Genomic DNA, 54,467 nt, shown 5'->3' on the forward strand with positions numbered 1-54,467 from the left:
TGTACTCGGCGTCGTCGAGCACCGTACCGATCGAGTTCTTGGCGTAGACGGCGTGCACGCCGGGCGCGACCTCGAGCAGAACGGTCTCGTCGCCGATCTCCTTGACGGTGGCGTACATCCCCCCGATGGTGCGTACGCCGGTGCCGGGCTGCATCTTGTTGCGCATCTCCGCCGCCGCCTGCTGCTTCTTCTTCGCAGAGCGGGTCATCAGGAACATGGCCCCGATGAGGACGATGAAGGGGAGGAGGGTCACGAGGTTCACGGGACGGGATTCCTTCGCACGGTCGCGGGAATCCGCGGCCTGATCTTCGGGGGTGGGCTCGCCGACCAGAAAGGGGCGGCAACGGCGGAGTCTAGGCGAGTCCGCATCGATGGAACAACGCCCAGCATGTCACCGAGGTTCCTGACCGGGCGAGTCTCCGCGCCGTCACCGGGCCGTCACATCCCGAACAGCCCTTGTTGTCCCCTTTGCTGGCCCGCGCCGGGCGCTCCGGGGTCGGCCGGCTGCGGCGGGACGAGACCGAGGTGGGTCCATGCGGCGGGAGTGGCCACCCGGCCACGGGGAGTGCGCGCGAGCAGTCCCTCGCGTACGAGGAAGGGCTCGGCGACCTCCTCGACGGTCTCGCGCTCCTCGCCGACGGCGACGGCGAGGGTGGACAGGCCGACCGGTCCCCCGCCGAACAGCTTCAGGAGGGCTTCCAGGACCCCCCGGTCGAGCCGGTCGAGGCCGCGGCTGTCCACCTCGTACACCCCGAGGGCGGCGGCGGCGATGTCCTTGTCGATCACGCCGTCGGCCCTGACCTGGGCGTAGTCGCGGACCCGGCGGAGCAGCCGGTTGGCGATCCGGGGGGTGCCGCGGGAGCGTCCGGCGATCTCGGCGGCGCCGGCGGTGTCGATCTCGACGTCGAGCAGTCCGGCGGAGCGGCGGATCACCCGCTCCAGCTCGTGGGGCTCGTAGAACTCCATGTGGGCGGTGAAGCCGAAGCGGTCGCGCAGCGGGGGCGGCAGCAGTCCGGCCCGGGTGGTGGCGCCGACCAGGGTGAAGGGCGGCAGGTCGAGCGGGATGGCGGTGGCGCCGGGGCCCTTGCCGACGATGACGTCGACGCGGAAGTCCTCCATCGCCATGTAGAGCATCTCCTCGGCTGGCCGGGACATCCGGTGGATCTCGTCGAGGAAGAGGATCTCGCCCTCCTGGAGGGAGGAGAGGATCGCGGCGAGGTCGCCCGCGTGCTGGATGGCGGGGCCGCTGGTGATCCGGATCGGCGCGTTCATCTCCGCGGCGATGATCATCGACAGGGTGGTCTTGCCGAGTCCAGGGGCGCCGGAGAGCAGCACGTGGTCGGCGGTGGCACCGCGCTGCCGGGCCGCCTTGAGCACCAGGTCGAGCTGCTGGCGGACCTTCTCCTGGCCGACGAACTCGCTGAGGTCCTTGGGGCGGAGGGCGGCCTCGACGGCCTGGTCGTCGCCCTCGGCGGCGGCGCCGACGACGCGGGCCTCCGGCTCGGCGGGGGTGTCGTCGTCCCAGTTCACGGTGTCTGCCTTCTCGTGCTTCTCGATGCGGTGCGGTACGGGGCGGGGGCGGGGCCCCGCGGTACGGGGCGGGCCCGGGCCGGCCGGGCCCCGAGGGCTCAGCGGGCCCGGCTGAGGCTCTGCAGGGCGGCCCGCAGCAGCTGCGGCACCGGCGCGGAGCCGGTCTCGGCGATGGCGGCCTCGGCCTGCGGGGTGACCGCGGCGACGGCCTCGTCCGCCTCGCGGCTCGCGTAGCCGAGGCCGATCAGCGCGGCGGCCAGCTGCTCGGTCCAGGGCGCGGGACCGGCGGCGACGGCGCGCTGCTGGCCGACCAGGCCGCTGCTGCCGAGCGGCTGGCCCAGCTTGTCCTTGAGCTCGAGGAGCAGCTTCTGGGCGCCCTTCTTGCCGATGCCGGGGACGGCGGTGAGCGCCTTCTCGTCGCCGGTGGCGACGGCGAGCCGCAGCGCGTCGGGGCTGTGCACGCCGAGCATGGCCTGGGCGAGCCGGGGGCCGACGCCGCTGGCGGTCTGCAGCAGCTCGAAGACCTGGCGCTCGTCGTCGTCGGCGAAGCCGTACAGGGTGAGCGAGTCCTCGCGGACCACCAGGGAGGTGGCGAGCCGGGCTGGCTCGCCGACCCGCAGGGTGGCGAGGGTGTTCGGGGTGCACTGGACGGCCATGCCGATCCCGCCGACCTCGACGACGGCCGTCATGGGGGCGAGGGCGGCGACCGGGCCGCTGACGAAGGCGATCATGGGGTGCGGCCTTTCGGGGTGCGCGAGGCGGCGGCCTGCTGGAGACGGTTCTGGGCGACCGCCTGCTGGAGGCGGTTCTGCGCGGGGGCGCGCCAGATGTGGCAGATGGCGAGCGCGAGGGCGTCGGCGGCGTCGGCGGGCTTGGGCGGCTCGGCGAGCCGGAGCAGCCGGGTGACCATGGCGCCGACCTGGGCCTTGTCGGCGCGGCCGCTGCCGGTGACGGCGGCCTTGACCTCGCTGGGGGTGTGCAGGGCGACGGGCAGGCCGCGCCGGGCGGCGCACAGCATGGCGACCGCGCTGGCCTGGGCGGTGCCCATCACCGTACGCACGTTGTGCTGGCTGAACACCCGCTCCACGGCGACGAGTTCGGGCTGGAAGCGGTCGATCCACTCCTCCAGGCCGCGCTCGATGCCGACCAGCCGGACGCCGATGTCGGCGTCGGCCGGGGTGCGCACCACGCCGACGCCGAGCATGGTCAGCGGCCGGCCGGCCGTCCCCTCGACCACGCCCACGCCGCACCGGGTGAGCCCCGGGTCCACCCCGAGTACGCGCACGCCGCCCCCTCCCTCGCTCTCGCTGATCGCGAACGTCGCCGAACCGCTCGCAAGCCTGTTTGTGCAGGCTATCGGCTGGCACCGACAACGCAGCGGGCCGACGGGGTGTGTCCCGTCGGCCCGCTGCGTGGTGCGAGGCCGGTCACGCGGTGACCGGGCCGGTGATCATGCCGGTGTCCGGGCGGACGATCAGGCGTCGACCTTGGCCATGACCTCGTCGCTGACGTCGAAGTTGGCGTAGACGTTCTGCACGTCGTCGCTGTCCTCCAGGGCGTCGATCAGCTTGAACATCTTGCGCGCGCCCTCCTCGTCGAGCTCGACCTGCATGGTCGGGACGAAGCTGGACTCGGCCGAGTCGTAGTCGTAACCGGCCTCCTGGAGGGCGGTGCGGACCGCGACCAGGTCGGTGGCCTCGGAGATGACCTCGAAGGACTCGCCGAGGTCGTTGACCTCCTCGGCGCCCGCGTCGAGGACGGCACCGAGGACGTCGTCCTCGGTCAGCTCGGCCTTGGGCAGCACGACGACGCCCTTGCGGTTGAACAGGTACGACACCGAGCCGGGGTCGGCCATCGAGCCGCCGTTGCGGGTCATGGCGACGCGCACGTCCGAGGCGGCACGGTTGCGGTTGTCGGTGAGGCACTCGATGAGCACCGCGACACCGTTCGGGCCGTAGCCCTCGTACATGATCGTGGCGTAGTCGGCGCCACCGGCCTCGAGACCGGCACCGCGCTTGAGCGCGGAGTCGATGTTCTTGTTCGGGACCGACTGCTTCTTGGCCTTCTGGACGGCGTCGTACAGCGTCGGGTTGCCGTCGAGATCGGCACCGCCGGTCCGGGCGGCGACCTCGATGTTCTTGATCAGCTTCGCGAAGAGCTTGCCGCGCTTGGCGTCGATCACGGCCTTCTTGTGCTTCGTCGTAGCCCATTTAGAGTGGCCGGACATCTGCCTGTCTCCTTCGCGTAACCCATTTCTGAACGAACCCCAGAGATCCTACAAGGGTCAGGTCACCGCTCGGCGCGCACCATGTCGACGAACAGCTCGTGGATCCGGTGATCGCCGGTGAGCTCGGGGTGGAACGAGGTCGCGAGCGCCCGGCCCTGCCGTACGGCGACGACATGGCCCTCGTGCTCGGCGAGCACCTCGACCGAGGCGCCGACCGACTCGACCCACGGGGCGCGGATGAAGACGCCCTCGACCGGGGTGTCGATGCCGGTGACCGAGACCGCGGCCTCGAACGACTCGTTCTGGCGGCCGAAGGCGTTGCGGCGGACGATCATGTCGATGCCGCCGAAGGTCTCCTGGCCCGAGCGCGGGTCGAGGATCTTGTCGGCGAGCATGATCAGTCCGGCGCAGGTGCCGTAGACCGGCATCCCGGCCGCGATGCGCTGGCGCAGCGGCTCCATCAGCCCGAAGAGCGTCGCGAGCTTGGAGATCGTGGTGGACTCGCCACCGGGGATCACCAGTCCTTCGACCTCGGCGAGCTCCTCGGGGCGCCGGACCGGCCTGGCCACGGCGTCCGCCGCGGCCAGGGCGATCAGGTGCTCCCGTACGTCGCCCTGGAGCGCCAGGACTCCGATGAGGGGAGTGCTCATGGGTGCTTACCAGCCCCGGTTCGCGTAGCGCTCGGCCTCGGGCAGGGTGTCGCAGTTGATGCCGACCATGGCCTCGCCCAGGTTGCGGGAGGCGTCCGCGATGATCTTCGGGTCGTCGTAGAAGGTGGTGGCCTTCACGATGGCGGCGGCGCGCTTGGCCGGGTCGCCGGACTTGAAGATGCCGGAGCCGACGAAGACGCCCTCGGCGCCGAGCTGGCGCATCAGCGCGGCGTCGGCCGGGGTGGCGACGCCACCGGCGGAGAACAGCACGACCGGCAGCTTGCCGAGCTCGGCGACCTCCTTGACCAGCTCGTACGGGGCGCGGAGCTCCTTGGCGGCGGCGTACAGCTCGTTGTTGTCGAAGCCGCGCAGCTTGGCGATCTCGTTCTTGATCTGGCGCAGGTGGCGGACGGCCTCGACGACGTTGCCGGTGCCGGCCTCGCCCTTGGAGCGGATCATGGCCGCGCCCTCGGCGATGCGGCGCAGGGCCTCGCCCAGGTTGGTGGCGCCACAGACGAAGGGGGTGGTGAAGGCCCACTTGTCGGAGTGGTTGACCTCGTCGGCCGGGGTGAGGACCTCGGACTCGTCGATGTAGTCGACGCCGAGCGACTGGAGGACCTGGGCCTCGACGAAGTGGCCGATGCGGGACTTCGCCATGACCGGGATGGAGACGGCCTCGATGATCTCTTCGATCATGTTGGGGTCGGACATCCGGGCCACGCCGCCGTCCTTGCGGATGTCGGCGGGCACCCGCTCCAGGGCCATGACGGCCACGGCGCCGGCGTCCTCGGCGATCTTCGCCTGCTCGGCGTTGACGACGTCCATGATCACGCCGCCCTTGAGCTGCTCGGCCATGCCGCGCTTGACCCGGGAGGTGCCGATCGCCGAGTTGTCGGCGGACTGCGGAGAAGTGGAAGGCGTGGTGGACACGGGGTACCTCACATGTGACAACGGGGTTGACGACAAGAGGAGGAAACCGCCCCGATGCGGTCCACAGCAAGGGCCAATGTGGAGGCGGTGGATCGTTTTGACGCGGTACGAAGGTGAGCGGGCCTCAGGCCGGGCGATCCGCAAGCGCGAGCGGGGGTTCGTCGTCCATTTCGAAGGCCATCGGGAACGGGGCGTGTCCGGCCAGCCGGAACCAGCGGACCTTGCGGTGGCGGCGCAGGGCGCGGGCCGCGCGGACCGCGTCGTTGTGGAACCGCCGGGCCATCGGCACCCGCCGGACGGCCGCCGCCAGCTCCCCGGCCGCCTCCTCGCCGCCCGGCGCGGCCCGGACGACCTCGACCTGCTCGGCCTCCCCGAACACCGCCCGCAGCGCCTGGCTCAGTTCGCTCTCGGCGACCTCGCGGTGCTCCTCCTCGGCCTGCCGGGCGGCGTGCGCCGCCTCGTACAGGACGATCGAGGCGGCCGGGTCGAGCACCCCTGACGTGGCCAGTTCCTGCGCGACCGAGGCCCGCCGCAGCAGCTGCGCGTCCAGCGCGGCGCGCGCCGCGTCGATCCGCGTGTGCAGCCGGTCGAGCCGTCCCGCGGTCCAGCTGAGGTAGACGCCGATGAGGATCAGCGCGGCAACGGTCCAGATCAGGGTTTGTGTCACGGGCGCACAGGCTACCGGGACGGGCGGTGCCCGAGTGCCGCGTGGGCCTCGGCGGCGAGCACCGGGACCGGGTGCGGGACCTGGCCCGGGGTGCGGGGCGCCGGGGCCGGCGTCCCGCCCGCCCCACGCACACCCGCGCCCCCACCGAGCACTCCCCCGCTACAGCCCCAGCCGCGCCCGCAGGCCGCCGCCCGCGCGCTCGTCCGCCGCCACCGACGCGGCGCCGTCGGTCACCGTCTCGTAGACCGCGAGGATGTCCGCGCCGACCGTGGACCAGTCGAAGCGGCGCACATGCGCCGAACCGCGGGCGCTGAGCTCGGCCCTGCGCTCCGGGTCGCCGAGCAGCCGCAGCGCCTGCGCGGCGAGGTCGTCGGCGTCCTCGTTGCCGAACAGCGCGCCCGCCGCGCCCTGGTCCAGGACCTGGGCGAAGGCGTCGAGGTCGGCGGCGAGCACCGGCGCGCCCGCCGACAGGGCCTCGACCAGGATGATGCCGAACGACTCGCCGCCGGTGTTGGGCGCCACGTACACGTCGACACTGCGCAGCAGCCGCGCCTTGTCCTCGTCGCTGACCATGCCGAGGAACTCGACCCGGGCGCGCATCTCGGGCGGCAGCGAGGCCACCGCCTCCTCCTCGTCACCGCGCCCGGCGACCAGCAGCCGGGTGTCCGGGCGTTCGGCCAGGATCTTCGGCAGCGCCCGCATCAGCACCGGCAGGCCCTTGCGGGGCTCGTCGATGCGGCCGATGAAGCCGAGCGTGCCGCCCTGCCACTCCGCCTTGGGCTCGGCCCCGGCGAAGAAGTCGACGTCGACGCCGTTGGGGATGACGACCGCGTCGCCGCCCAGGTGCTCCACCAGGGTGCGCCGGGCGTACTCGCTGACCGCGATCCGGGCGCTGATCTTCTCCAGGGCGGGCTGCAAGATCGGGTAGGCCGCGATCATCGCGCGGGAGCGCGGGTTGGAGGTGTGGAAGGTCGCCACGATCGGCCCCTGCGCCGCCCAGCAGGTGAGCAGCCCCAGCGAGGGCGAGGTCGGCTCGTGGATGTGGACCACGTCGAAGGTGCCGTCGTGCAGCCAGCGCCGCACCCGGGCCGCCGACAGGAAGCCGAAGTTGAGCCGCGCCACGGAGCCGTTGTACGGCACCGGGACCGCGCGCCCCGCCGACACCACGTACGGCGGCAGCGGGGTCTCGTCGTCGGCGGGCGCCAGCACGGAGACCTCGTGGCCGAGCCGGATCAGATGCTCGGCGAGGTCGCGGATGTGGAACTGGACGCCGCCCGGCACGTCCCAGGAGTACGGGCAGACGATACCGATCCTCACGCGTCCCGCTCCCCCGCCCGGTCGGCCGCCGAGGGCCGTTCCGCCAGGTCGGCGAGCCACAGTCGCTGGAGCATGTGCCAGTCCTCCGGGTGGTCCGCGATGCCCCCGGCGAAGACGTCGGCGAGGGTCTGTGTCATGGAGGACGTCTTCTCGGCGCGGGTGCCTGACCCGGGCACCGGGATCGGCGCGTGCACTTCTCCGCGCATCACGTCGGTGTCGTCGTACCAGAGGGTCACCGGGATCAGCAGCGCGCCGGTCTGCTGGGCGAGCATCGCGGGTCCGGCGGGCATCCGGGCCCGCTCGCCGAAGAAGTCGACCTCGACGCCGGACGCGGACAGGTCGCGGTCGGCGACCAGGCAGACCAGTCCCCCGGCCCGCAGCCGCCGGGCGAGCACCCCGAACGCGGCGCCGCCGGTGTGCGGCAGCACCTCCATGCCGAGCGACTCGCGGTAGGCGACGAACCGGTCGTACAGCGACTCGGGCTTGAGGCGTTCGGCGACCGTGGTGAAGGGCACGCCGATCGCCCGGGTCACCCACACCCCGGCGAGGTCCCAGTTGCCCATGTGCGGCAGCGCGATGATCACGCCGTGCTCGGAGGCGAGGGCGTCCGTGAGGTGGTGCACGCCCTTGGGGTCGAAGCTCCCGGCGGCGCGCTCCTTGCTCCAGGTGGGCAGCCGGAAGGACTCCATCCAGTAGCGCATGTACGAGCGCATCCCGGCCTTCGACAGCTCGGCGAGCCGCTCGGGCGTGGCGTCCGGCACCACCCGGGCCAGGTTGGACTCCAGGCGCAGCACGCTCTTGCCGCGCCGTTTCCAGGCGATGTCGGCGATCCGGCGGCCGAGGGCCTTGGCCACCGGCTCCGGCAGCTTCTTCACGGTGGCCCAGCCGAGGCCGTACAGACCGTCGGTGACCGTGTCCTTGAAGGTCCTGGCGTCCTCGCCGCCCTTGGCGCTCTTCGCGTCCTTGGTGTCCTTGGTGTCCTTCGGTGCGCTCACGAGGCGGCCTCGCTGCCCCGGGCCGCGGCGGCGTCGGCCTCCGCGGACTCCCGGCGCACGGTCACGACCCGCTGGCCGAGGGTCACCGCGGAACCGGCGGCCACGATCCACAGCGCGATCGGCAGCAGCACCTGCACGCCGGGCACGCCGAACGTGTGGAGTCCGGCGACACCGGCGGCGACCAGCGAGATCACCAGGCGCTCGGCGCGCTCGATCAGTCCGTTCACGGCGACCGGCAGGCCGATCGATTCGCCACGCGCCTTGGTGTACGACACGACCTGGCCGCTGGCCAGGCAGAAGATCGCGACCGCGCACAGCACGTTGTCGTCGCCCTTGCCCGCGTACCAGAGGGCGAAGCCGCCGAAGATGGCGCCGTCGGCGACCCGGTCGAGGGTCGAGTCGAGGAACGCGCCCCAGCGGCTGGAGACCCCGGCCTGCCGGGCCATGTTGCCGTCGACGAGGTCGGAGAAGACGAAGGCCGTGATCACGATCGTCCCCCAGAAGAACTCGCCGCGGGGGAAGAAGACGAGGGCGCCGACGACGACGCCGGCGGTGCCGAGCAGCGTGACGGTGTCGGGGCTGACGCCCCGGCGGAGCAGAAACGCGGCGAACGGTGTGAGGACACGCGTAAAAAAGGCACGCGCGTACTTGTTCAGCATGGCCTTCCCGAGGTTCGGTGGGCCGCGCGGCCCCTACGACCACCGGCTCACCCATCGTAGCCACGTGGGCCCCCGCGAAAGCGGCGGCACCCGCCCGCCGCGTCGCCGACCCCGGCTCGTACGGGCGTCCGAGCCGGGTCGGGGCCGCCGCCACGGGTACCGGCGGGGCGCCTTCCGGCCGTCACGCGTACGACGTATGGACGCAGCGTGACGTCGGTGCAAAGCTCGTAGGACGACCGCGGGCGTCGCCGGAGCCGCACGCGACGGGCGGCCGGGTGCCCCGGACGCCGCCGGACGCGCCACTCCCCCCTCGCCCGCGCCCCACCCCACTTCACCTCACCGTACGAGCAGTCGGGAGGCACATCATGGGCGACAAGGCGCACACCCACGCCGGAGCCGCGGGCAGGGCTCCGACGGCCGACCGGCCCGCGGAGGTGCGGAACGTGGTGCTGGTCGGCCACAGCGGATCGGGCAAGACCACCCTCGTCGAGGCCCTCGCCCAGACCGCGGGCGCGGTCAACCGGGCGGGCCGGGTCGAGGACGGCGGCACCGTCTCCGACCACGACGAGATCGAGCACCGCCAGCAGCGTTCCGTACAGCTCTCGCTCGTCCCGCTCGCCTGGGGCGGCTACAAGATCAACCTCCTGGACACCCCCGGGTACGCCGACTTCGTCGGGGAGCTGCGGGCCGGTCTGCGCGCCGCGGACGCGGCCCTGTTCGTCGTCTCGGCCGCGCAGGAGGCCGACGCGGTGGCCGGGGCGACCCGCGCGGTGTGGGAGGAGTGCGCGGCCGTCGGGATGCCCCGGGCGATCGTGGTCACCCACCTGGACACCGCCCGCACCGACTTCACCCGGCTCACCGAACTCCTCGGCACCCTCTTCGGCGGCGACGACCCCGACGCGGTGCTCCCCCTCTACCTGCCGGTGCGCGGCGCCGAGGGCGCCGACGGGCACGCGCCCGCGACCGGCCTGGTCGGGCTGCTGACCGAGCGGATCTTCGACTACTCGACCGGGACGCGCCGGGAGGACCCGCCCGACGAGGCGCAGCGGCCGCTGATCGCCGAGGCCCGGGCCCGGCTGATCGAGGGGATCATCGCCGAGAGCGAGGACGAGTCCCTGATGGACCGCTACCTCAGCGGCGAGACCATCGATCTCAAGACGCTGGTCGACGATCTGGAGAAGGCGGTCGCGCGCGGCACCTTCCATCCGGTGCTCGCCGCCGCGGCGGCGGCCGACGGCGGCAGTCAGGGTCTCGGCACGGTCGAGCTCCTGGAGCTGATCACCGGCGGCTTCCCGAGCCCCCTGGAGCGGGCCGCCCCGGCCGTGACCACCCCGGACGGCGCGGCGGGCCCGGCCCTCGCCTGCGACCCGGAGGGCCCGCTGGTGGCGGAGGTGGTGAAGACCTCGTCCGATCCGTACGTGGGGCGGCTCTCGCTGGTACGGGTGTTCTCCGGCACCCTGCGGCCCGACGAGACCGTGCACGTGTGCGGGCACGGTCTCGCCGACGGCGCACGGGCGGCGGGTGCCGTCGGCGGGACCGGCGACGGCGCGGCCGGCGGCGGCCCCGAGCAGCATGACGCGGACGAGCGGATCGGCGCCCTGACCTCCCCGTTCGGCAAGCAGCAGCGCACCCTCGCGCACGCCGTGGCGGGCGATCTGGCCTGTGTGGGCAAGCTGTCCCGGGCCGAGACCGGCGACACCCTGTCCGCGAAGGACACCCCGCTCCTGATGGAACCGTGGCGGCTGCCCGCGCCGCTGCTGCCGCTGGCGATCGAGGCGCACAGCAAGGCCGACGAGGACCGGCTCTCGCAGGGCCTGGCCCGGCTCGTCGCCGAGGACCCGACGATGCGGCTCGAACAGAACCAGGACACCCATCAGGTGGTGCTGTGGTGCCTGGGCGAGGCGCACGCCGACGTGGCCCTTGAGCGGCTGCGCGGCCGCTTCGGCGTCCAGGTCGACACCGTGCCGCACAAGGTGTCGCTGCGGGAGACCTTCGGCGGCCCGGCGGGCGGGCGCGGCCGGCATGTGAAGCAGTCCGGCGGGCACGGCCAGTACGCGATCTGCGAGATCGAGGTGGAGCCGCTGCCGCCGGGCAGCGGCATCGAGTTCGTCGACAAGGTGGTGGGCGGCGCCGTGCCGCGGTCCTTCATCCCGTCGGTGGAGAAGGGCGTCCGGGCCCAGGCGGCCCGCGGCGTGGCGGCCGGATACCCGCTGGTCGACATCCGGGTGACGCTGCGCGACGGCAAGGCGCACTCGGTGGACTCCTCCGACGCGGCCTTCCAGACGGCGGGCGCGCTGGCCCTGCGGGAGGCGGCCGCCGAGGTGGAGGTGCGGCTCCTGGAGCCGGTCGCGGAGGTGCGGGTGCTGATCCCCGACGAGTACGTGGGCGCGGTGATGAGCGATCTGTCCGGGCGGCGCGGCCGGGTCGTCGGCACCGAACAGGCCGGTTCCGGACGGACGTTGGTGCGCGCCGAGGTGCCGGAGATCGAGATCGGGCGGTACGCGGTGGACCTCAGGTCCGTGTCGCACGGCACCGGCGGCTTCGACCGCTCCTACGCCCGGCACGAGCCGATGCCGCCGCAGCTCGCGGAGCGGATCCGCGCGGAGGCGGCCGGGAAGCCGGGCCGGGCGGCCTGAACGGCCCGTGCCCGCCCGGTGGCTGACGACGGGTCGGCACCGGGCGGGCCCGGGCGGGCGCGGTCCTCGGGCGGCCGGGGCGCCGGGCGGACCGCGTGCGGACCGCATTCGGACGGCTCCGGCCGCTCCGGTGACGCGGTGGTCGCCACCCGGTTACGCTGGGGTGCCCAGCTCAGAAGGTGTGCGGGGCGCGGCAGTTGGGAACAGCCCGCACAGGAACCGTGGCGATGGGGGCGGCAGTGACGATCGGCAGTTTCGGCATCGGGGCGCAGATCCCCCTCCAGGGCTCTGACGCGCAGACGGCGGCCACCCATGCCCTCGCCTCCGCCGCGTACCGCGACAGCCCGGTCGAGGCGATCCTGGACGCCAACAACGACTGGCACCAGTCGAAGGTCAAGGAAGGCAAGTGGACCAAGCTGTTCCGGCCCGACCTCGGCGAGGCGTTCTCCCGCGCCGTGCAGGTCCGGATGCTCGGCGGCGCCCGTAAACCGCTCATCCAGTCCTTCGGCGCCGACCCGCAGCCGGTGGTCGAGCACTGCCTCGCCGCCAGCGGCATCCGCAAGCAGCGCGACATCAAGCTGACCCTGGTCACCTTCTTCCTCGGCGTCCTGTTCCTGCCCGGTCTCCTTCTGTGGCTCGGCGTGATCCAGCTGCGCCGGCTCGCCGCGGGCTCGGAGAACCGCCGTACCAGCGCCGTCGGCACCGCCCTGCTGGTCGCCGCCGGACTGTTCGCCGCGCTGGTGCTGATCAAGCTGCCGTTCGACGGGGTGCTGCCGAACTATCTGCGGGCGATGATCGTGGCGCCGGTCCTCGGCTGGTTCCTGGCCCGCCGGATCTGCGAGAACACCGCGGTCGCGCTGCGCGAGCGGTGGACCGCGCTGCTCAGCGGCGGCGGTGTCGGCGCCGCGGTGCCCGAGGCGGTGCCGAAGGACCCCACCGAGAAGACCGCCGAGGAGCTGCGGGTCAACCTGGAGAAGCTCGGCGCCGAGCAGCAGTCCAACATCGTCTTCTACGCGGGCCCCAAGGGAATACTGGGCATGGGCACCCGCTGGGGCAGCTGGACCATGGCCGAGGAGCTGGTCCCGCGCGAGGGCAAGGAGCTCCACGACTTCCGCGCCTGGGACGTGGTCCGGCAGATCCACACCGAACTCACCCTGCTGGAGCGGGGTTCACTGAAGACCGGCTTCCCCAAGCCGACGGTGAAGCACTGGATCGTCTCCCCGGTCGGCGAGGGCGCCGACGAGGTGTCCCGCCCCGAGGGCGAGAACATCGTGCACTTCCAGGTGAAGCCGCACGAGATACAGCGCATCTGCAACGACCAGCAGTTCGGCAGCGGCAACCGGCACTACCTGGGCGTCCAGTTCACCCTGTGGGACGGCCAGTTGGTGCTCACCATGATGGTGACGGTCACCTCGCTGCACCGCACGCTGCGCGTGGAGGTCACCGGTCACGCGCTCGGCCCGGTGCACTCGCTGTTCTCCGCGAAGCCCAAGGCGAAGACCAAGGAGGTCTCCAAGACCGTCCGGTTCTGGGAGACCCGCGAGATCAAGCTGCCGGTCACCGACACCGACGATGTGGTCCGTCAGGCCGTCCGGGCGCCGCTCACCTGGTTCCCGCCGGTCCTGGACTTCCTCGGCGGCAAGCTGGTGCTGCCCGAGCCCTTCGGGCTGCGGCACGCCTGGGCCGGACAGCCCTGGCGGCATCGCTTCATGGCCGACGACGCCATCCGTACGGCGACCCCGGTGCTGCGCGCGGTGCACGCGGCCACCATCCGGGTCCTGGACGACCACAACGTCGACACCGAGCGCTTCACCAGCCGCTCGCTGATGCTCAGCGGCGGCATCCAGGACCCGGGGCCGAGGAAGGCCGACCTCTACGACGCGTAGCAGCCGGCCCTCCGGGCGGTGCGGGGTCCCGGGTCTCCGGGACGGCGGGGCTCCGGGGCTCCGGGGCCGTGGTCAGAGCGCGGCGGGCCAGGCGTCGGCCAGCATCTTCCGGGTGTCGCCGAGCAGCTGCGGCAGCACCTTGGTGTGGCCGACCACCGGCATGAAGTTGGTGTCGCCGCCCCAGCGCGGCACCACGTGCTGGTGCAGGTGCGCGGCGATCCCGGCGCCCGCCACCGTGCCCTGGTTCATGCCGATGTTGAAGCCGTGCGCGCCGGAGGCCGCGCGCAGCGCGACCATCGCCCGCTTGGTGAACTCGCCCAGCTCGGCGGTCTCGGCGGGGTCGAGGTCGGTGTAGTCGGCGACGTGCCGGTACGGCACCACCATCAGGTGGCCGCCGTTGTACGGGTACAGGTTGAGCACCGCGTACACGCTGGCGCCGCGCGCGATCACCAGACCGTCCTCGTCCGATTTCGACGGGATCACGCAGAACGGACAGCCGTCGTCGGCGCCCGGCCCGGTCGGCTTGTTCTCGCCCTGGATGTACGCCATCCGGTGAGGCGTCCACAGGCGCTGGAACGCGTCCGGCGTCCCCACTCCGATCTGCTGCTCCGGCTCAGTCGTCATGCTGTGCAGCATATTGCTTCGCCCGTTCGGAACGTGTCGCCGGGGCGGAAGATCGGCGCGGAGGCGATCCTTGACCGATGAGCGACAGTCCCCCGACCCCGCCCCGGCAGGACCGCTGGGACCGCCGCATGGAGCTCCCGCTGACCGTGGCCTCCCTGGTCTACCTCGGCGGCTACGCGGTCCGGATCCTGGCCCGCGACCTGCCGGACGTCTGGCGCGACCTGTGCCTGGCCCTCACCTTCGCCGCCTGGGCGCTGTTCGTCGCCGACTACGCGGTCCGGCTCCGGCTCAGCGGTCTCGGCCCGCTGCGCTTCGTCCGCCGCCATCTGCTCGACACCGTGGTGGTGCTGCTGCCGCTGCTGCGCCCGCTGCGGATGGTCAAGCTGTACGACCGGGTGCAGCGCCGCCAGGACCGGCCGCGGCTCACCCTGTACGCCCGGGTGATGACGTACGCCGGGCTCACCGCGCTGCTGCTGGGCTTCGCGGGGGCGCTCACCGTCTACCAGGCCGAGCACGGGGCGCCCGGGGCCACCGTGCGCACCTTCGGCGACTCGGTGTGGTGGACCTGCGCGACGCTGGCGACGGTGGGGTACGGCGATGTGGCCCCGGTGACGCCGCTGGGCCGTACGGTCGCGGTCGGTCTGATGGCCTGCGGGCTCGCGCTGCTCGGGGCGGTGACGGGTTCGTTCTCGTCGTGGCTGATCCAGAGCTTCCGGCGGGAGGACGAGCGCTGAAGGGTGTCGCGGAAGGCTCGGCGCGGGCACGGGAGCGGCCCCCGGGGTGATCCCCGGGGGCCGCTCCTGGAACGTGTGCCGCGTCGGCCGGGTCAGACCTGGACGCGCCGCTCGACGACGTCGGCGATCTTGGCCAGGGCCTCCTCGCGGGGGACGCCGTTCTCCTGCGAGCCGTCGCGGTAGCGGAAGGAGACGGTGCCCGCGTTCATGTCGTCGTCACCGACGATGATCATGAAGGGGACCTTGAGCTTCTGCTGGTTGCGGATCTTCTTCTGCATCCGGTCGGACGAGGCGTCGACCTCGACCCGCAGGCCCTTGCGCTTCGCCTCGGCGGCGAACTCCTGCAGGTACTCGACGTGCGCGTCGCCGATCGGGATGCCGACCGCCTGCACCGGGGCCAGCCACGGCGGCATGGCGCCCGCGTAGTGCTCCAGGAGCACCGCGAAGAAGCGCTCGATGGAGCCGAACAGGGCGCGGTGGATCATCACCGGGCGCTGACGCGAGCCGTCCGCCGCGGTGTACTCCAGGTCGAAGCGCTCCGGCAGGTTGAAGTCCAGCTGCACGGTCGACATCTGCCAGGTACGGCCGATGGCGTCGCGCGCCTGCACAGAGATCTTCGGGCCGTAGAACGCGGCGCCGCCCGGGTCGGGGGTCAGCGGCAGGCCCTGCTTCTCGGCGACCGACTGGAGGACGGCGGTGGCCTCCTCCCACGCCTCGTCGGAACCGACGTACTTCTCCGGGTCCTTGGTGGACAGCTCCAGGTAGAAGTCGTCCAGACCGTAGTCGCGCAGCAGGTTGAGGACGAAGGTGAGCGTCTTGTCGAGCTCCTCCGCCATCTGCTCGCGGGTGCAGTAGATGTGGGCGTCGTCCTGGGTGAAGCCGCGGGCCCGGGTCAGGCCGTGCACGACGCCCGACTTCTCGTACCGGTACACGGTGCCGAACTCGAACAGGCGCAGCGGCAGCTCACGGTAGGAGCGCCCGCGCGCGTCGAAGATCAGGTTGTGCATCGGGCAGTTCATGGGCTTGAGGTAGTAGTCCACGCCCTCGTCGAGCTGCATGGGCGGGTACATGCCCTCGGCGTACCAGTCGAGGTGACCGGACTTCTCGAAGAGCTTGCCCTTGGTCGCGTGCGGCGTGTAGACGAACTCGTAGCCCTCCTCCTCGTGCCGGCGGCGCGAGTAGTCCTCCATGACCCGGCGGATGATGCCGCCCTTGGGGTGGAAGACGGCGAGGCCGGAGCCGATCTCGTCCGGGACGGAGAACAGGTCGAGCTCGTTGCCGAGCTTGCGGTGGTCGCGCTTCTCGGCCTCGGCGAGGAAGTCGAGGTGGGCCTTCAGCTCCTCCTTCGACGGCCAGGCGGTGCCGTAGATGCGCTGGAGCATCGGGTTCTTCTCGCTGCCGCGCCAGTAGGCGGCGGCGTTGCGCATCAGCTTGAAGGCCGGGATGTTCCGGGTGGTGGGCAGGTGCGGACCGCGGCACAGGTCGCGCCAGCACAGCTCGCCGGTCTTCGCGTCGAGGTTGTCGTAGATGGTCAGCTCGCCGCCGCCCACCTCGACGTCCGCGCCGTCGTCGGTGGACGCGGCGCCCTTGATGCCGATGAGCTCCAGCTTGTACGGCTCGTCGGCGAGCTCCTCGCGGGCCGCCTCGTCGGTGACGACGCGGCGGGCGAAGCGCTGGCCGCGCTTCTGGATCTCCTGCATCTTCTTCTCGATGGTCTTGAGATCCTCGGGCGTGAACGGCTTCTCGACGTCGAAGTCGTAGTAGAAGCCGTCCCGGACCGGCGGGCCGATGCCCAGCTTGGCCTCGGGGAAGAGCTCCTGCACGGCCTGCGCCATGACGTGCGCGGTGGAGTGCCGCAGGATGTTCAGACCGTCCTCGGAGGAGATCTCCACGGCCTCGACGACATCGCCGTCGGCCAGCTCGTAGGAGAGGTCCTTCAGCTCACCGCCGACCCGGGCGGCGATGACGGTGCGGTCGTCGGCGAACAGGGCGCCGGCCGTGCTGCCCGCGCTCACCGCCCTTGCCTCCGGCCCCTCGGCGGACTGGACGGTCACGCGGACTTCAGACACGAGTGCTCCATACATAGGGGCGCGGGCAGACACGAGGTGCCGGCGCCAACGGCGCACGGCAGAGACGAGGTGCCGCGCACGCCCGATCCTACTGGCAGCGGGGCCGCCCCACCGGCCCCGGCCGCCGCCCGCCGGGCGCCCCCGCCCGGTCCCCGGATCGGGCCCCGGGTCGGTCCCCGGATCGGTCCCCGGGTCAGTCCTCGCCGGGCCCGTCGGGCTCCCCGAAGAAGTCGGGGTCCTCGATCGAGCCGTGCCGCGACTTCATCAGCCGGTCCCGCTCGGCCTCGTCCACCTGCACCGGGGCGACGCCGGTCGCGTCGCTGAGGCGGCGGAAGCCGCCGCGGCTCTCCAGCCGGCCGACCACCCGGATCGGCAGGCCGACGAGATGGGCGTGGCCCGCGGTGCGGTAGGCGTCCTCGTCGAGGGTGACCCGGACGTGCCCGACCTCGGCGCCCGCGAGCACCCGGAGCCGTACGGTGCCCTCGCCGCGCGGTCCCGAGCGGCGCATCCGGACCACGGTGCCGGTGATCCGTACCGGCACGGACGGCTCGTCGTTCAGATAGCGGGCGCCCGCCTCGCGCAGCGCGGGCAGGTCGCCGGGCGAGAACTCGACGGGTTCGGGGCGGATCGCGCAGCCCTCGGGGGTCCCGGCGGCCGGGGACCACTCCAGGGCGACGCTGGCGCCCTCGGAGCCGCGCACCAGCGCCACCAGGGCCTCGGTGAGCTCACGGCTCACCCCGGCCTCGACCGCCGCGTCGAACGCCTCCATGCCGCCGGTGGCCCGCTGGTAGTCGACGGCCTCCCGGGCCGCGTACAGCGCGTGGTAGAGCCGCACCGAGACGGCCCGGCCGGGGTCGACGGGCAGGAAGGCGGTCATGCCCCGGCCGCCGGGGGCGGCGCCGACCACCACCGACTCCAGGGACGCCTGGGCCTGCCGCCGGTGCCGGGAGCCGTGGTACCCGGCCCGGCCGCGGACGGCGAGCGCCCCGGCGAGCAGCACCCCGCGGGCGGCGGTGCGCAGCTGTTCCTGCACCGGCCAGGGCACCGCGCCCGCGGGTCCCGGTGGCACGTCGCGCCACCAGCGGATCTCGTCGCTGGGGACGGCGAGGCCGGTGAGCACCTCGCGGGCGGTGGGGTCGGGGCTGTGGGCGAGGGCGGTGAGCGCCTCGCCGATGAGGTCGGCGCAGTCGGGGAAGGCCCGGCTCTCCGGGACGAGCAGGCTGACGCCGCGGCTGCCGGCCGCCGGTCCGGGCGGGGACCAGCGGCTGTAGCGTCCGGCGGCCCCGCCGCGCCGCCGCCAGCCGTGCCGGGCGAGCAGCGCGCCGAGCACCCGGGGGTCGACCCGGCCGGGGTCGGGGGCCTCGCCCAAGTCGGCCCAGGGGCCGACGGGGGCGGCGGGCACCCCGGTCCAGTGGCCGGGGAGTTCGGCGGGCGCGGGGTGGGGGTGGGGCCGGAACGGCGGCGGTACGGACATGGGGCCGTGACCGGCCCCGTCGGCTGGTTCCTCGATGGGCCGGTGCATTCAGGGTCTCCCTCCCACGCCGACCCGGGCCATGATCCCGCACAGCGCCCGGTCGTCGAAGATCCGCGCCGTCGGGATGCGCACGGTGGTCCTGTGGCGTCCTGTGACCGGGTGTCCGGCCAGGTTGATCCAGTAGCAGCAGTGGCGCAGGTCGAGCCCGTCGTGCCCGGCCCGCAGCCAGTCGTCCCGGTCGCGCGGTACGAGCATCACGACCAGGATCTTGTGGACCGCGACGGGGGTCCGGGCGAGCTTCACCAGGTGCTCGTTGTCGAGCGTGAAGGAGAAGGTGCCCGAGGTGGCTCCCGGCGGCCTCGGCGGTATCTGGTAGGTGCACTTGAGCTGCACCTTGATGGTCACCTCGTCGTCCACGGTGTGGCCCGGCGAGCCGTGGCTCACGTGCCAGTCGATGCCGTTGTCCGGAAACGGCTGCGACAGCGAGCACCCGGCCGCCGCCGCGACCGCGTGGAGATACCCCACCTGGAGGGTCTCCATGCAGGCGGTGGTGGCGAGTGAGCCGCGCAGCGGTGCTGCCCGCTGGGGTGGCAGCCCATCCGACTCGGGCTGGGCGAGCGCCATGTCAATTCCCTTCCCCGTCACCTGTGTTGTGACCGGTCCGCGTACGGCGCAAACAGCCCGGGTATCAACGATTCGGGCAGGGGGATGGCCATCTGCCGCGCACGTGCGAGGAGTTCGGGGATGACGACCAATTGGTTCGAGGGGCCCCTGGCCGCTTTCGACACGGAGACCACGGGAGTCGACGTCGAGGAGGACCGGATCGTGTCCGCCGCCCTCGTCGTCCAGGACGCGGCCGGGATGCGGCCGCGGGTGACGCGCTGGCTGGTCAACCCGGGCGTGCCGGTGCCGCCCGGGGCGACCGCGGTGCACGGGCTGACGGACGATCATCTCCAGCGGCACGGCCGGTGGCCGTCGCCGGTGGTGGAGGAGCTGGCCCGGGCGATAGCCGAACAGAGCGCGGCGGGCCGCCCGCTGGTGGTGATGAACGCGCCGTTCGATCTGACGATCCTGGACCGGGAGCTGCGGCGGCACCGGGCGTCGTCGCTGCCGCGCTATCTGGAGCATGTGCCGCTGTGCGTGCTCGACCCGCGGGTCCTGGACAAGCACCTGGACCGGTACCGCAAGGGGCGGCGGACGCTGACGGACCTGTGCGCCCATTACGAGGTGGTGCTCGACGGGGCGCACGACGCGGCGGCGGACGCGGCGGCGGCCCTTGACGTGGTCCGGGCGGTGGGGCGGCGGTTCGCGTCCCGGCTCGAACGGTTGTCGCCGGGTGAGCTGCACACCCTGCAGGCGGTGTGGCACGCGGCCCAGGCCCGTGGTCTGCAGGCGTGGTTCGCGCGGCAGGGCACGCCGGAGCCGGTGGACCCGGCGTGGCCGCTGCGGCCCGAGCTGCGGGCGGCGGCCTGAACGGCGAAGGCCGGTCCGTCTGGTGACGGACCGGCCTTTTCCCGGTGGGCGATACTGGGATCGAACCAGTGACCCCTTCGGTGTGAACGAAGTGCTCTCCCGCTGAGCTAATCGCCCGGGCAACGCGTTGAACCATACAGTCCCGACGGGGCTCGGTTCAAACCGATGGCGGCGCGGGCGGCCGGGGGCCGCGCAGGTGGGCGGTGAGGCCGCGGCGGCCGCCGCGCATCATCAGGGTGTGGTTGGCGCGGAAGAAGGGGCGTCCGGGCACGGCGAGGGCGCGCAGCAGCGGGCTGCGGACGTCGACCTCCTGCTCGTACAGGGCGCGGGTCCCGATCTCCGCGCCGGTGCCGGGGCCGGTGCCGGCGGGCTCGGGGGTGAGGGTCCAGCGGGCCCAGCCGTCGAGGTCGCCGCGCAGCGAGACCTCCAGGACCCGGGCGACCGGATCCTGGCGCACGGCCCGGGCGGTGACGACGAGTTCGTACGGGAGCAGCGAGCGGAAGCGGGCGGTGCCGGTGCGGTCGTCGAGCGGGACGACCTCGCGGACCTGCGGCCACCAGAGCGGATAGTCCTCGGCGCGGGCCAGCACCGTGTAGACGGTGTCGGGCGGGGCGGCGAGGCGCCAGACGCTGCGGAAGCGGTAGTGGCACCAGTCCATGGGGCCAGTGTCGGGTACTCAGCCGTGGATCTGAGTACCCGCGCGCATCCGCCGGGAGTGTGTCCGGCGCCACACTCCGTGGCATGACCTCCCCTCTGCCTCCCGCCGAGGAGCTGGCGCTCGTGGAGCGCGAGCTCGCGGCGCTCGACATCCGCCGGGCCCATCTCCTCGCCCGGCGGGACTGGCTGCTCCGGGTGCTGCACGCGATGCGGACGCCCTCGCCGGTCCCGGTGCCCGTTCCGGTGCCTTCGACGATGCCCGGGCCGGGCCCGGGCCGTTCGGCCGAGCCGTGGCCCGCGGTGCGGTCCCGGCCCGACGCGAGCCCGCGCGACACCCAGAACGTGCTGCTCACGCTGGGCGGGGTGCTGCTGTCCGTGGCCGCGCTCGTGTTCACCCTGGTCAGCTGGGGTTCGATGGGCATCGGCGGCCGGTCGGCGGTGCTCGGCGTGGTCACCGCGGCCGCGCTCCTGGTGCCGGTGGTGCTGCTGCGGCGCGGGCTGCGGTCGACGGCGGAGGCGGTGGCGGCGCTCGGTCTGCTGCTGACCGTGCTCGACGCGTACGCGCTGCACCGGGTGGTGTTCGCGGCCACCGGCGGACTGGCGTACACGGCGGTGGTGTCGGCGGTCCTGGCGGCCGCCTGGGGCGGGTACGGGCGTGCGCTGTCCGGGCCGCGGCTGCCGCTGCCCGCCGCCGTGGTCGCGGCCCAGCTGCCGCTGCCGCTCGGGGTGGCGGCGGCCGATGGCGGGGGGCTGCCGGTGACCTGGGCGATGCTCCTGACGGCGCTCGCCGACCTGGCGGTGCTGGTGTCCGTGAAGCCGTCGGCCCCGCGGACGACGGCGGGCGCGGCGGCGGCCGTGCTGGGCGGCTGGGCGCTGTGCGTCGGGCTCGTCCTGTCCTTCGACGCGCGGCTGACGGCGCTGCCGCTGCTCGTGGTGTGCGCGGCGGCGCTGCTGTGGCTGGGTTCGCGGTACGCGCGTACGCAGGCGGCTCCGGCCTCGTTCGCGGCGGCGGTGGCGGCGGGCATCGCGCTGATCGCGGCGGCGGGCGGCGCGTACCGGTCTCTGGTGTCCGACGCGTGGCTGGTGGCGGTGTACGCGCTCCTGGGGGTGGGGCTCGCGGCGGCGGTGCTGGTCCGCAGGGCGCGGCCGGGGGTGCTGCGGCGGGGTCTCGCGGCGGCGGGCGGCGGGGTGCTGGGGCTGGGGGTGCTGTGGGCGCTGCCGCCGGCCGCGGTGGGGCTGCTCGCCCCGGCCGGTGCGGAGGCGACGTGGGCGCGGGACCTGTCCGACGCGGTGATGACCGCCTACGCGTGGTCGGCGCTGCCGGTGCTGCTGATCGCGGTGGTGGCGACGGCGCTGGTGCCGCGGCTGTGGGCGCGCGGCCCGGCGCTGGTGCTCGTCTGGGTGCTGCTCACGGAGCTGCCGGTGGCGTTGCTGCTGCCGTACGGGTGGACGCTGGCGACGCGGTTGCTGACGACGGCGGCGGCGCTGGCCCTGGCGGCCCGTCCGGTGCCCGCGCTGCGCGGGGTGCGGCTCCCGGCGGGCGGCTGGCCCGCGACGCTGGTGGGCTGGCTGGGGTGTGCGTGCGGTCTGCTGTCGGCGGGGTCGGCGCTCGGCGTGGCCGTGGACACCCGGGCGGGGACGTTCGTGGCGCTCGGGGTGCTCGTGGTGCTGTTCGGCGGGCTCGCGGCGGTCGGTGCGGGCGGTCGGCGTCTTGTCGCCGGGGGCGTGGCGGTGCTCACGGTGGCGGGTCTGGTCGCCGAGGGAGCGGCGGTGGCGGGCCTCGATCCGGTGGCCGCGGGTCTGGTGCTGCTCGTGGTGCCCGCCGGGTCGGCGGCGGTGGGCGGGTGGCTGCGGCGGCACCCGCTCGCGCTGGTGGTGGAGGCGACCGGCGCGGCCGTGGGGGTCGTCGCCCTGGTGCTCGCCGCGGGCCGGGCGGCGCCGGGCGCGCTCGCGCTGGCGCTGGCCGGGGTGATCGCGGCGGCGACGGCGGTACGGGCGGAGCGCCGCCAGGTCGCGTCCTGGTGCGCGGCGGCGCTGTTCCTGCTCGCGAGCTGGGTGCGGCTCGCGGCCTGGGAGGTGACGGTGCCGGAGGCGTACACGCTGCCGGTGACGGTCCCGGCCCTGGTGGTGGGGGTGCTGCGGCGGCGTACGGACCGGGAGGCGTCGTCCTGGACGGCGTACGGCCCGGGGCTCGCGGTCACGCTGGTGCCGAGCCTGCTGGCGGTCTGGGCGGTGCCGGGCGGGCCGCGGCCGCTGCTCCTGGGCGGGGCGGCGCTGCTGGTGACGCTGGTGGGGGCACGGTGGCGGCTGCAGGCGCCGCTGGTGCTCGGCGGGATGGTGCTGGCCCTGGTCGGGGCGCACGAGCTGACGCCGTACGTGCTGCGCGCGGTGGCGGCGCTGCCGCGCTGGCTGCCGCCGGCCCTGGCGGGGCTGCTGCTGCTCGCGGTGGGCGCCACCTATGAGCAGCGACTGCGGGACGCCCGGCGGCTGCGGGAGCGGCTCGGGCGGCTGCGCTGAGCGGCGGCCGGCCGGGAACGCGCCGAGGGCCCGGAGACGGTGTCGTCTCCGGGCCCTCGGTCCGGGTGGTGGGCGATACTGGGTTCGAACCAGTGACCTCTTCGGTGTGAACGAAGCGCTCTCCCACTGAGCTAATCGCCCGGGCGCACCGCAAACATTACCCCATGTCAGCGGGGCTCCCGTACCAACGACGGGTTACTCGTCGATCTTCCACGGCATGACGAGACCGAACTTCCAGAGGTAGATGCCGAGCAGCACCGCGATGATCACCAGGCCGATGACGGTGAGGATGATGTTGCGGCGGCGGACCTTGGGATCGAGGGCGCGCTGGGCGGCCTCGGTGACCTTGCGCTTGGTCCAGCGCAGCACCAGCTGGGCCCAGACGAACTCGGTGGCCCAGATCGCCATGCCCGCGAAGATCACCAGCCAGCCCGGTCCGGGCAGCGGCAGCATCACGATGCCCGCGCCGACGACGGCGAGGCCGACGACGAAGACGCCGACCTGCCAGCTCAGGTGAAGGGTCCGGCGGGCCTTGATGAATTCAGGGGCCCGGGATCCCAGGGGCGCCTCTTCGGATTCCCCGGCGCGCTGGTCACTCTCCGCATTCATGGCCCCAACTTACCGGACGGTGCCGCCTTGCCGGAATGGCCGTATTACCCAAAGTTACACGCGTCCATACGAGCTACCTGAACGATCACAAAACAGACAGAGGGGTTTACAACGGCACCGTAGGTGGCATGTCGATTTCGCCGACGTGCGAATCCCCGAGCGCACACTGAGCGAAAGGCCCTGGCGCTTATGAACACCACGGTCAGCTGCGAGCTGCACCTGCGCCTCGTTGTGTCGAGCGAGTCCTCACTGCCTGTACCCGCGGGCCTGCGGTATGACACGGCCGATCCGTATGCCGTGCACGCCACCTTCCACACCGGAGCCGAGGAGACGGTCGAGTGGGTCTTCGCCCGCGACCTTCTCGCCGAGGGGCTGCACCGGCCCACCGGCACGGGCGACGTCCGCGTCTGGCCGTCGCGCAGCCACGGTCAGGGAGTCGTCTGCATCGCACTGAGCTCCCCCGAGGGAGAAGCCCTGCTCGAGGCCCCGGCGCGGGCCCTGGAGTCGTTCCTCAAGAGGACCGACGCTGCCGTGCCACCGGGCACCGAGCATCGCCACTTCGACCTCGACACGGAGCTCTCCCACATCCTGGCCGAGAGCTGAGCCAGGCCGAGAGCCGCACGGCGCCGTCCGACTCGGGGAGACGGCGCCGCGTGGGCAGTCGTGTCTTCCCACCATCGGCGCTCCTCACCGCGCAGCCGGCGCGGTGCGGGGCGCCGATGCGCTTTTCCGGGTCGCGCTAGAGTTCAGCGCAATTCGCGGGCACCCGCCCGCAGCCGGCCAGGGAGCGAATCGTGCTGATCCCCCACGACACCCGGATCGCGCTCGACACCGTCGTCGATCTGATGAACACCGCCGCGCGCGGTGACCGCGACGACGCGCTCGGGGACATCGACGCACTGCTGTCGTTCGTGCACGCCCACAAGATCAGCGACGTGGGCGAACTGACCGCGGCGGACCTGCGGGCCGTGCTCGACGTGCGCGACCGTTTCACGGCCGTGTTCTCCGCGCCCGACGCCCGGATCGCGGCCACCCTGATCAACCAGCTCGTGGCGGGCGCCGGAACCACCCCGCAGCTCACCGACCACGACAGCTACGACTGGCACGTCCACTACTTCGCGCCGGGCGCGTCCGTCGCCGACCACCTGGCCGCCGACTGCGGCATGGCGCTCGCCTTCATCGTGGTCGGCGGGGAGCAGGAGCGGCTGCGCCGCTGCGAGGCACCGGACTGCGGCCGGGCCTTCGTCGACCTCTCCCGCAACCGCTCCCGCCGCTACTGCGACAGCCGCACCTGCGGGAACCGGCTGCACGTCGCCGCCTACCGGGCGCGCCGCAAGGAAGCCGCGGGCTGACCGGACGGCGGCGCCGTACCGCTACCGCTCGGAGCAGGGGTCAGAGCAGGAAAAGGTCGTGGACCGCGGCCATCAGCAGCAGCGCGCCGATCACCGCCAGGAAGATCATCAGGGGCGGCTGGGAGAGCGCGAAGAGACAGCCCCGCGGTTCCGCCTGTTCGTCCACGGTGGCGGTCGCGGCGCGGGGCGCCGGGATCCGCGGGGCCGGGGCGGCGGGCGCGGCCGCGACGGGCGGCAGCGCGGGGACGGCGGGCTTGGGGACGGTGTCCCCCGAAGTCTCGGGCATCTCGGGGGGATGATGCAGCACCCGCGGACCCCAAGATCGCCCGGAACACCCCCAGGTGGGACGAGTTCACCCCATCCCGTGGACGGCGGGATCGAGAAGGGTCAGAACCGGTCGCCGCGCGATCCGCACCCGGTCAGATTCCGTGCTTCTTCAAAATCGCCTCGATGTCACTGAAGTCCTCGTCGGCCGGCTTGCCCGACGGCTTGGCCGACGGCTTCGCGGGCGCCTGCGCGCGCCGCCCGCCGACCGCGGGGGCCGACGCGGCCGGGGCCACCGCCGCCCGCTGCTCCCCGCCGGTGGTCTCCGCCCGGTCCGACCGCCGCCGCTCCACCGCCCTGGTCGAGGAGAACAACAGCCAGGCCGCCCCGAGCACGCCGAAGCCCGCCCAGGCCACCGGACTGAACGCCGTGTCGGCCAGCCACTCCACCGCGCCGGTCATCACCAGGCCGAGCGGGACCAGCGCGTAGGCCGCGATCCGGGCCGCGCTCAGGAACTTCTTCCGCCACGCCGTGATCCCGGCGATGCCCAGGCCCGCCGCGGCCACCGCGGAGCAAACGGTCTCGGCAAGCATGCGATCCTCCAGGTCCAGGGCGATACGTCCCTTCCATCCTGCACCGTCCCACCCCGCTCCGGCCATGCCCGCGGCCCGGGATCAGGGACATCTCCGGGTCGTCCCCCAGGGAACCCGGCCGCACGACCACCCCGCGCGCTCCCTCCCCGGGACGCTCGGCGGGCCCGCCGGCGCCCGGGTGGGAGACTCCTCCCATGAGCGAGTCCACCACCGAGAACACCAGCCCCGCCTCCGCCGCCTCCCCCGTCGTCCTGGAGGCATGGTTCGACCTGCAGTGCCCCGACTGCTTCGAGGCCCTGGCCGACGTCCGCGCCCTGCGCGCCGCGTACGGCGACCGCCTCGACATCCAGCTGCGCCACTTCCCGCTGGCCAAGCACAAGCACGCCTACGCCGCCGCCCAGGCCGCCGAGGAGGCGTTCGCGCAGGGGCAGGGCTGGGCGTACACCGAGGCGCTGCTCGCCAGGACCGCCGAGCTCGGCGACCGCGGCGAGCCGGTGCTCCTCGCGGTCGCGACCGAACTCGGCCTGGACGCCGAGGAGTTCGACACCGCTCTGATCGACGGCCGGCACCTCCTGACGGTCGACGCCGACGAGGCCGAGGGCAAGGCCGTCAAGGTCACCGGCACCCCCACGTACGTCATCGGCGGCGAGCGCCTCGACGGCGGCCAGAGCCAGGACGGGCTGCGCGCGCGCATCACGGAGATCGCGGACCGGCTGCTCGGCGCCTGACCCCCGCCCCGCCGGGACACCCCGCGCCCCGGGCAGCGCCTACCGCAGCGTCTTGGCGCTGTTCACCAGGGTCGTGCGGTAGCCCAGGGACTCGTAGAGCCCGATGGCCGGGGTGTTGCCCGCGAAGACGTGCAGTCCGAGCCGGCGCTCCCCGGCGGCCAGCGCCAGCCGCTCCGCGAGCAGCATGAGGGCCCGCCCGTAGCCCCGGCCGCGGTGCGCCTCGGCGACCTCCACCTCGTACACGAACGCCGTCCGCTCCCCCGGCCGCACCTCGATCGCGCCGGTCCACAGGAAGCCGACGACCGCGCCCGCGACGACCGCCACGTACACGTCGGTGCCGGGGGTGGCGAGGCCGTCCGGCAGATAACGGCGGTGGCTGTCCTCGGCCTTGGCCCGCGCCTGGTCCTCGGGGACGCCCCGCTCGATCCAGCTCTGCGCGAAGGCGTCCTTGGTGCGCTCCGACCAGACCGCGAACTCCCGCTCGCCCATCGGCCGCGCCACCACCCCCACGGGCAGCTCGGGGGCGGTGTCCGGGAGGTCCTTCAGCATGTTCCGGCTGCGCTCGGTGTAGCCGAGCGAGCGGGCGAGCCGCAGTGCCGCCGCCGCGTCCGCCGGGACCGAGACGGTCACCTCCGTGCAGCCCCAGCCGCGCAGCACCTCCTCGCCCGCGAGGGCCGCCACCGCGCCCCGGCCGCGGCCTCGGTCCGGCTCGTCGACGCCGAGGTCCTCGATGAGACCCGCGGCCGGGCCGAAGCCCGGGTCGGTGGCGAGCCGGACGGAGCCGACCCGACGGCTGTTGACACAGATGTCGTACGCGCGGGAGCGGACGCCGTCGGCGGACTGCTGGAGCGGCTCGGACGGCCGCAGGGTGGTGGTCATCACCGCTGTTCTACCCATCGGACGGCGGTCCGTCAGCCCAATTTCCGCCGCCCGCCCGGCGGGCCGGGTCAGCCGAGCGCCGGATCGCGGTCCTCGGCCGCCCGCTCGTCGAAGATCCGCATGGCCTTGGCCGTGACGGGACCGGGCGCCCCGGCGAGCTCCCGGCCGTCGACCCGGTGCACGGCCTGGACGTCGCGGAGCGTCGAGGTCAGGAAGATCTCGTCGGCGCGATCGAGGACGTCCAGCGGCAGGTCCGTCTCCTCCGCGCCGGTCCAGCGGACCGCCAGCGCGCGCGTGATGCCCGCGAGACAGCCGGAGGCGACCGGCGGGGTCAGGATCCGGCCGTCGAGGACGACGAACACATTGGATCCGGTGCCCTCGCAGAGCTGCCCCACCGTGTTGCCGAACAGCGCCTCGGTCGCGCCCCGCTCGCGCGCCCTGGCCAGGGCGACGACGTTCTCGGCGTACGAGGTGGTCTTCAGGCCCGTCAGCGCGCCGCGCTCGTTGCGGGTCCAGGGGACGGTGACCACGGCGGTGGAGTCGGCCCGCCGGGTGGTGGCGCCGACGGCCACGATCAGGCTGGCGCCCTCGTCGCCGCGCTCGGAGCCGAGCGGGGAGAGTCCGCCGGTGTAGGTGATGCGCATCCGCCCGAGCTCCGTCGGGTTGGCCGCGAGGACGGCGGCGCAGGCCCGGCGCACCTCGTCGAGGTCGGGCTCGGGCAGCCCGAGCCCGGCGGCGGAGCGGGCCAGCCGCTCCAGGTGCAGGGTGAGGGCGAACGGTTCGCCGCGCTCGGCCTTCACGGTCTCGAAGACGCCGTCGCCGACGGTCAGCCCGTGGTCCAGGACCGAGAGCCGGGCGGACCCGGCGTCGTGCAGTGCGCCGTTGACCCACAGTTTCATCGGGAGATGGCCTTTCCGCTCGCCTCGTACGCGCCGCCGGTGGCGGCGGCCGCGTCGCCCGACGCTATCGCGACGAGCCGGGACGCCTTCAGCTCGGTCTCCGCCCACTCGCGCTCGGGGTCGGAGCCCCAGGTGATGCCCGCTCCGGTGCCGAAGCGCAGGGTGTCGTCGGCCCGGTCGATCCAGAAGGTGCGTATCCCGACGGCCAGCTCGGCGGTCCGCCGGTCGGCGTCGACCCAGCCGATGCCGCCGCAGTAGGGGCCGCGCGCCACGGTCTCCAGGGCCTCGATGATCCCGAGCGCGCTGGACTTGGGGGCGCCGGTCACCGAGCCGGGCGGGAAGGTGGCGGCGAGCAGCTCACGCCAGCCGGCGCCGGGGCGCAGCTCGCCGCGCACGGTGGACACCAGGTGCACCAGACCGGGGTGCGGTTCGACGGCGCACAGCTCGGGCACGGTGACGGAGCCGGTGGCGCAGACCCGGCCGAGGTCGTTGCGGACCAGGTCCACGATCATCACGTTCTCGGCGTGGTCCTTCTCCAGGAGGTCGTCGGCGGTGCGCCCGGTGCCCTTGATCGGTCCTGACTCGACGGTCTCCCCGGTCCTGCGCAGATACAGCTCGGGCGAGGCGGTGGCGATCTCCACGCCGTGCGCGGGCAGCCGGATCGTTCCGGCGTACGGGGCGGGGTTGCCGCGCGCGAGCAGCGCGGTGAGCGCGTCGACGTCGGCGGCGGCCGGGTCGGGCAGCGGCGCGGACATCACCCGGCAGAGGTTGGCCTGGTAGACCTCGCCGCGCGCGATGTGCTCCCGGATCCGGCGGACGCCCGCCGTGTACGCGGCGCGGTCGAGCGAGGACGTCCAGTCGTCGGCCGCCGGTCCGCGCCAGCCGCCCGGCACCGGCGCGGGCACCGGGTCGGGCCGCACGTCGCCGAACCGGGCGCAGGTCAGCCGGCCCTCGAAGTCAGCGACGACCGCCCAGAACCCGGACGAGTCCAGGGCCTCGGGGTCGTGGGTGACGTCCCGCAGATCGGTGGCGAGGAGGCCGCCGAAGCGGGCCAGGGGGGTGAGGGGGTGCACACAGCGAGTCTAGGGCGGCGGGCCGGAAGGGGCCGGAGGGAACGAGGCGGGGGGCCGAAGGGCCCCGGGCGGGCGGCACCGTGGGGCGGAGGTGACGGGTGTGGCGGACTCCAGAGGGCGGCTGCGCGCCATCTCGGGAACACACGGAGTGAACGTCGTACGAACGCTCCCGGCCGCCTCGACCGGGCCGCAGGTCAGCACGCTGCGGAAACGCGTTTTTGTACTGGCCCAGGAATCCGCTAGAGTTCAACACGTCGCCGGGACGCGCAAGCGGAACGGAAACGACAAGCGGACGTGGCTCAGTTGGTAGAGCATCACCTTGCCAAGGTGAGGGTCGCGAGTTCGAATCTCGTCGTCCGCTCGATGTGGGGGATCTTCCCGAACCCCTGTATTCACTCCTGGTGGAGTGGCCGAGAGGCGAGGCAACGGCCTGCAAAGCCGTCTACACGGGTTCAAATCCCGTCTCCACCTCCAAGGACGATTAGCTCAGCGGGAGAGCGCTTCCCTGACACGGAAGAGGTCACTGGTTCAATCCCAGTATCGTCCACTGGACCTTCGGGTCCTGGGTCTTCGGATCCCCCGCGCGATTAGCTCAGCGGGAGAGCGCTTCCCTGACACGGAAGAGGTCACTGGTTCAATCCCAGTATCGCGCACGCAGTATCACCGGCAGTACGCAGTATCCGCACCCTCCGTGGTGTTCCCGCGCGATTAGCTCAGCGGGAGAGCGCTTCCCTGACACGGAAGAGGTCACTGGTTCAATCCCAGTATCGCGCACCAGTCACGAGCCCCCGGCCGCCCAGCGGTCGGGGGCTTCGTCGTGTCCGTTCAGCGGAGTACGGGGCGCCCGTGCGGGCCCCGGAGGGCCCGCGACGCCTGTCGCTCAGGAGGAGAACAGCAGCCGGCCGAAGCCGCCGCGGTGGCCGTGCCCGTGACCGTGGCCGTGCCCGTGGCCGCCGTGGTGCTGCGGGGCGCCCCAGGCCGGGGCGGCGGGCTGCGCCGGGTACGCCTGCGGCGGGACCTGCTGGACCCACTGCGACTCCAGGCGGGTCAGGGCCTCGAGCTCGCCGTAGTCCAGGAAGATGCCGCGGCAGCCGCTGCACTGCTCGATCTGGACGCCGTTGCGGTTGTACGTGTGCATCTGGGCGTGGCACTTGGGACACTGCATGCCGGACTCAACTCCCTGCCGTTCGGATGGTGCTCTCAGAGTACGTGGACGCCGCCGGGCCCAACTCGGTTCAGACAGAACCGATTCGGGCGCAAATGTCGATCATGACCTGTTCGACCTCGTCCAGCGGGCGTCGCTCCGTCGTGGACTTGGCGAGGGCCAGTGCGGCGGTCTGCACGGTGAGCGCGCGGGCGGGCAGGTCGAGCCGGAGCCAGGGGTCGGGGCGGGTGGCGGGGCCGCCGGCCGTCTCGTACGCGGTGAGGAACCGTGACCACACCCCCGGCTCCAGGAGTCCGGCCGCGTACCAGGCGGCGGGCCGTGCCAGGTCCCAGGCGGGGTCGCCCACGCCGAGGTCGTCGACGTCGATCAGCCGCCAGCGGGCGTCCGCTCCGGGCGGTCCGAGCCGGACCAGCTGCCCGAGGTGGAAGTCCCCGTGGCACAGGGCGGCGCCGCCCGGCACCCGGTCGGGGATGGTGGCCCAGGCCCGCAGCACCGTGGGCGCCGCCGGATGCCCGGGCGCGGCCCGGCGCATCCGTTCGACGGCGAGCGCCACCTTCACGGGCGCCCGCATCGGCGGCGTCCCCGTCGGCGCGGGCACCTGGTGCAGCCGGGCGAGCAGCCGCCCGGCCGCCTCCCAGGGCGCCGCGTCGGGGTCCTCGGGGTCGACGGGGACGCCGTACGGCCAGACACTCAGCGGCCGGTCCTCGGGCCCGCGCGATGTCCGGGGCGCGGGGACGGGCGCCAGCAGCACCCCCTCGACCCCACCAAGCCCCGCGACCCGCACCCGCGCCGCCAGCTCGCCCCCGTCCCCACCGGGCCCGTGCGCCTTCAGGACGAGGCGCCCGTGCCGTACGACGGTCCCGTCCGCCCGGTCCGCGAGCACCCCGGCCTGACACCGGCAGTCGCCGCCCTCGCCTCCGGAGCCGGGGTGCGCGGCGGCGCGGGCGAGTTCGTGCAGCTGCTGGAGGGCGGTGTCGTCCACCGGGGGAGCCTAACGGCACGCGACGCGAGGGACCGGGGCCCGGGGGTGACTACTGGTGCGGGCCGGACAAGGTGTCCACCGACCGGTGCGGGCTGAGCCCTGTGGATGCGGTGCAGCCCCGGGGGTGGCTACTGGTGCGGCTGTGCTCGTAGGGGCGAGTGAGCCGAAGGGGCGCGTCGAGGGAACAGTGCCTGGCGCGCACAGGCCCCGAGGAACGAGGGGCCGAGCACGGCAGGTGCTGTGAGCTCGGCTGTAGCGCCCCGGAGGCGAACCGAGCTTCCCAATGGAAAAGCGAAGGCCGGTCAGCTCCCCAGCTGACCGGCCTTCGCTGCCGTCCGCCGCACCCCCGTCCCCACGGGGTTGTATGGCCGGATGTCCCGACCCGGGCCGCTCACCCGGGTCTGGGGCGCCGCTCAGCGCCCCAGCATCACGCCCACGGACGACGCTTGTGTGACCACTGCGTCCCAGCCGCCGAAGACGACGACGAGCAGGGCCGCGAGAGGGAGGACCATGGCGGTGGCCACCAGGGGGTGGCGTCGGCCGGAAGGGCGGTGGTGGTCGATCCGCGGGGCCGTGTACGCCATGGTTCCTCTCCTGTCGTGTCGTGTCTTGTGGGCGGCGGGTGCGGTGACCTCGGGGGACGAGTGCTGCACCCGCCGCTCGACATCAAATCTAGGTTCTGGGGGCGGGCGGGGCGTCATGCCCGCGTACCGACTTGCGGGCCTCCAGGAGGATGACGGGGCTCCGCTCGGTGTACTCCCCTGGGTGGAGACGGGTGGCCCTGAGTGGGGGACTTCCCCCAGGGGTGGGCTCAGGGTGGCGGTGGGGTGTCGCGGTGGGGCGGAGTGCCTGCTCGGGATGGGGGTGACGTCGCTCACGTTTGGCCGGGGGTGTCGGGGTGTCGTGCGGATGGATCTTCAACGGCCTTGGTATGAGGGGGTGTTGGCGCGCGGCTTCACTGACCCCTCCTCAAGTGTCCCCCTCAGCACTGACAATCGATGCGCCCCCGAGGGCGCGGCCTGTGAGCGGGCCGGGGCAGGGGTACGTAAGCTGTGCCACGTCGAACGGACGAGGGGACGGACATGGCGATGATGCGGCTCCGGCGCGAGGACCCGCGGATCGTCGGGACCTTCCGGCTGCACCGCCGGCTGGGGGCCGGTGGGATGGGGGTCGTGTACCTCGGTTCCGACCGGCGTGGTCAGCGGGTGGCGTTGAAGGTGATCCGGCCGGATCTGGCCGAGGACCAGGAGTTCCGGTCCCGTTTCGCCCGTGAGGTGTCCGCGGCGCGGCGGATCCGTGGTGGTTGCACGGCCCGTCTGGTGGCCGCCGATCTGGACGCGGAGCGTCCGTGGTTCGCCACCCAGTACGTGCCGGGGCCTTCGTTGCACGACCGGGTCGCCGAGGAGGGTCCGCTGCGGGCGTCGGACGTGGCGGGGATCGGCGCGGCCCTTTCGGAGGGTCTGGTCGCGGTGCACGAGGCCGGGGTGGTGCACCGGGATCTGAAGCCGTCGAACATTCTGCTGTCGCCCAAGGGTCCCCGGATCATCGATTTCGGTATCGCCTGGGCGACCGGCGCCAGCACCCTGACGCATGTCGGGACCGCGGTGGGTTCCCCCGGCTTCCTCGCGCCGGAGCAGGTGCGGGGTGCGGCGGTGACTCCGGCGACGGACGTGTTCTCGCTGGGTGCGACCTTGGCGTACGCCGCGATGGGTGATTCGCCGTTCGGCCATGGCAGTTCCGAGGTCATGCTCTACCGGGTGGTGCACGAGGAGCCGCAGCTGCACGGGGTGCCGGACGCGCTGGCTCCGCTCGTACGGGCGTGTCTGGCGAAGGATCCGGAGGAGCGGCCGAGCACGCTGCAGTTGTCGATGCGGCTGAAGGAGATCGCGGCGCGCGAGGCGCAGGGGCTGCCCGCCTCGGGGCGGCCGCCGGGTCAGCGGGAGCGCGTGGAGGAGCGCGGTCCGGCGCGGCCGACGGAGCGGTACACGGAGCGCACGACGGAGCGGGGTCTTGAGCGCGGGCCGGAGCGTGGGTCGGAGCGTGCGCATGAGCGGGGTGCCGACCGGTCGACGGAGCGGTCCGTGGACCGGGCCACCGAGCGCGGCGACCGGCCGACCGGCGGCGGTTCGCGTCCTTCGGCGTCGCGGCCCTCCTCGTCCCGTACCGGCGGCGGCCAGGGCGCGCGCCCGCAGCGGTCCCGCCCGGGTACGCGTCCCGGCACCCGTCCGGGCTCCCGGGCCACGTCCACGGGGCGGCGGCCGGCCAATCCGCGGCTGCTGCGGCAGCGGCTGTTCGTGTTCGTGGTGGTCACGCTCGTGGTGGCGCTCGGGATCGCCGCCGCGCAGGCCCTCCAGGGCTGAGCCGCCCCCGACGGGTCTGGCTTCTTACTGCTGCGGGCGGCCGCTGGTCACCGCGTAGAAGGCCACCGCCGCCGCGGCGCCCACGTTCAGCGAGTCCACGCCGTGCGCCATCGGGATCCGCACCCACTCGTCCGCCGCGCGCAGCGCCTGCGTCGTCAGACCCTCGCCCTCGGCGCCCAGCATCAGCGCCACCCGGTCCAGCTTGTGCGGGGCGGCCTCGTCGATCGACGCCGCCCGGTCCGCCGGGGTCAGCGCGAGCAGCTTGAAGCCCGCCTCGCGGACCGCTTCGAGGCCGCGCGGCCAGGTGTCCAGGCGCGCGTACGGCACCGAGAACACCGCGCCCATCGACACCTTCACCGACCGCCGGTACAGCGGGTCGGCGCAGTCCGGCGACAGGAGCACCGCGTCCATGCCGAGCGCGGCGGCGCTGCGGAAGATCGCCCCGATGTTGGTGTGGTCGTTGACCGACTCCATCACCGCGACCCGGCGGGCCGAGGCCAGCAGCTCCGCGGCCGTCGGCAGCGGCTTGCGCTGCATCGACGCGAGCGCCCCGCGGTGCACGTGGTAGCCGGTGACCCGCTCGGCGAGGTCCGGCTGGACCGCGTACACCGGTGCCGGGACCTCGTCGATGACGTCCCGCATCACGTCCACCCACTTGGCGGACAGCAGCATCGACCGCATCTCGTAACCCGCCTGCTTGGCGCGGCGGATCACCTTCTCGCCCTCGGCGATGAACAGCCCCTCGGCCGGTTCGCGTCTGCGTCGGAGCTCGACGTCGGTCAGTCCGGTGTAGTCGCGCAGGCGCGGGTCGTCGGGGTCGTCGATCGTGATGAGTTCGGCCACGGGGTGATACTGCCTTGTCCGGTGGGTGGTGCCAATGCGTGCGGGGGTGCGCGCTCGGGACGCTCGGGGGTCGCTCGGGAGTCTCTGTGCGGTCGCTGTGCGGTGCCTGTGCGGTCGCTGTGGGGTCGCGGGTGCGGCGGGTGGGTCAGAGGGGCTTGGTCGGGGACTCGTGGACGACGTCGCCGATCACGATCACCGCGGGCGGGCGGACGTCCTCGGTCCTCACCGTCTCCGCGACCGTCGCCAGCGTCGCGTCCACCCGGCGCTGGGTCGCCGTGGTGCCCTCCTGGACCAGCGCCAGCGGTGTCCCGGGCGCCTTGCCGTGGGCGATGAGCGCCTCGGCGATCTGCCCGATCTTGTCGACGCCCATCAGGATCACCAGGGTGCCGGTCAGCCGCGCCAGCGACGCCCAGTCCACCAGGGAACGCGGGTCGTCCGGCGCCACGTGCCCGCTCACCACGGTGAACTCGTGCGCCACCCCGCGGTGCGTCACCGGGATGCCGGCCGCTCCCGGCACCGAGATCGAGCTGGAGATGCCCGGCACCACCGTGCAGGTGATGCCCTCGGCGGCGAGAGCCTGCGCCTCCTCCATGCCCCGGCCGAAGACGAACGGGTCGCCGCCCTTCAGCCGGACCACCGACTTCCCGGCCTTCGCGTGCTCGATCAGCGCGTTGTTGATGGCCTCCTGGGCCATGAAACGGCCGTACGGGATCTTCGCCGCGTCGATCACCTCGACGTGCGGCGGCAGCTCGGAGAGCAGGTCGCGCGGGCCGAGCCGGTCCGCGATCACCACGTCCGCCTCGGCGAGCAGCCGACGGCCGCGGACCGTGATCAGGTCGGGGTCGCCGGGGCCGCCGCCCACCAGGGCCACGAACGGGGTGCGGGCGCGGTGCGCGGGCGCCGCGAGCGAGCCGTCCCGCAGGCCCTCGACGATCGCGTCCCGCACGGCGGCGGAGCGGCGCGGGTCGCGGCCGGTGAGCACCGCGACCGTCACGCCCTCGCTGTGGCCGGTGGCCGGGGTCCAGGCGGTGGCCGCCTCGGCGTCGTCCGAACGGACGCACCAGGTCCGGGTGCGCTCGGCCTCCGCCGAGATCTCCGCGTTGGCGACGGGGTCGCTGGTCGCGACGAGCACGTACCAGGCGTCGGTCAGGTCACCGGCCTCGTAGCGGCGCCGTACCCAGGTGATCTCGCCCGCCTCGGCCATCGCGTCCACGGACGGGGTCGCCGAGGGCGAGACGAGGGTGACCCGGGCGCCCGCGGCGATCAGCGCGGGGAGGCGGCGCTGGGCGACCTGGCCGCCGCCGAGGACGACGACGCGGCGGCCGGCGAGGCGCAGACCGACGGGGTAGGCGGGGTGCTCGGCGTGGTCGGCCATGGGCGGGTGGCTCCTTGGGAGGGGCGGTGCCGGTCGGGGCGGGGGGGGTGCAAGGGGTGCGCGGGGCGCACTTCACGATATGCGGTGGGCTTGGGGCGGGCCCGGTGGTGCGGTGACGTGGGGGACGTTCCGGACCCCCGGGTTCGGGACTGCATGATTTACGGCGCGACGAGGTGAGTGGAGACCTTCTGGCGCAGTTCTTCGCGCCCCAAATCACGCTTTACGTCCCGAACCCGGGGGCCTGCACGTCCCCCACTCCCGAAGTTCGGAGATCCGGTGCGTGTTCCCCGGATCTCCGGCCGCGGGTTACTTCTCGGTGACGCCTGCCGAGTCGAAGGTCGCCACCTCGTGCATCGCGCGCGCCGCGCTCTGCACCACCGGCAGCGCGAGCAGCGCGCCCGTGCCCTCGCCGAGGCGGAGGTCGAGGTCGACCAGCGGGCGCAGGCCCAGCTTGTTCAGGGCCGCCACATGGCCCGGCTCCGCACTGCGGTGGCCCGCGATGCAGGCCGCCAGCGACTCGGGGGCGATCGCCCGGGCGACCAGGGCGGCGGCTCCGGTGGAGACGCCGTCCAGGATCACCGGGGTACGCAGCGAGGACGCGCCCAGGATCAGGCCGACCAGGGCCGCGTGCTCCAGGCCGCCGACCGCCGCGAGGACGCCGATCGGGTCGTCCGGGTCCGGCTTGTGCAGGTCGAGGGCGCGGCGGACGACGTCCACCTTGCGGGCGTGCATCTCGTCGTTGATGCCCGTGCCGCGGCCGGTGACCTCGGTCGGGTCCACGCCGGTGTAGACGGAGATCAGGGCGGCGGACGCGGTGGTGTTCGCGATGCCCATCTCGCCGGTGAGCAGCGCCTTGTTGCCCGCCGCGACCAGGTCGCGGGCCGTCTCGATGCCCACCTCGATCGCCGCGACGGCCTCCTCGCGGGTCATCGCCTGCGAGATGGTGAAGTCGGCCGTACCGGCCCGTACCTTGCGGGGCAGCAGACCCGGGGTCGCGGGCAGCTCGGAGGCCACGCCCACGTCGATGACGCAGACCTCGGCGCCGACCTGGTTGGCGAACGCGTTGCAGACCGCTCCCCCGCCGAGGAAGTTCGCGACCATCTGGCCGGTCACCTCCTGCGGCCAGGCCGTGACGCCCTGCGCGTGCACCCCGTGGTCGCCCGCGAAGATCGCGACCGCGGCGGGCTCCGGGATCGGCGGCGGGCACACCCGGGACAGGCCGCAGAGCTGCGCGGCGATGATCTCCAGCATGCCCAGGGCCCCGGCGGGCTTCGTCATCCGCTTCTGGCGCTCCCACGCCTCGCCGAGCGCCTTGGCGTCCAGCGGGCGGATGCTCGCCACGGTCTCCTGGAGCAGGTCGTGCGGCTCCTCGCCGGGCAGCGCGCGGCGGCCGTACGTCTCCTCGTGGACCACCCAGGACAGCGGGCGGCGCTTGGACCAGCCCGCCTGCATCAGCTCGGGCTCGTCGGGGAACTCGTCGACGTAGCCGACGCACAGGTACGCGACCACTTCGAGGTGCTCGGGCAGGCCGAGCGCCCGGACCATCTCGCGCTCGTCGAAGAAGCTGACCCAGCCGACGCCGAGGCCCTCGGCGCGGGCGGCGAGCCACAGGTTCTCGACGGCGAGGGCCGAGGAGTACGGGGCCATCTGCGGCTGCGTGTAGCGGCCGAGGGTGTGCCGGCCGCCGCGCGTCGGGTCCGCCGTCACGACGATGTTGACCGGCGTCTCGAGGATGGCCTCGATCTTCAGTTCCTTGAACTGCTTGGCCCGGCCCTTGGGCAGCGACTTGGCGTACGCCTCGCGCTGGTGCGTCGCCAGTTCGTGCATGGTGCGGCGGGTCTCCGCGGAGCGGATGACCACGAAGTCCCACGGCTGGGAGTGGCCCACGCTGGGCGCGGTGTGCGCGGCTTCGAGGACCCGGAGCAGCACCTCGTGCGGGATCGGGTCGGAGCGGAAGCCGTTGCGGATGTCCCGGCGCTCGCGCATGACGCGGAGCACGGCCTCGCGCTCCGCCTCGTCGTAGCCGGGGGCACGGTCGAGGGCGGGGGCGGGGGTCTCCTCGGCCGGCGCGGAGGTGGGCTCGTCGTCGGCGGCCAGGATCCCGTCGGGTGCGGCGAGCGGCTCGTCGGGTGCCGGGGTGGGCTCCGGGCCGGTCTCGAAGGCCGACTCCGGTACGGGCTCGGGGCCCGGCTCGGGCGCGGCCTCGGGCGCGGCCTCGATGGCGAGCTCGGCCTCGGCCTCGGCCTCGGGGGCGAACTCGACGGCCGGGAGCGGCTGCTCGGCGACCGGCTCGGGCTGCTCCTCCGGCTCGCTGGGGGCCTCGGGCACCTCAGGTACCTCGGGCGCCTCGGGGGTCTGCGCGGCCGGGGCCGGGGCCGGGATCGGCTCGGGGGTGGGCTCCGCCGCCGGAGCCGTCTGCTCGGGCGCGACGGGCTCGGCCTGGAGCTGCGGCTCGGGCGGGAACGTCGGCTCGGGCTGCGGCTCCGGGACCTGCGCTTCGGGGGCCTGCGGGGCCAGGACCGGCTGGTCGAGCACGGGCTGGGCCGGGACCGGCTGGTCCTGCTGGGGCTCCGGGGCGGCCTCGACCGGCTCGGGCGCGGCCTGGACCGGCTCATCGGCCACGGCCTCGGGCTGCTCCTCCGGCTCGCGGGGGGCCGGGAGCTGGGCCTCCGGCGCGGCCTCGGCCGGCTCGGGGGCCGGGGCGGGCTCCTCGGCGACCGGCTGCGGCACGGCCACGGCGACGGGCTCGACCGGCAGCGGCGCGGCCGGGAGCGGTTCGGCGGCCGGGACCGGGGCCAGATGCGGGGCGGTCGGGACGGAACCCTCGACCTGGACGAACTGGGCGGCCTGTGCGACCGGTGCGACCAGTGGGACGACCGTTTCTGCGGGTGCCGCGTGGGGCTCCTGGGGCTGCGCGTCCCACGGCATCGCACCCTGCGGCGCGGTCTGCTGGTCCTGCTGCGGCACGTCCAGGTATTCGGGACCGGTCGTCGGCGGGCCCGGCGTGCGCACCGGCATCGGCGCGGGCGCGGTGGCGGCGAGCGGGGTCACGACGGGCGTCGGCTGCGGGACGGGCGCGGCGGCCGGGCCGCGGTCGGCGAGCGAGCGGACCACGCCGCCGGTCGCGTCGGGCACCGGCGGGCCCATGTGCAGCGGGCGGCGGGCGGGCGGCGGGGTGGGCGGTCCGGCCGGGGCGGGGGTGCGGACGGCGCCGAGGTCGACCGAGCCGGTGTCACGGCCCGCCGCCTCGTGGGCGCCGGTGTCGAGGCCGCCGGGCTCGTACCCGTACGGCACTCCATGGGCCGGGGTGGCCTGCGGGGGCACCGGGACGCCCTGCGGCGGGGTGCTGCCGGTGACCTGCTCGATGGGCGCGGTCAGCGGGTCGAGGGGCGGGGGCACGGTGACCGGCGGGGCGGGCGGGATGCCCGGCAGCGGCTCGCTCCAGGCGCCCTGGGCGCCGGGCATGAGGAGCACGTCGTCGTCTTCGGCGGGGTGGTCGGAGGGGTCCAGGAAGGCGTACGCGGCCGGTGCGGGGATGCCCGGCTGCTCGACCGTGCCTGCGTTCTCCGGCAGCCCCTCGCCCGGGACCTGGCCGGTGTCCGTCATGCTGCGTACCCCTCGCCCATCGGTTGTGCTCCTTCAGACCTGCCCGTCGAGAACAACGAGCTCGCGTGCCGCGCGGCACGAAGGGCGCGCGGACACACAAGGACATTGTCGCGGCCTTCGGCCATCCTGACAGGCGGATCCGCCACGGTTCGCTGTGGACTGCGCCACGTCGCGCGTCCCTCGGCTGCGCTCTACCACATCAGGGGTGAAAGCGACCCCTCATCTGGGACGTTGACGAACGAATCGCCGAACGTCCGGGTGCGGTACAACAATCGGTCAGCCTACCCCGGCTGACGGCTCGCCCGGTCACGGGGAGCGTCGGTCCGGTCGCCCGCGAGCAGGAAGACGACGGAGCGGGCGCGCTCGGTCCAGTCGCCGGGGTCGAGGCCCACGGTCTGCAGCAGCGCGCACTCCACGGTGTACCCGCCGTCGGTGAGGGCGGCGGCGACGGCCTCGGCCTCGTCGCGGTGGGCGGCGTGCGTGACGATGCGTTCGGGCCTGCGGTCGACGCAGGCGGTGACGACCGGGACGCCGCCGCCCCCGATCCGTACGACATCGGGTTCGGGCAGGCTCTCCAGGACGTGCGGGGCGCGGCCGGGGACGGTCTGGAGCTGGACGCCGGCGGCGCGGGCGGCGGCCTCGGTGCGGGCACAGGCGGCGGGGTCGGTGTCGACGGCGATGACGGCGGCGCCGAAGCGGGCGGCGTCGACGGCGAAGGCGCCGTCGGCGCAGCCGATGTCCCAGACGAGGTCGCCGGTGCGGGGGCCGAGGCGGGCGAGTGCGGCGGCGCGCAGGGTGGGGTGCTGGCCGGTGCGGCCGCCGTCGGTGCCGTCGGGGCGGGCCCAGCCGCGGACGGCGGGGGTGTCGTGGCTCATCAGCCAGCCGGCGGTGGAGCCGCCGCCGGTGGAGTTGCCGCCGATGACGAGGACGACGTTGGGGTCGCGCCAGTCGTGGTCGGCGGCCTTGTCGGAGGTGACGACGGTGACCTGTTCGCGGTCGGTGCCGAGTTCCTCGCAGATGACGAAGGTGCGGTGGACGCCGTCGAGGAGCAGGGCGAGTTCGGCGGGGCCCGCGCCGGGCGAGGTGAGGACGGCGACCTTGGGGTGGGCGCGGCAGACGTTGACGGCGCGGCGCAGGGTGCGCTGGTGGGCGACGGCGATCCGGGCGTCGTCCCAGGGCATCCCGGCGCGGGCGAAGGCGGCGGCGACGGAGGAGACGGCGGGCACGACCTCGACCTCGAGGCCGTGTTCGGGGGCGCGCAGGGCGCGGACGACACCGAAGAAGCCGGGGTCGCCGTCGGCGAGGACGACGGCGGTGCCGCGGTGTCCGGCGATCCGCCGGGCGGCGAGGTCGACGCTGCCGAGCCGGACGCGTTCGGCGCCTGCGGGCACCTCGGGGAGCGCCAGGTGGTGGGCGGCGCCTGCCACCAGGGTGGCGGCGGCGAGCGCGGACCGGGCGGCCGCGGTGAGGGGCGATCCGTCCCAGCCGATCACCGTGACCCGGTCGGCCATGTGCGTCTGTCTCCTGGAGTGTGTGCAGGTCGGGGGCGGGATGAGCCTACCGGGGCGGGGCCGCTCCTGAGCCGGTGCGGGGGCGCGGGGCCGGGCCGGGGGCGCGGGGCGCCGGAGCTGGGGCGGGACCGGGGGCGGGACCGGGGCAGGGGACCCGGAGGCGGTCAGCTCCAGTCGGCGTAGCTGGAGAGTCCGGCCTCGGCCATGTGCTCGGCGACGCCGTCGAGGTCCTCGGGGAGCAGGCTCCAGACGATGAAGTCGGTGCGGATGTCGGTCCAGCCGCCGTCCTCGGTGCGGGTGCGCGCTATGCAGGCGTTGCGCAGGACACCTTCGCTGATGCAGCCGATCTTCTGGGCGACCTGCTGGGAGGCGGTGTTGTCGGCGGCGGTGCGCAGTTCGACGCGCTCGAAGTGCTGGTCGCGGAAGAGCCAGTCGGCGGTGGCGAGCGCGGCCTCGGAGGCGTACCCCTCGCCGCGGGCCCACGGGCCGACGATGTAGGAGAGTTCGGTGGAGCGAACGTGCCAGTTGGTCTTGGTGAGTTGGACGATGCCGACGAGTCGCTGGGTGAGGAACTCGGTGACGGCCAGGTCGATTCCGCGGCCCGCGGCGCGTTCGGCGGGGGCGTACCCGTCGATCCAGCGGTGGGCGTCGTCCTCGGTGAAGGGCTGCGGCACGGAGGTCCAGGCGGCGACGAGTTCGTCGTTCATCATCTCGGCGAGCGCGGGGGCGTCGGCGGGTTCGAGGGCGCGCAGCACCAGCCGCTCCGTGCTGATGGAGACGTCCGGAAAGGTGGTAGTCATGCGCAGCTCCATACGTGAAGGCCGTGGACGCACAGCATGCAGCATGGGGCTGCCGCCGCGCATGCGCGGGTGAACGCGAGGCCCCGCGCGCCGGAGGGGCGGGCGGGGCCTCGCGTCGGGTGACGCCTCGGGACGGGCCGGGAACCGGCCGGAGACTACGCGGCGGGGGCGCCGAAGGCCGGGATGACCGAGCCCTTGTAGGTGTCCTCGATGTACTTCTTCACCTCGGGCGAGTTGAGGAGCTTGACGAGCTTCTGGACGCGGGCGTCCTTCTCGTTGCCCTGCTTGACGGCGAGGAAGTTGGCGTACGGGTTGCCTTCCGCCTTCTCGACGGCGAGGGCGTCCTTGGCGGGGTTGAGCTTGGCCTCGATGGCGTAGTTGCCGTTGATCACGGCGGCGTCGACGTCGTTCAGGGCGCGGGGCACGGTGGCGGCCTCCAGCTCCTTGAACTCCAGGCCCTTCTTGTCGGCGATGTCGGAGAGCTTGGCGTCGGTGCCGACGCCCGCCTTGAGGGTGATGAGACCGTTCTCGGCGAGCAGGTGGAGGGCGCGGCCCTCGTTGGTGGTGTCGTTGGGGACGGCGATGGTCTGGCCGGCCTTGATGTCCTTGAGCGTCGTGACCTTCTTGGAGTAGAGGCCGAGCGGCTCCAGGTGGACGTTGACCACCGGGACGATGTGGGTGTTGTTCTTCTTGTTGAAGTCGTCGAGGTACGGCTTGTGCTGGAAGAAGTTGGCGTCGACCTGGCCGGACTCGGTGGCGGTGTTCGGCAGGACGTAGTCCGTGAACTCCCGCACCTCCAGCTTCAGGCCCTCCTTGGCGGCGAGCTTGTCCTTGACGAAGTTGAGGATGTCGGCGTGCGGCGTCGGGGACGCGGCGACGACGAGCGGCTTGTCGGCGGAGCCGGCCGCGTCCTTGGTGCTGGACGGGTCGGAGGCCGTGCCGCAGGCGGTCAGGCCGAGGGCGAGGGCTGCGGTGGCGGCGATGCCGGCGGTGAGCTTGATGTTCTTGCGCACGAAGAGTGCCTCTTTCATGTGGAGCGGGTTTCGCCTGGACAACAAGTCCTGGCTTTCTTCGGTGGACGAAGTCTGGGTGCGGGCCGGGCCGGTGGACCGGCCTCGGCCCGGGGGGGCTCAGGCGGTGCGGCCCCGGCGGGCGAGGAGGCGGACGACGCCGTCGCCGATGAGCTGGACGACGGTCACGACGACGACCAGGACGACCACGGTCACCATCATGAAAGTGGTGTCGAAGCGCTGGTATCCGTACGTGATGGCCTTGGAGCCGAGTCCCTCGCCGCCGACCGCGCCGGCCATCGCGGAGTAGCCGATGAGCACGATGACGGTGGTGGTGACGGCGGACACCAGGGACGGCAGGGCCTGCGGGAGCAGCACCTTGCGGACGATGGTGGGGATGCCGCCGCCCATGGCCTGGACGGCTTCGACGAGTCCGTGGTCGACCTCGCGGACGGCGGTCTCGACGAGCCGGGCGAAGAAGGGGATGGCGCCGATGGCGAGCGGCACGATCATGGCGGTCGGGCCGATGAAGGTGCCGACGACGAAGGTGGTGAAGGGGATCAGGGCGATCAGCAGGATGATGAACGGCAGCGAGCGGCCGATGTTCACGATCGCACCGACGATCTTGTTCACCGGGCGGTTCTGCAGCAGGCCGCCCGTGTCGGTGAGGACGAGGAGGATGCCGAGCGGGAGGCCGCCGACGATGGTGACGACGGTGGCCCACAGGACCATGTAGAGGGTGTCGACGGTGCCCTGCTGGAGCAGCGGCTGCATCTCGGACCAGGTCACTTGGCACCTTCCTTGACCAGTACGGCGGACTCGGCCTCGGCGGCACCGGCGGCGGGTTCGGGGCTCTCGGGGGCCTCGGGGGTCTCTTCGACGAGCTCGACCTGGAGGCCCTGCTCGCGGAGGAAGCCGACGGGGACGACGTTCTCCTCGTACGGGCCGGGGAGCTCGATCCGCATCCGGCCGATCTGGCGGCCGCCGACGGTGTCCATGGCGGCGCCGAGGATCGAGATGTCGATGTTGTAGGTGCGCGACAGCTGGGAGATCACCGGCTGGGTGGCCGACTCGCCGTGGAAGGTGACGTCGACGACGGTGCGGTCCGGGGCGCCGGCCTCGCCGCTCACCGGGAAGAGTTCGGCGGCGAGCTGGGAGCCGGGGGTGGCGAGGAGTTCGCCGACGGTGCCGGACTCGACGACCCGGCCGTGCTGCATGAGGGCGGCGGAGTCGCAGATGGTCTTGACGACGTCCATCTCGTGCGTGATGAGCAGGACGGTGAGGCCGAGCTGCTGGTTGAGGTCGCGCAGCAGCTGGAGGATGGAGCGGGTGGTCTCCGGGTCGAGGGCGCTGGTGGCCTCGTCGGAGAGCAGCACCTTGGGCTTTCCGGCGAGGGCGCGGGCGATGCCGACGCGCTGCTTCTGGCCGCCGGAGAGCTGGCCGGGGTAGGACTTGGCCTTGTCGGCGAGGCCGACGAGGTCGAGGAGTTCCAGGGCGCGGCGGGAGCGTTCGGCGCCGGAGACGCCGAGGATCTCCAGGGGAAGTTCGATGTTGTCCTTGACGGTGCGCGAGGACAGCAGGTTGAAGTGCTGGAAGACCATGCCGATGCTGCTGCGGGCCTGGCGGAGTTCCTTGCCCGCGCGGCGGCCGCGGCCGGCGAGCGCGGTGAGGTCGACGCCGTCGACGGTCACGGTGCCGGAGGTGGGGCGCTCCAGGAGGTTGACGCAGCGGATGAGCGAGGACTTGCCGGCGCCGCTCTGGCCGATCACGCCGAAGACCTCGCCTTCGCGGACGTGGAGGTCGACGCCGTCCAGAGCGGTGACCTGGCGGCCTCGTGACTCGTAGACCTTGGTCAGGCCCGAAGTGGTGATCACAGGGTTTCCGTCACTGTCGAGTGCGCGGCGCGGGGTCCGCCGGGCACGGGGCATTCGTCGTGGGCAGTCAGGCGCAGGAGCGGCTGGTCACGGCGGGTGGCCGGGGCGGCAGCGCGTGCGCGGGGCGGGCTCGGTCCACCGCCTCGGGGGCGGGTGGAGCGGCTGGCCGTCGGGCTCGCTTCGGGGCGCGAGCTCAGGCGGGGGCCCTCAGTTGGCGCACATTCGACACATGCGGCGAGCACCGGGCGTCTGGGTCGCCTCGGTCGCAAGGGTGCGGCTGCTCGTCGTGGTCATGTCTGCAAGTAAAGCATGCAAACGTGCGAACGAAACGGCGCTGTCCGCATAGCGGACATCGTTGAGACGCCATGCGGACAGTTCGGTGGACGGCCGATACGGGTTCAGCGGGGTGCGACGAGCTCCACTCCGGTGGGCGTGGCCTGGGCCGACACCTCGGACAGGTCGGTGACGACGACGTCGGCGTCGAGCTGGTCGCGGTCGTGGGTTGTGGCCAAGGCCACGGTGGTCATCCCGGCGGCGCGTCCGGCGGTGAGCCCGGCGGGGGCGTCCTCGAAGACGACGCAGCGGGCCGGGTCGGCGCCCAGCTTCGCCGCCGCGAGCAGGAACGGCTCGGGGTCGGGCTTGCCGCGGCTGACGTCGTCGGCGGCTATCACCAGCGGCGCGTCGATCCCGGCGGCGCGCAGCCGGGCCTCGCCGAGCCTGCGGGTGGCGGAGGTGACCACGGCCCACCGTCCGGCGGGCAGCGAGGCCAGCAGGTCGAGGGTGCCGGGGAGCGCCTGGACGCCGCCCCGCTCGACGTCCTCGACCTCCAGGTCCTCGATCCGGGCCAGCGCCTCGGCGACCCGCTCGGCGGGCAGCAGGTCGGCCACGATGGCGCGGGCGGTGCGCCCGTGCAGCTCGACCTTGGCGAAGTCCTCGGCGCTCAGTCCGTACTCCTCGGCCCACCGCACCCAGCAGCGGGCGACGGAGTCGAGGGAGGAGACGAGGGTGCCGTCGTTGTCGAACAGGAGGGCTTCGGCGTGCAGGTTCATGGGAATCGACCTTACGGGGACGGGGGGCGCGCGCATCGGGACGTTCGGCCCGTAATACCCTCGGGCGCATGCTTGACGCCCTGACGGTCGCGGTTTCGGTGGCCGCGCTCGCCCTCGCCGCCTGGTGCGGCTTCGCCGCCTACCGTGACCAGCCCACCAAGGACTGGCACTTCATCGGCATGGCCGTGGTGACCTTCCTCGCCCTGGTGCAGCTGGTGGTCGGCATCGTGCAGCTGGTGCGCGGCGAGAAGGCGGAGGAGGGGACGACGATCTTCATCGCCTATCTCCTCGGCGCGCTGTGCGCGGTGCCCGCCGCCGGGCTGCTTTCGCTGACCGAGCGCAGCAAGTGGGGCTCGACGACGGTCGCGGCCGGTGCGGTCGTCCTCGCGGTGCTCGAAGTGCGTCTCTACGACATCTGGACGGTGGGCTGATCATGACCGCGACGGAGACCGGCGCCCAGCGGGGCGGCGAGGGAGCCGACGGACAGGGAGCTGACGGCCGGGGCGGCGAGGGCGGCGGGCGGCTCGTGACCGGCCCTGGCGTGCTGCTGGTCTGGCTGTACGGCGTGATGTCGGTCGGCGCGGTGTCCCGCTCCGTCTACCAGATCGCCACCGAGTTCGACCGGGCGCCGCTCGCGTACAGCCTGTCGGCGGTGGCCGCCGTGGTGTACGCCTTCATCACGTACACCCTGGTCCGCGGCGGCGAGACGGCCCGCAGGGCGGCGCTGGTGTGCTGCGCAGCCGAGCTGGTGGGCGTGCTGACGGTCGGCACCTGGACGCTGGCCGACCCCTCGGCCTTCCCGGACGCGACCGTATGGTCCGACTACGGCTACGGCTACCTCTTCATCCCGGTGCTGCTGCCGCTGTCCGGCATCTGGTGGTTGCGCCGCTCGCGCGGCGCGCGCACCTCGTAGTCCGGGGACCGCTGCCCGAGCCTCAAGGGCTCAGGCGGCGGCCTTCTCCAGGGTGACCAGGGTGAGCCGGGGGCCGACCTCGCGGGTGTCGACCTGGGCGTAGCCCTTGCTGCGGTAGAGCCGCAGGTTGCCCTCGCTGCGGTGGCCGGTGAAGAGCTGGAAGCGCTTGGCGGCGGGCGCGGGCTCACCGGCGAAGTGGCTCTCGATGGCGTCGAGGAGACGGCCGCCGATGCCGTGGCGCTGCATCCGGGGGTGCACGACGAGCTTGGCGATCCGCACGGTGCCGTCCTCGTCGAGCCGGCCACGGACGGAGGCGACGATCTCGTCGCCGAGCCGGGCGACGAAGCCGCTGCCCTCGGCGAGCTCGCCGCGCAGCGCGTCGAGCGACTGGGTGAGCGGCTCGATCGACCAGTCCTGGTAGATCTCGGCCTCGCGCTGGTAGCAGAGGTACTGCAGCTTGAGGATGCTCTCCGCATCCTGCGCCGCGTCCGCCGCTGAGATGGTCACGCTCATGCCCATGTGCGCATGCCTCCCGCTCATCTGGTCCGCCGTCGGTTTACGGCACCCTTCCCCGTGCGCCGGGGACGGGAACCTCCGCAGCCAGCATTCTGCGCAGGCATCCCAGGCAACGGGAACGCATCGGCCCCAGACTCCCCTGTGAGATACCCAACGCTCCTGCGATTTCTCGGTAGGTGGGGTCGTCCGGGTGCAGCATCGCGGTCAGCAGCCGGGGGCAGTGGCCCGGGGTGCGGCGGACGGCGGCGCGCAGGGTGCGGCGGCGTTCGGCGACCAGGACGTGGTCCTCGGCCGACGCCTGGGCGGGGGCGGCGGGACGGCCGTGGACGTCGGGTTCGCCGTGGTACGGGCGTTCGCGGGCGGACGCCCGGCGGGCCCTGCGGGCTTCGGCGCGGACGGCCCGGCGCAGCCAGTCGGCGGGGCGGGCGGGCAGGTCGTCGGCCCGCAGCCGCTCCAGGAGCCGCAGCCAGACGGCCTGTTCGAGGTCGCCCGCGTCGACCCCGGCGGCCGGTGCCTCGGCGCGGGACTCGGCGGCGAGGAGCGGGGTGAGGGTGGCGAGCAGCGCCTCGGGGGCGGGGCTCGCGGCGCGCTCGGGGTGTTCGGCGTGCTCGGGGTGCTCGCTGGGTTCGCTGGGTTCGCTGGGCTCGGGGGTCATGCCCGCGACGATGCGGGGCGGTGGGGGCGCGGTTGCGGAGGTGGCGGGAATCCACCCGGTCGGGGGTACGAGTGGGGCGGGGCGGGTTGGATCCAGGATCCGAGAGGTCGGATCCGGGATCGGGATCCGGGATCCAATCTCCGATCTATCGGATCCCGGACGTTGGATCCAAGATGTTGGATCCAGAAGGCCGGATCCGGGATCCCGGACGTTGGATCCAGAAGGCCGGATCCGGGAGGCCGGATCACGGATCCAGGATGTTGGATCCCGGACATTGGATCGAACCGAGATCCAGGCTGGATCCGACATCCGATCTATAGGATCCCGGACATTGGATCCAACCCGCCCCGCCAGCCCCGCCCCCGCCTCAGCGGTCGCGGAAGTCCGCCGCCGCCAGCAGTGCCGTGTCCGCGTTGTCGGAGAAGATGCCGTCGATCCCCGTCTCGAAGAACCGCTTCAGCGCGCCGAAGGCGTCGCCGTACGCGTTCGGGTCGGTCCCCCGCCGGTACTCCGCCGGGAGGAACGCGTTCTCGTTGCGCTGGGTGTACGGGTGCAGGATCAGGCCCTGCGCGTGGGCGTCGCGGACCAGGGTGGTCTCGGTGCCCAGGCGGCCGTCGGCGGTGCGCGGCAGGATCAGGTCGATGGTGGGGCCGATGCCCTGCGCGTACGAGGCGATCCAGCGCAGCCCCGCGGGCTTGACCAGGTCGGTCACCGTGCGCGGGTCGCCCGCCTCGACGAAGTCCCAGGGGCGGGTGCCCGCGGCGGAGAGCAGCACCACGCCGGGGGTGTCGACGAGCCGGGCGAGCCGCTGGATGCTGCTGGGCTCGAAGGACTGCAGGAAGACGGCCGAGTCGGCGCGGTGGCGGCCGTAGCGGCGCAGCAGCCGGGCGACGCGCTCCTCCAGGCCGAGGCCGAGGGCGCGGAAGTAGCTGGGGTGCTTGGTCTCGACGTACAGCCAGACCGGGCGGCCCCGGCGGCGGCCCTCCTGCTCGGCCCAGCGCAGCACCTCCTCGAAGGTGGGCACGGCCCAGCGGCCGTCGTAGAGGGTGTTCTCCTGGCGGGTGGCCGGAATGCGCTCCTTGGCGCGCAGGGTCTTCAGCTCGGCGAGCGTGAAGTCCTCGGTGAACCAGCCGGTGAGGGCGACGCCGTCGACGGTCTTGGTGGTGCGGCGGGAGGCGAACTCGGGGTGGTCGGCGACGTCGGTGGTGCCGCCGATCTCGTTCTCGTGGCGGCACACCAGGTGCCCGTCCTTGGTGGGGACGAGGTCCTGCTCGACGATGTCGGCGCCGAGGTCGAGGGCGAGCTGGTAGGAGCCGAGGGTGTGCTCGGGGCGGTAGCCGCTGGCGCCGCGGTGGCCGATGACGGTGGGGACGGGCAGCCCGTGGTGCCCGTGGCCGTGACCGTGGCCCTTGGCGGACTGCCGGGGGACGGCGTCGGGGGCGACGGCCGACTGGACGGCCTGCGCGGTGCCGGCGGCCAGCACGGTGGAGCCACCGAGGACGGCGGCGCCGGCCGCGCCGAGGACCGCGCGGCGGGCCGGGGTCGGACGCTCAGGCTGTGTCATGAACACTCCTTGGGTGTGATGTCCCGCACCTGTCAACTGACTCCCCGACGCTAGACACTCCGCCCCTCCGTGCGGCGGACCTGGGCCTAACACGGCGGAAACACACGTCAACACGGCGTATCCACTCCGTGAACCCGATGTGCGACGGGGCGTGACCCGCGAGTATCGTCGCCACCTGCACCGTCGGCTCCCGAGAGCCGCCCGCCCGACACCGGAGGAACCGTTGTCCCGTCCAGCGATCATGAAGGCCACTCTGGGCCCGGTCCTGCGCCTCATGTTCCGCCCCCGTGTCGAGGGCGCCGAGAACATCCCCGGCACCGGGCCGGTGATCCTCGCGGGCAATCACCTGACCTTCATCGACTCGATGATCATGCCGATCTGCCTGGACCGTCAGGTGTTCTTCATCGGCAAGGACGAGTACGTGACGGGCAAGGGCTTCAAGGGCCGCCTGATGGCCTGGTTCTTCACCAGCGTCGGCATGATCCCGGTCGACCGGGACGGCGGCCGCGGCGGTGTCGCGGCCCTGATGACCGGCCGCCGGGTGCTGGAGGAGGGCAAGATCTTCTCGATCTACCCGGAGGGCACCCGCTCCCCCGACGGCCGCCTCTACCGCGGCCGCACCGGCATCGCCCGGCTGACCCTGATGACCGGCGCGCCGGTGGTCCCGTTCGCGATGATCGGCACCGACAAGCTCCAGCCGGGCGGCGCGGGCTTCCCGCGCCCGGGCCGGGTGACGGTCCGCTTCGGCGAGCCGATGGAGTTCTCGCGCTACGACGGCATGGACCGCGACCGGTATGTGCTGCGCGCGGTGACGGACTCGGTGATGGCGGAGGTCATGCGGCTGTCCGGTCAGGAGTACGTGGACATGTACGCCACCAAGGCGAAGGCCGCGTAGACCCGGCGCTGCCCCGCTCCCCCGTATACGGCGAAGGGCGCCCTCCGGAGATCGGATCTCCGGAGGGCGCCCTTCGTGGATGTCGCCGCGTCAGTGCTCGACGCCGTCCGCCAGCTTCTGGCCGCGCAGCAGGAACCACGCCGCGACCGCGGTCGCGAGCAGCACCGCCGCGCCGATGCCGGCGGCGATCCGCAGGCCGTCGACGAACGCGACCTGGGCGGCCGAGACCAGTGCCTCGGCCTGCGCCGGGGCCAGGCCCGCGGCGGATTCGACGGCGCCGCCCAGCGAGTCGTGGGCCGCGGCGGCGGTCTCCGCCGGGATGCCCGCCGGGGTCGGGAAGTCCCGGTAGACGCCGGTCACGATGGAGCCGAGGAGCGCGATGCCGAGCGCCGCGCCCAGCTCGTACGCCGTCTCGGAGACGGCCGACGCCGAACCGGCCTGCTCCTTGGGGACGCTGGACAGGATCACGTCGGCGGTGACGGTGAACGCGAAGCCCGCGCCGATGCCGACGACGAGGAGGCTCGCGCCGAGCAGCGGGTAGCCGGTGGTCTGGCTGAGGGTGGTCAGCGCCGCGAGGGCGAGACCGATGGCGGCCAGACCGCCCGAGACCACCGCGCGCACCGAGAACCGGCGGGCGACATGACCGGCGATCAGACCGGCCGTCACGGCGCCGACGGCGGCGGGCAGTTCGGCGAGTCCGGCCTCAAGGGGCTGGCGGCCCTGGACCAGTTGGAGGAACTGGGACAGGAAGAACACCAGTCCGGACAGACCGAGAATCGTCAGCAGGTCGGCGAGGACCGCGCCGGAGAAGCCGCGGTTGCGGAACAGGCTCATGTCCAGGAGCGGTGCCGGGAGCTTGAGCTGACGGCGGATGAACCAGGTCAGACCGAGCACACCGGCGGCGGCCGCGAGGCCGACCTGGACGGTGAGGCCGTGGGAGGCCAGCTCCTTGATCGCGTAGACGACGCCGATCATGCCGATGAGGGAGAGACCGACGCTGGGCAGGTCCCACGGGCCCGGGTTCGGGTTCTTCGACTCGGGGATCATCTTGGCGCCGACCAGGACCAGGACGGCCATCACGGGCAGGTTGATGAGGAAGACCGAGCCCCACCAGAAGTGTTCGAGCAGGAAGCCTCCGACGACCGGACCGACGGCGGCACCGGCCGAGGCCATGGCGCCCCAGATGCCGATGGCGAGGCTGCGCTCGCGCGGGTCGTGGAACAGGTTCCGGATCAGCGCCAGGGTGGACGGCATCAGCGTGGCACCGGCGACACCGAGCAGGGCGCGGGCCAGGATCATCATCTCGGGGGTGGTCGCGTACGCGTTCAGGACCGAGACGGCGCCGAACGCGACGGCACCGATCAGCAGCAGCTTCTTGCGGCCGATGCGGTCGCCGAGGCTGCCCATGGAGACCAGCAGACCGGCGATGACGAACGAATAGACGTCGCCGATCCACAGCAGCTGTGAGCCGGAGGGCTTCAGGTCCTCGGAGAGGAACGGTGTCGCCAGGCCGAGCACCGTGGCGTCGACCGCCACGAGCAGCACGGCCAGGACGAGCACGGCGAGGGCGAGCCACCGGCCGGGACGGCGCACGCCCCCGGTATGGCTCTCGTGCTTGACGGTGTCGGTGATCACTTCTCCACGCTCCTGCGTGCTCCGCCGAGCAGCAACTCGGCGATCATGTACTGAAAGTCCTTGGCGGCGACCCGCCCGTCCGCGACGGCCCAGGCTCCCGAGCCGATCAGGCCGTAGAAGGCCTCGCTGAGCCAGGCGGGGGTCAGGTCGATCCGGAAGACGCCCTCTTCCTGGCCGCGCCGGAAGAGTCCGGCGATCCGGGCGTCGAGCCGGGCCCAGCCCTCGTTCTGCTGGTCACCCTCGAACAGCTGGTTCTCGGTGACGAGGAACGCGAGCAGCGGGGCGACCGGCTCCGAGGCGCCGATGAGCCGTCGTACGGCTTCGTCGGCGGGCCCGTCGTCGATCCGGGCCGCCTCCAGGGCGGCCTCGGTCTCCTCGATGCACATCTGCTCCAGCGCGCGCACGAGCGCGTCCCGCCCGGCGAAGTGCCGGTGCAGGGTGGCCCGCCCGATCCCGGCGGCCCGCGCGACCTCGTCCATGGTGGCGGTCGCCTTGCGGGAGAGCAGGGCTGCGGCGGTGCGGAGCACTTGGGTGCGATCGACTGACATGAGACAACCATACCCCACATGAGACATCAATGTCTCATTCGAAATTTCGATGCCTCATCCGAGGCGGACAGGAATGCTGTGAACATGACGAATTCGCCCGAGCCGTCCGAACGGCACGAACGACACGAGCGGCGCAAGCCGCTGCTGCTGATCGACGTGGACGGGCCGCTGAACCCCTACGCGGCGCAGCCCGAGCGCCGGCCCGCCGGATATCTCACGCACCGGATGGCCCCGACCGCCTGGACCGGCGCCCGGCCGCTGCGGGTGTGGCTGAACCCGGAGCACGGGGCGGAGCTGCGCGCGCTGGCGGAGGTGTACGAGCTGGTGTGGGCGACCACCTGGAAGGGCGAGGCCAATGAGTGGATCGGGCCGCCGCTCGGGCTGCCGGAGCTGCCGTTCATCGACTGGCCCCAGATGCACGGAAAGGCCCCTCGCGGGACCTTCTGGAAGACGCAGTACATCCTGGAGTACGCGGCCGGGCGGCCGTTCGCCTGGATCGACGACGACATCACGGCGTACGACCACGAGTACGTGGAGCGGAACCACCTCGCCGCCGCCCTGCTGCTGCGCGTCGACGAGCGGATCGGACTGCTCCGACCGGACTTCGACGCGCTCGCGGACTGGGCGGCGGCGCGGTGATCGTACGGGGTGGCGCTGGGCGGCGTTAGGCCGTGGGCTGCTTCGCGGTGGCCCAGGCGTGCTGGATGACCAGGTCCGCCTTGAGCTCGACCAGCTGGGCGGCGACCGCCGAGGGGGCGGTGCCGCCGCGGCCGTCGCGGGAGGCGAGGGCGCCGGGGACGTTCAGGACGGTGCGGACCTCGGGGGTGAGGTGCTCGGAGATCTTGGCGAACTGCTCGTCGGTCAGCTCGTCCAGCTCCTTGCCCTCCCCCTCGGCGACCTTGACGCACTCGCCGGCCACCTCGTGCGCCACCCGGAACGGCACGCCCTGCTTGACCAGCCACTCGGCGATGTCGGTGGCGAGCGAGAACCCGGCCGGGGCCAGCTCCTCCATCCGCTCCCGGTTGACCGTGAGCGTCGCCATCATGCCGGTGAAGGCGGGCAGCAGGACCTCCAGCTGGTCGCAGGAGTCGAAGACCGGCTCCTTGTCCTCCTGGAGGTCGCGGTTGTAGGCGAGCGGGAGCGCCTTCAGGGTCGCCATCAGGCCGGACAGGTTGCCGATGAGACGGCCGGACTTGCCCCGGGCGAGCTCGGCGATGTCCGGGTTCTTCTTCTGCGGCATGATCGACGAGCCGGTGGAGAAGGCGTCGTGGAGGGTCACGAAGGAGAACTCCTTCGTGTTCCAGATGATGATCTCCTCGGCGATCCGGGACAGGTTGACGCCGATCATCGCGGTGATGAAGGCGAACTCGGCGACGAAGTCGCGCGAGGCCGTGCCGTCGATCGAGTTGCCCGCCGAGCCCCGCTCGAAGCCGAGGTCCTTGGCGACCGCCTGCGGGTCGAGGCCGAGCGAGGAACCGGCGAGCGCGCCGGAGCCGTACGGCGAGACGGCCGTCCTGGTGTCCCACTGCCGCAGCCGCTCGGCGTCCCGGGAGAACGCCTGGACGTGGGCGAGCATGTGGTGGGCGAAGAGCACCGGCTGGGCGTGCTGGAGGTGGGTGCGGCCCGGCATGGCGACCGCCGGGTGCGCCTCGGCGAGGCCGACCAGGGCGTCCTGGAGCTCGGCGATCAGGCCGCCGATGATCCGGGCGTGGTCGCGCAGGTAC

General features: G+C 73.2%; 53 protein-coding genes and 7 tRNA genes (2 of these 60 only partly in view). 18 read left to right on the forward strand and 42 right to left on the reverse strand.

Annotated features, from left to right (window positions below):
* The 11 genes from yajC to pgsA form a co-directional block, all read right to left on the reverse strand.
* A protein-coding gene (yajC, locus tag ACIPXM_RS13300; RefSeq protein ID WP_401654965.1) for a preprotein translocase subunit YajC crosses the window boundary here: on the reverse strand, positions 1-262 show its 5' portion. It extends 209 nt beyond the left edge of the window; the window shows 262 of its 471 coding nt (coding positions 1-262); the start codon lies at positions 260-262; its stop codon lies beyond the left edge, outside the window.
* A gap of 176 nt (positions 263-438) precedes the next feature.
* Positions 439-1,530: a Holliday junction branch migration DNA helicase RuvB gene (gene ruvB, locus ACIPXM_RS13305; RefSeq protein ID WP_401654966.1), complete on the reverse strand. Its 1,092-nt coding sequence runs from the start codon at positions 1,528-1,530 to the stop codon at positions 439-441.
* Positions 1,531-1,628: 98 nt separating this feature from the next.
* On the reverse strand, positions 1,629-2,261 hold the full coding sequence (ruvA, locus tag ACIPXM_RS13310) for a Holliday junction branch migration protein RuvA (protein ID WP_401654967.1): 633 nt from the start codon (positions 2,259-2,261) through the stop codon (positions 1,629-1,631).
* Positions 2,258-2,815: a crossover junction endodeoxyribonuclease RuvC gene (gene ruvC, locus ACIPXM_RS13315; protein WP_401654968.1), complete on the reverse strand. Its 558-nt coding sequence runs from the start codon at positions 2,813-2,815 to the stop codon at positions 2,258-2,260. The genes ruvA and ruvC overlap by 4 nt, the downstream gene beginning before the upstream one ends.
* 189 nt (positions 2,816-3,004) lie before the next feature.
* On the reverse strand, positions 3,005-3,757 hold the full coding sequence (locus tag ACIPXM_RS13320; protein ID WP_401654969.1) for a YebC/PmpR family DNA-binding transcriptional regulator: 753 nt from the start codon (positions 3,755-3,757) through the stop codon (positions 3,005-3,007).
* Positions 3,758-3,819: 62 nt separating this feature from the next.
* The gene (pdxT, locus tag ACIPXM_RS13325; protein ID WP_401654970.1) at positions 3,820-4,407 is read right to left on the reverse strand and encodes a pyridoxal 5'-phosphate synthase glutaminase subunit PdxT; all 588 of its coding nucleotides are present in this window, start codon (positions 4,405-4,407) and stop codon (positions 3,820-3,822) included.
* 6 nt (positions 4,408-4,413) lie between these two features.
* Positions 4,414-5,337 carry a pyridoxal 5'-phosphate synthase lyase subunit PdxS gene (gene pdxS, locus ACIPXM_RS13330; RefSeq protein WP_401654971.1) on the reverse strand — a complete coding sequence of 308 codons (924 nt, stop codon included), beginning with the start codon at positions 5,335-5,337 and terminating at the stop codon, positions 4,414-4,416.
* Between the two features lie 124 nt (positions 5,338-5,461).
* Positions 5,462-6,004 (reverse strand): hypothetical protein, encoded by a 543-nt coding sequence (locus tag ACIPXM_RS13335; protein ID WP_401654972.1) that lies wholly within the window; start codon positions 6,002-6,004, stop codon positions 5,462-5,464.
* Positions 6,005-6,163: 159 nt separating this feature from the next.
* Positions 6,164-7,321 carry a glycosyltransferase family 4 protein gene (locus tag ACIPXM_RS13340; RefSeq protein WP_401654973.1) on the reverse strand — a complete coding sequence of 386 codons (1,158 nt, stop codon included), beginning with the start codon at positions 7,319-7,321 and terminating at the stop codon, positions 6,164-6,166.
* The gene (locus ACIPXM_RS13345; protein ID WP_401654974.1) at positions 7,318-8,316 is read right to left on the reverse strand and encodes a phosphatidylinositol mannoside acyltransferase; all 999 of its coding nucleotides are present in this window, start codon (positions 8,314-8,316) and stop codon (positions 7,318-7,320) included. The genes ACIPXM_RS13340 and ACIPXM_RS13345 overlap by 4 nt, the downstream gene beginning before the upstream one ends.
* Positions 8,313-8,975, reverse strand: a complete 663-nt coding sequence (gene pgsA / locus ACIPXM_RS13350; protein WP_401654975.1) for a phosphatidylinositol phosphate synthase — start codon at positions 8,973-8,975, stop codon at positions 8,313-8,315. Before pgsA ends, ACIPXM_RS13345 begins: the two co-directional genes overlap by 4 nt.
* Before the next feature lie 365 nt (positions 8,976-9,340).
* On the opposite strand from pgsA, the gene ACIPXM_RS13355 reads away from it, so the two are divergent.
* Positions 9,341-11,611 (forward strand): elongation factor G-like protein EF-G2, encoded by a 2,271-nt coding sequence (locus tag ACIPXM_RS13355; RefSeq protein WP_401654976.1) that lies wholly within the window; start codon positions 9,341-9,343, stop codon positions 11,609-11,611.
* A gap of 227 nt (positions 11,612-11,838) precedes the next feature.
* Positions 11,839-13,497: a hypothetical protein gene (locus tag ACIPXM_RS13360; RefSeq protein WP_401654977.1), complete on the forward strand. Its 1,659-nt coding sequence runs from the start codon at positions 11,839-11,841 to the stop codon at positions 13,495-13,497.
* A gap of 72 nt (positions 13,498-13,569) precedes the next feature.
* Here the strand turns inward: ACIPXM_RS13360 and ACIPXM_RS13365 are convergent, their stop codons facing one another.
* Positions 13,570-14,133, reverse strand: a complete 564-nt coding sequence (locus ACIPXM_RS13365) for an HIT family protein (protein ID WP_401654978.1) — start codon at positions 14,131-14,133, stop codon at positions 13,570-13,572.
* A 65-nt stretch (positions 14,134-14,198) separates the two neighbouring features.
* Between ACIPXM_RS13365 and ACIPXM_RS13370 the strand changes: the two genes are divergently transcribed.
* A complete protein-coding gene (locus tag ACIPXM_RS13370; protein WP_401654979.1) occupies positions 14,199-14,855 on the forward strand; it encodes a potassium channel family protein in 657 nt (218 codons plus the stop codon).
* Between the two features lie 92 nt (positions 14,856-14,947).
* Here the strand turns inward: ACIPXM_RS13370 and thrS are convergent, their stop codons facing one another.
* From thrS to ACIPXM_RS13385, 3 genes are all read right to left on the reverse strand, one after another.
* Positions 14,948-16,924 carry a threonine--tRNA ligase gene (thrS, locus tag ACIPXM_RS13375; RefSeq protein WP_401654980.1) on the reverse strand — a complete coding sequence of 659 codons (1,977 nt, stop codon included), beginning with the start codon at positions 16,922-16,924 and terminating at the stop codon, positions 14,948-14,950.
* A 193-nt stretch (positions 16,925-17,117) separates the two neighbouring features.
* Positions 17,118-18,446: a hypothetical protein gene (locus tag ACIPXM_RS13380; RefSeq protein ID WP_401654981.1), complete on the reverse strand. Its 1,329-nt coding sequence runs from the start codon at positions 18,444-18,446 to the stop codon at positions 17,118-17,120.
* Positions 18,447-19,022 (reverse strand): DUF4365 domain-containing protein, encoded by a 576-nt coding sequence (locus ACIPXM_RS13385; protein ID WP_401654982.1) that lies wholly within the window; start codon positions 19,020-19,022, stop codon positions 18,447-18,449. It lies immediately after the preceding gene.
* Between the two features lie 120 nt (positions 19,023-19,142).
* Here ACIPXM_RS13385 and ACIPXM_RS13390 point away from each other — a divergent pair, with 120 nt between their 5' ends.
* Positions 19,143-19,871: a 3'-5' exonuclease gene (locus ACIPXM_RS13390; RefSeq protein ID WP_401654983.1), complete on the forward strand. Its 729-nt coding sequence runs from the start codon at positions 19,143-19,145 to the stop codon at positions 19,869-19,871.
* A gap of 45 nt (positions 19,872-19,916) precedes the next feature.
* On the opposite strand, the gene ACIPXM_RS13395 is transcribed toward ACIPXM_RS13390, so the two are convergent.
* A tRNA-Val gene (locus ACIPXM_RS13395) sits at positions 19,917-19,988 on the reverse strand.
* Positions 19,989-20,028: 40 nt separating this feature from the next.
* Positions 20,029-20,529, reverse strand: coding sequence for an SRPBCC family protein (locus ACIPXM_RS13400; RefSeq protein WP_401654984.1), 501 nt, complete (start codon positions 20,527-20,529; stop codon positions 20,029-20,031).
* 83 nt (positions 20,530-20,612) lie between these two features.
* Between ACIPXM_RS13400 and ACIPXM_RS13405 the strand changes: the two genes are divergently transcribed.
* Positions 20,613-23,045: an SCO7613 C-terminal domain-containing membrane protein gene (locus ACIPXM_RS13405; RefSeq protein WP_401654985.1), complete on the forward strand. Its 2,433-nt coding sequence runs from the start codon at positions 20,613-20,615 to the stop codon at positions 23,043-23,045.
* A gap of 66 nt (positions 23,046-23,111) precedes the next feature.
* Here ACIPXM_RS13405 and ACIPXM_RS13410 read toward each other — a convergent pair.
* Both ACIPXM_RS13410 and ACIPXM_RS13415 read right to left on the reverse strand, forming a co-directional pair.
* A tRNA-Val gene (locus ACIPXM_RS13410) sits at positions 23,112-23,186 on the reverse strand.
* 54 nt (positions 23,187-23,240) lie between these two features.
* On the reverse strand, positions 23,241-23,654 hold the full coding sequence (locus ACIPXM_RS13415) for a TIGR02611 family protein (protein ID WP_401654986.1): 414 nt from the start codon (positions 23,652-23,654) through the stop codon (positions 23,241-23,243).
* 189 nt (positions 23,655-23,843) lie between these two features.
* Here ACIPXM_RS13415 and ACIPXM_RS13420 point away from each other — a divergent pair, with 189 nt between their 5' ends.
* Together ACIPXM_RS13420 and ACIPXM_RS13425 are read left to right on the forward strand one after the other, a co-directional pair.
* The gene (locus ACIPXM_RS13420) at positions 23,844-24,257 is read left to right on the forward strand and encodes an SsgA family sporulation/cell division regulator (RefSeq protein WP_003959770.1); all 414 of its coding nucleotides are present in this window, start codon (positions 23,844-23,846) and stop codon (positions 24,255-24,257) included.
* A gap of 191 nt (positions 24,258-24,448) precedes the next feature.
* Positions 24,449-25,006, forward strand: a complete 558-nt coding sequence (locus tag ACIPXM_RS13425) for a CGNR zinc finger domain-containing protein (RefSeq protein WP_401654987.1) — start codon at positions 24,449-24,451, stop codon at positions 25,004-25,006.
* 40 nt (positions 25,007-25,046) lie between these two features.
* Here the strand turns inward: ACIPXM_RS13425 and ACIPXM_RS13430 are convergent, their stop codons facing one another.
* Together ACIPXM_RS13430 and ACIPXM_RS13435 are read right to left on the reverse strand one after the other, a co-directional pair.
* On the reverse strand, positions 25,047-25,292 hold the full coding sequence (locus ACIPXM_RS13430; RefSeq protein WP_401655229.1) for a hypothetical protein: 246 nt from the start codon (positions 25,290-25,292) through the stop codon (positions 25,047-25,049).
* A 133-nt stretch (positions 25,293-25,425) separates the two neighbouring features.
* A complete protein-coding gene (locus ACIPXM_RS13435; RefSeq protein WP_401654988.1) occupies positions 25,426-25,863 on the reverse strand; it encodes a hypothetical protein in 438 nt (145 codons plus the stop codon).
* Between the two features lie 194 nt (positions 25,864-26,057).
* Between ACIPXM_RS13435 and ACIPXM_RS13440 the strand changes: the two genes are divergently transcribed.
* Entirely contained in the window at positions 26,058-26,591 is a 534-nt protein-coding gene (locus ACIPXM_RS13440; protein ID WP_401654989.1) for a DsbA family protein, read from the forward strand.
* A gap of 39 nt (positions 26,592-26,630) precedes the next feature.
* Here ACIPXM_RS13440 and ACIPXM_RS13445 read toward each other — a convergent pair whose 3' ends face one another.
* The 3 genes from ACIPXM_RS13445 to ACIPXM_RS13455 form a co-directional block, all read right to left on the reverse strand.
* Entirely contained in the window at positions 26,631-27,470 is an 840-nt protein-coding gene (locus ACIPXM_RS13445; RefSeq protein WP_401654990.1) for a GNAT family N-acetyltransferase, read from the reverse strand.
* A 68-nt stretch (positions 27,471-27,538) separates the two neighbouring features.
* A complete protein-coding gene (locus ACIPXM_RS13450; protein WP_401654991.1) occupies positions 27,539-28,369 on the reverse strand; it encodes an aminotransferase class IV in 831 nt (276 codons plus the stop codon).
* Complete coding sequence (locus ACIPXM_RS13455; RefSeq protein ID WP_401654992.1) at positions 28,366-29,442, reverse strand: chorismate-binding protein; 1,077 nt, start codon at positions 29,440-29,442, stop codon at positions 28,366-28,368. Before ACIPXM_RS13455 ends, ACIPXM_RS13450 begins: the two co-directional genes overlap by 4 nt.
* Before the next feature lie 288 nt (positions 29,443-29,730).
* On the opposite strand from ACIPXM_RS13455, the gene ACIPXM_RS13460 reads away from it, so the two are divergent.
* The 5 genes from ACIPXM_RS13460 to ACIPXM_RS13480 all read left to right on the forward strand — a co-directional run bounded on the left by ACIPXM_RS13460 (position 29,731) and on the right by ACIPXM_RS13480 (position 30,219).
* A tRNA-Gly gene (locus ACIPXM_RS13460) sits at positions 29,731-29,803 on the forward strand.
* A gap of 39 nt (positions 29,804-29,842) precedes the next feature.
* Positions 29,843-29,916 (forward strand) — tRNA-Cys (locus tag ACIPXM_RS13465).
* 1 nt (position 29,917) lies between these two features.
* Positions 29,918-29,989 (forward strand) — tRNA-Val (locus ACIPXM_RS13470).
* A gap of 34 nt (positions 29,990-30,023) precedes the next feature.
* Positions 30,024-30,095: transfer RNA gene (locus tag ACIPXM_RS13475), tRNA-Val, on the forward strand.
* 49 nt (positions 30,096-30,144) lie between these two features.
* Positions 30,145-30,219 (forward strand) — tRNA-Val (locus ACIPXM_RS13480).
* Positions 30,220-30,322: 103 nt separating this feature from the next.
* Here the strand turns inward: ACIPXM_RS13480 and ACIPXM_RS13485 are convergent.
* The 3 genes from ACIPXM_RS13485 to ACIPXM_RS13495 form a co-directional block, all read right to left on the reverse strand.
* On the reverse strand, positions 30,323-30,607 hold the full coding sequence (locus ACIPXM_RS13485; RefSeq protein WP_401654993.1) for a zf-TFIIB domain-containing protein: 285 nt from the start codon (positions 30,605-30,607) through the stop codon (positions 30,323-30,325).
* A gap of 70 nt (positions 30,608-30,677) precedes the next feature.
* Positions 30,678-31,589: a phosphotransferase family protein gene (locus tag ACIPXM_RS13490; RefSeq protein ID WP_401654994.1), complete on the reverse strand. Its 912-nt coding sequence runs from the start codon at positions 31,587-31,589 to the stop codon at positions 30,678-30,680.
* Positions 31,590-32,002: 413 nt separating this feature from the next.
* Positions 32,003-32,173, reverse strand: a complete 171-nt coding sequence (locus ACIPXM_RS13495; RefSeq protein ID WP_401654995.1) for a hypothetical protein — start codon at positions 32,171-32,173, stop codon at positions 32,003-32,005.
* Positions 32,174-32,671: 498 nt separating this feature from the next.
* On the opposite strand from ACIPXM_RS13495, the gene ACIPXM_RS13500 reads away from it, so the two are divergent.
* A complete protein-coding gene (locus ACIPXM_RS13500) occupies positions 32,672-33,949 on the forward strand; it encodes a protein kinase (protein WP_401654996.1) in 1,278 nt (425 codons plus the stop codon).
* Between the two features lie 24 nt (positions 33,950-33,973).
* Here ACIPXM_RS13500 and ACIPXM_RS13505 read toward each other — a convergent pair whose 3' ends face one another.
* From ACIPXM_RS13505 to ACIPXM_RS13545, 9 genes are all read right to left on the reverse strand, one after another.
* Positions 33,974-34,792 (reverse strand): TrmH family RNA methyltransferase, encoded by an 819-nt coding sequence (locus ACIPXM_RS13505; protein ID WP_401654998.1) that lies wholly within the window; start codon positions 34,790-34,792, stop codon positions 33,974-33,976.
* A gap of 145 nt (positions 34,793-34,937) precedes the next feature.
* Positions 34,938-36,167 (reverse strand): uroporphyrinogen-III C-methyltransferase, encoded by a 1,230-nt coding sequence (gene cobA / locus ACIPXM_RS13510; protein WP_401655000.1) that lies wholly within the window; start codon positions 36,165-36,167, stop codon positions 34,938-34,940.
* Positions 36,168-36,473: 306 nt separating this feature from the next.
* Positions 36,474-39,773, reverse strand: coding sequence for a nicotinate-nucleotide--dimethylbenzimidazole phosphoribosyltransferase (cobT, locus tag ACIPXM_RS13515; RefSeq protein ID WP_401655001.1), 3,300 nt, complete (start codon positions 39,771-39,773; stop codon positions 36,474-36,476).
* Between the two features lie 281 nt (positions 39,774-40,054).
* Positions 40,055-41,284: a precorrin-6y C5,15-methyltransferase (decarboxylating) subunit CbiE gene (gene cbiE, locus ACIPXM_RS13520; RefSeq protein WP_401655002.1), complete on the reverse strand. Its 1,230-nt coding sequence runs from the start codon at positions 41,282-41,284 to the stop codon at positions 40,055-40,057.
* A 164-nt stretch (positions 41,285-41,448) separates the two neighbouring features.
* Positions 41,449-42,084 (reverse strand): GNAT family N-acetyltransferase, encoded by a 636-nt coding sequence (locus ACIPXM_RS13525; RefSeq protein WP_401655003.1) that lies wholly within the window; start codon positions 42,082-42,084, stop codon positions 41,449-41,451.
* A gap of 155 nt (positions 42,085-42,239) precedes the next feature.
* Positions 42,240-43,097 (reverse strand): MetQ/NlpA family ABC transporter substrate-binding protein, encoded by an 858-nt coding sequence (locus tag ACIPXM_RS13530; protein ID WP_401655207.1) that lies wholly within the window; start codon positions 43,095-43,097, stop codon positions 42,240-42,242.
* Positions 43,098-43,214: 117 nt separating this feature from the next.
* Entirely contained in the window at positions 43,215-43,883 is a 669-nt protein-coding gene (locus ACIPXM_RS13535; protein ID WP_401655004.1) for a methionine ABC transporter permease, read from the reverse strand.
* Complete coding sequence (locus ACIPXM_RS13540) at positions 43,880-44,968, reverse strand: methionine ABC transporter ATP-binding protein (RefSeq protein WP_401655005.1); 1,089 nt, start codon at positions 44,966-44,968, stop codon at positions 43,880-43,882. Before ACIPXM_RS13540 ends, ACIPXM_RS13535 begins: the two co-directional genes overlap by 4 nt.
* Positions 44,969-45,366: 398 nt before the next feature.
* The gene (locus ACIPXM_RS13545; protein ID WP_401655006.1) at positions 45,367-46,017 is read right to left on the reverse strand and encodes an HAD-IA family hydrolase; all 651 of its coding nucleotides are present in this window, start codon (positions 46,015-46,017) and stop codon (positions 45,367-45,369) included.
* A 68-nt stretch (positions 46,018-46,085) separates the two neighbouring features.
* On the opposite strand from ACIPXM_RS13545, the gene ACIPXM_RS13550 reads away from it, so the two are divergent.
* Both ACIPXM_RS13550 and ACIPXM_RS13555 read left to right on the forward strand, forming a co-directional pair.
* Positions 46,086-46,448, forward strand: a complete 363-nt coding sequence (locus tag ACIPXM_RS13550) for a hypothetical protein (protein WP_401655007.1) — start codon at positions 46,086-46,088, stop codon at positions 46,446-46,448.
* 2 nt (positions 46,449-46,450) lie between these two features.
* Positions 46,451-46,930 (forward strand): hypothetical protein, encoded by a 480-nt coding sequence (locus ACIPXM_RS13555; protein WP_401655008.1) that lies wholly within the window; start codon positions 46,451-46,453, stop codon positions 46,928-46,930.
* 30 nt (positions 46,931-46,960) lie between these two features.
* On the opposite strand, the gene ACIPXM_RS13560 is transcribed toward ACIPXM_RS13555, so the two are convergent.
* The 3 genes from ACIPXM_RS13560 to ACIPXM_RS13570 all read right to left on the reverse strand — a co-directional run bounded on the left by ACIPXM_RS13560 (position 46,961) and on the right by ACIPXM_RS13570 (position 49,665).
* Complete coding sequence (locus ACIPXM_RS13560; protein WP_401655208.1) at positions 46,961-47,449, reverse strand: GNAT family N-acetyltransferase; 489 nt, start codon at positions 47,447-47,449, stop codon at positions 46,961-46,963.
* Positions 47,450-47,486: 37 nt separating this feature from the next.
* Positions 47,487-48,101 (reverse strand): sigma-70 family RNA polymerase sigma factor, encoded by a 615-nt coding sequence (locus tag ACIPXM_RS13565; protein ID WP_401655009.1) that lies wholly within the window; start codon positions 48,099-48,101, stop codon positions 47,487-47,489.
* Between the two features lie 367 nt (positions 48,102-48,468).
* The gene (locus tag ACIPXM_RS13570) at positions 48,469-49,665 is read right to left on the reverse strand and encodes a glycerophosphodiester phosphodiesterase (RefSeq protein WP_401655010.1); all 1,197 of its coding nucleotides are present in this window, start codon (positions 49,663-49,665) and stop codon (positions 48,469-48,471) included.
* 241 nt (positions 49,666-49,906) lie between these two features.
* Here ACIPXM_RS13570 and ACIPXM_RS13575 point away from each other — a divergent pair, with 241 nt between their 5' ends.
* On the forward strand, positions 49,907-50,560 hold the full coding sequence (locus ACIPXM_RS13575; protein ID WP_401655011.1) for a lysophospholipid acyltransferase family protein: 654 nt from the start codon (positions 49,907-49,909) through the stop codon (positions 50,558-50,560).
* Between the two features lie 90 nt (positions 50,561-50,650).
* Here ACIPXM_RS13575 and ACIPXM_RS13580 read toward each other — a convergent pair whose 3' ends face one another.
* A complete protein-coding gene (locus ACIPXM_RS13580; protein ID WP_401655209.1) occupies positions 50,651-52,192 on the reverse strand; it encodes an MFS transporter in 1,542 nt (513 codons plus the stop codon).
* On the reverse strand, positions 52,192-52,743 hold the full coding sequence (locus tag ACIPXM_RS13585; protein WP_401655012.1) for a TetR/AcrR family transcriptional regulator: 552 nt from the start codon (positions 52,741-52,743) through the stop codon (positions 52,192-52,194). The genes ACIPXM_RS13580 and ACIPXM_RS13585 overlap by 1 nt, the downstream gene beginning before the upstream one ends.
* Before the next feature lie 84 nt (positions 52,744-52,827).
* Here ACIPXM_RS13585 and ACIPXM_RS13590 point away from each other — a divergent pair, with 84 nt between their 5' ends.
* Positions 52,828-53,382, forward strand: coding sequence for an HAD domain-containing protein (locus tag ACIPXM_RS13590; protein WP_401655013.1), 555 nt, complete (start codon positions 52,828-52,830; stop codon positions 53,380-53,382).
* A 25-nt stretch (positions 53,383-53,407) separates the two neighbouring features.
* Here ACIPXM_RS13590 and argH read toward each other — a convergent pair whose 3' ends face one another.
* On the reverse strand, positions 53,408-54,467 hold the 3' portion of the coding sequence (gene argH / locus ACIPXM_RS13595; RefSeq protein WP_401655014.1) for an argininosuccinate lyase. It continues 377 nt past the right edge of the window; the window shows 1,060 of its 1,437 coding nt (coding positions 378-1,437); the start codon falls outside the window, past its right edge; the stop codon is at positions 53,408-53,410.

The organism is Streptomyces sp. NPDC090025 (assembly GCF_044748125.1).
In the GTDB taxonomy this organism is placed as follows: domain Bacteria; phylum Actinomycetota; class Actinomycetes; order Streptomycetales; family Streptomycetaceae; genus Streptomyces.

Bases quoted from the DNA above. Each gene is read 5' to 3' on its own strand.
- ACIPXM_RS13560 (WP_401655208.1), bottom strand. From the start codon at position 47,449: ATGGGCATGAGCGTGACCATCTCAGCGGCGGACGCGGCGCAGGATGCG.
- ACIPXM_RS13380 (WP_401654981.1), bottom strand. From the start codon at position 18,446: ATGCACCGGCCCATCGAGGAACCAGCCGACGGGGCCGGTCACGGCCCC.
- ACIPXM_RS13585 (WP_401655012.1), bottom strand. From the start codon at position 52,743: ATGTCAGTCGATCGCACCCAAGTGCTCCGCACCGCCGCAGCCCTGCTC.
- ACIPXM_RS13495 (WP_401654995.1), bottom strand. From the start codon at position 32,173: ATGGCGTACACGGCCCCGCGGATCGACCACCACCGCCCTTCCGGCCGA.
- ACIPXM_RS13525 (WP_401655003.1), bottom strand. From the start codon at position 42,084: ATGACTACCACCTTTCCGGACGTCTCCATCAGCACGGAGCGGCTGGTG.
- pgsA (WP_401654975.1), bottom strand. From the start codon at position 8,975: ATGCTGAACAAGTACGCGCGTGCCTTTTTTACGCGTGTCCTCACACCG.
- ACIPXM_RS13370 (WP_401654979.1), top strand. From the start codon at position 14,199: ATGAGCGACAGTCCCCCGACCCCGCCCCGGCAGGACCGCTGGGACCGC.
- ruvA (WP_401654967.1), bottom strand. From the start codon at position 2,261: ATGATCGCCTTCGTCAGCGGCCCGGTCGCCGCCCTCGCCCCCATGACG.
- ACIPXM_RS13445 (WP_401654990.1), bottom strand. From the start codon at position 27,470: ATGACCACCACCCTGCGGCCGTCCGAGCCGCTCCAGCAGTCCGCCGAC.
- cobA (WP_401655000.1), bottom strand. From the start codon at position 36,167: ATGGCCGACCACGCCGAGCACCCCGCCTACCCCGTCGGTCTGCGCCTC.
- ACIPXM_RS13355 (WP_401654976.1), top strand. From the start codon at position 9,341: ATGGGCGACAAGGCGCACACCCACGCCGGAGCCGCGGGCAGGGCTCCG.
- ACIPXM_RS13440 (WP_401654989.1), top strand. From the start codon at position 26,058: ATGAGCGAGTCCACCACCGAGAACACCAGCCCCGCCTCCGCCGCCTCC.
- ACIPXM_RS13415 (WP_401654986.1), bottom strand. From the start codon at position 23,654: ATGAATGCGGAGAGTGACCAGCGCGCCGGGGAATCCGAAGAGGCGCCC.
- ACIPXM_RS13450 (WP_401654991.1), bottom strand. From the start codon at position 28,369: ATGAAACTGTGGGTCAACGGCGCACTGCACGACGCCGGGTCCGCCCGG.
- ACIPXM_RS13435 (WP_401654988.1), bottom strand. From the start codon at position 25,863: ATGCTTGCCGAGACCGTTTGCTCCGCGGTGGCCGCGGCGGGCCTGGGC.
- ACIPXM_RS13405 (WP_401654985.1), top strand. From the start codon at position 20,613: ATGACCTCCCCTCTGCCTCCCGCCGAGGAGCTGGCGCTCGTGGAGCGC.
- ACIPXM_RS13485 (WP_401654993.1), bottom strand. From the start codon at position 30,607: ATGCAGTGTCCCAAGTGCCACGCCCAGATGCACACGTACAACCGCAAC.
- ACIPXM_RS13400 (WP_401654984.1), bottom strand. From the start codon at position 20,529: ATGGACTGGTGCCACTACCGCTTCCGCAGCGTCTGGCGCCTCGCCGCC.
- ACIPXM_RS13500 (WP_401654996.1), top strand. From the start codon at position 32,672: ATGGCGATGATGCGGCTCCGGCGCGAGGACCCGCGGATCGTCGGGACC.
- ACIPXM_RS13360 (WP_401654977.1), top strand. From the start codon at position 11,839: ATGGGGGCGGCAGTGACGATCGGCAGTTTCGGCATCGGGGCGCAGATC.
- ACIPXM_RS13385 (WP_401654982.1), bottom strand. From the start codon at position 19,022: ATGGCGCTCGCCCAGCCCGAGTCGGATGGGCTGCCACCCCAGCGGGCA.
- cobT (WP_401655001.1), bottom strand. From the start codon at position 39,773: ATGACGGACACCGGCCAGGTCCCGGGCGAGGGGCTGCCGGAGAACGCA.
- ACIPXM_RS13590 (WP_401655013.1), top strand. From the start codon at position 52,828: ATGACGAATTCGCCCGAGCCGTCCGAACGGCACGAACGACACGAGCGG.
- ACIPXM_RS13390 (WP_401654983.1), top strand. From the start codon at position 19,143: ATGACGACCAATTGGTTCGAGGGGCCCCTGGCCGCTTTCGACACGGAG.
- ACIPXM_RS13545 (WP_401655006.1), bottom strand. From the start codon at position 46,017: ATGAACCTGCACGCCGAAGCCCTCCTGTTCGACAACGACGGCACCCTC.
- ACIPXM_RS13430 (WP_401655229.1), bottom strand. From the start codon at position 25,292: ATGCCCGAGACTTCGGGGGACACCGTCCCCAAGCCCGCCGTCCCCGCG.
- cbiE (WP_401655002.1), bottom strand. From the start codon at position 41,284: ATGGCCGACCGGGTCACGGTGATCGGCTGGGACGGATCGCCCCTCACC.
- ACIPXM_RS13420 (WP_003959770.1), top strand. From the start codon at position 23,844: ATGAACACCACGGTCAGCTGCGAGCTGCACCTGCGCCTCGTTGTGTCG.
- ACIPXM_RS13575 (WP_401655011.1), top strand. From the start codon at position 49,907: ATGAAGGCCACTCTGGGCCCGGTCCTGCGCCTCATGTTCCGCCCCCGT.
- ACIPXM_RS13555 (WP_401655008.1), top strand. From the start codon at position 46,451: ATGACCGCGACGGAGACCGGCGCCCAGCGGGGCGGCGAGGGAGCCGAC.
- pdxT (WP_401654970.1), bottom strand. From the start codon at position 4,407: ATGAGCACTCCCCTCATCGGAGTCCTGGCGCTCCAGGGCGACGTACGG.
- ACIPXM_RS13365 (WP_401654978.1), bottom strand. From the start codon at position 14,133: ATGCTGCACAGCATGACGACTGAGCCGGAGCAGCAGATCGGAGTGGGG.
- ACIPXM_RS13565 (WP_401655009.1), bottom strand. From the start codon at position 48,101: ATGACCCCCGAGCCCAGCGAACCCAGCGAACCCAGCGAGCACCCCGAG.
- ACIPXM_RS13320 (WP_401654969.1), bottom strand. From the start codon at position 3,757: ATGTCCGGCCACTCTAAATGGGCTACGACGAAGCACAAGAAGGCCGTG.
- ACIPXM_RS13570 (WP_401655010.1), bottom strand. From the start codon at position 49,665: ATGACACAGCCTGAGCGTCCGACCCCGGCCCGCCGCGCGGTCCTCGGC.
- ACIPXM_RS13550 (WP_401655007.1), top strand. From the start codon at position 46,086: ATGCTTGACGCCCTGACGGTCGCGGTTTCGGTGGCCGCGCTCGCCCTC.